Genomic DNA, 57,671 nt, shown 5'->3' on the forward strand with positions numbered 1-57,671 from the left:
GCGTCCCAGGTTTTGAACGATAAACCATATCGCCCTGCAACCTGCTCCTTGCCGAACAGTCCCCAAACACGGTCAGATCGGTTCCTAGCTAGTGAGGTTGGTATTACCCGCCCCGGCGGGTGCTCACAGCGGCATTGGCCGCTGAGATTATGCGGGACCCAGCCCACCTGGAGGCCGCAGGACAGGCTGTGTTTCGGCACCATCCAAGACGCAGAGTTTTTCAAAAAGGGGCTGCGTGCCCATTCTTTCAATCGCGCAATTCTTGGGATCACTGCGCAAGAGCGCTTGCAGAGCCCCCGTCCCAAGCGCATGATCCGTCCATGACCGCAAATCGCCTCCTTGCAGTGTTGTGCCTCTGCCTTGTGTTGACAGGCCTTGTCCTGGCATGTCCGCCACAGGTTGCAGTGGCGCAGGAAACTGGGAGCGATGCACCGCCCTTCGAACCGCAACTGATGCGGCTGGCAGAAATCTTCGGCGCACTCCATTTCTTACGCCCTTTATGCCGGGAAACCGACGTTCCGAGCTGGCGGGACCGGATGGAAGACTTTCTGGATGCAGAAACGGTTAATGAAAACCGGCGCCGCCGTTTCATTGAGCGGTTCAATCAGGGTTACCGTGGTTTCTCAGTTGCTTACAGAGAGTGTACCGGCTCCGCGCGTATCGCAATGGCACAGTATTTGACCGAAGGTGAGACCATTATCACCGACGTCACCAGCCGGTATGGCAGATAATCCGGGCAAAAAAGCCGCAATCGTTACGACTTGGTAAACCTTTTGGATGAAATTTGTGGGTGGACGTTAAGTTTGTGTTCACGGTTGCTTATCAGCGCGACACACCGTGCTAGGATCAGGTCATGAGATTCGAGACAGGGACACGCAAAAGTTGCTCCCAAAGGTTCGGGACAGACCGGTAAGGATACGAATGATAAACGACGATCATGCAGAAGCGGCAATGGATGCCGAGTTCGCCGAAGACGAAGACATCAGACGTGCTGCTCTCGGCTTTATTTCCGATGCCTGGGCCGAAGCCATTGCCAACGGGGTGGATGCGGACGCTGTCGCCCATGCTGCCATGTTCACCGCCCTTGCCGACCTTGTCGCAGCATACGGGGAAGATGCCGTCGCCAAGCTGGCTGAAGGTCTGCCGGACCGGATCCTCCAGGGCGACTACACGGTCAACCGGGTGCTGCAATAGTCGAGGCAGACTGACAACAAGATGCAATGAGGCTGGGTCACCGGCCTTTTTGCTTCAATGCGTCCAGATGCCGGAAGCATGGCTGCTGCCATACACAGCCAGTTTTATATAAATGATCACACCGAACAGAATCAGGACCGCACCGGCAATGTGGTTGGCCCGGTCCAGCCAGCGTTCGTCAATCCTGGCCTTGAAATAGGTTACCACCGCCGATACCCCGACCCACCAGGATGTTGCTCCGCATGCAACGCCAGCGACCATCATCAGCGAGCCGAGATGGTCGCCATGGACCGGGCGAAAATCCCCCAGCACCCCGAAGATCGCAGCAAAGGCGAAAATCGTTCCCGGATTGGTGACTGCCATGAAGAATGCGGCTGTTGCGTCGGTCAAAAAGCCATGGTCGCGGCCATTGCCCTGCGCATCCAGATGAGTATGGGTGTGCCAGATCTTGAGCCCGAACACGATCAGCAGCGCACCGCCCGCAAACTCGATCAGGCTGAGCTGGCCTTCGACAAAATTGGTGATGGCAGACACACCAAAGATCGCAACAATGGCAAAGAGCGTATCAGCCAGAACGGCGCCCAGACCAACAAACACCCCGTGGTTGAAGCCACCGCGCGCAGCGTTCTGAATTGCCATGACATTGACCGGCCCCACCGGAGCGGTTGTGAGAATGCCGACGAAATATCCGATCAGCACATATTCCAAAACGGTCACAGCCGGCCCTTCTCGCTCATCCTTGACCGGGAAATTCCTCTCTCCCGGTTCCAACCCTGCCATGAATTGTTTAAGGAATGACCCTGTGGGGCATACCGATGAGCGGAAACAGTGTTCAGGAGTTCACGATGGGACGGACGATTTTGGCGGTGGCTCTGGTGCTCGGCCTTTGCACGGAGGTGGCAACTGCAAAGACCGTTACCATACAGACCATTCCCATCGCTCCCCAGGACACGACCCAGGCGCCGCCGATCCCCGATGCACATCTGAGCGGCCCGCAGACCGAGGCCGATCCGGCGCAAACGGAACCCGGGGACGGGCCCAGCGCAAACGGTTCGGCCCGGCAGGCCGAGGACCCAGCCCCGCCGCCGGTTCTTTACAACACGTCGATGCTGCCGAAGCCGGTGGCCCGCATGCATGCACAACTGACAGAAGCCGCCCTGTCCGGCAGCATGGACCGGCTGCGCATGGTGCTGGAAAGCAATGAATTGCCGCCCACCCTGTCCTTTGGAGACACCGGCGACCCCATCGATTTCCTGAAATCCAGTTCCGGCGATGGCGAGGGCTTCGAGATCCTGGCGATCCTGGCGGATGTGCTTGATGCAGGTTTTCTCCATGTCGATGCCGGCACCCCTCAGGAAATGTATGTCTGGCCCTATTTCGCCCGCTATCCCCTGTCCAGCCTGCGCCCGGACCAGAAGGTGGAAATGTTCCGGATCATCACAGCCGGGGATTTTGCGGAGATGGAAGAATTCGGTGCCTGGACGTTCTACCGGGTCGGAATTGGCCCGGATGGCACCCTGCATTATTTTGTCGCCGGGGATTAGGAAAGCCCCCCGACGGACCAGCGCGTCTTTGCTCCTGCACGCCCCCGCAGCCGCGCAACAGCACAGAATCTCCCCCTTTCAGGGAGCCTTGTGGAGCTCCGCATAGTCGGCATAGCCCCGGTAAAGCGGTCTTGCCTCCAGTCTGCAGCCGGTCCGGTCCGCCAACTCGCGCAATTCCTCTTCCAGACCGGCCCGTGGCGTTACATGGAAGGATCTCAGCCAAGCAAAGAGCAGTTTGCGGAACCAGCCGGGCAGACCTTTCTGCTGACCGAAATCAACCACATGGATTCGTCCGCCCGTTGCAAGCCGGGCGGCCCCTGCCGCCAGCGCCTCGCGCCAGATCGGGATCATCGACAAGGTGTAGGAATAAAACACCCGGTCAAAGGCAACGACACCGGTTGCCTTGGCCGACGTGGCCTCCGGGTCGGCCGCATCGCCTTCGATCAAGGTGATCTGGTCGCTCAACCCGGCCTTGGCGATGTTCTTTTCCGCCGTTTCCAGCATGTGCCTGGAAATATCCAGACCGACGAAGCGCACATCGGGATGTCTTTTCGCCGCTGCAATCAGGTTGCGCCCGGTGCCGCAGCCCAGCTCCAAAACAACCCCCTGGCGGGGCGGGTCCAGCCGGGCAATCAGATGGTCCCGTCCCAGAAGATAATATTTACGCGTGAAATCATAGACATGGCGCTGATGGCGATAGACAGCGTCCATCAGCTTTGCCGTTTCAACCGCTCCCGTCATGCCTTGTCCCGTACCGCGTCTCAGCCGTTAAACACATAAAGGTGGAAACCACCATAGATGGAGGAGCGGTCCTGACGGCCAAGCTCCAGGCTTTCCTCTTCCTCATAGGTCCAGCGGTCCAGGATCTCGTCGGCCACACGGCCGGGCAGCAAGGTCGGCTCAGCAGCGGTGCGGAACACCACCCGTGCGCCCGGGCGGGCCGTGCGGGTGATTTCAGACCAGAGAGCGTTGAGCTGATGATCGGTCATCCAGTCCTGGGCATCGAGCAGCACATAAGCGTCCAGAGATCCCTCATCGACGGACTGGAGATGTTCGGTGAAGTTCCGGTTCAGAACCCGCACCCGACTGGCCCGTTCGCGGATCTCTTCAAAATGATCGCGCTTCAGATAGGGCGGCAGCGGGCCGGATTCCCCGGTGGTTTCTTGAGTCTTGGGCGCATAGCCCCGGCCAAAGGCCTGCCAGGCGAAATAGTTGTCCTTCATGGAAAAGTCGCAGGCGAGTTTCTCCAGCCGTTCCTTGAGCACCGCGGACATATTTCCGTCCGCATTGGCGGACACGAGCGCGTCATACTGCGCTGGCGGAATGCCGAGGCCATAAAGAGACATTTTCTTTGACGTCGCCCAGCGCACCAGGCGCTTGTCGAAGAGCGGCGCCAAGGCGCTGTCGAAGAAGCTGCGCTGTTCTTCCAGGGACCGGGTCTTGACCATATGTTTCGGATCGATCCCGTAAAGGCGGGCGACCAGATGGCCAACCCCGATGCAATAGCCGAGCAGTCCGTGATGGTAGAGATCGCGGGAGAACAGGGTGATGCGCTTGCGGCCCCAATTGGCCAGATCCCGGCCTTCCCAGTAGGCAATCGTCTCTGGATCGAGATTGTCTTTCAAAAACCGGTTATAGGCGGCCACATTGGCCTTTTCATCGGCTTCACCGAAGAACCGGTAGAAGGTTTCGTAATTGGGGAAGTGCTTGGCAGCGGCCAGTTTGAGGCGGCCCAGCGCCACATGGGCCCGGTTCAGGTCAACGGCGGTGATCTCGGCCGGGTTGGCGGTGAGATAGGACATCACATTGCAGCCGCCGGACGCGATCGCAATCATTTTGGACTCGGGTGTCAGCCGCAAGGCCCGCATGTCCACATCCGGATCTTCCCAGATCTGTGGATAGACAAGCCCCTTGAAAGCGAAGGTGAAGAGGCGCTCCAAGATCCCTTCCCGGGATGTTGCCTCCGAACGGTGCACCGCATTCTTGAGACGTTTCTTCGAAGCTGTGAGCGTGCTCTGCGCCATTACTTTCTCCCGAGTCATCGCGCGACTGAATTGCCCTGCGATACGGCAAGCAGACGACAATTTGGTGACGCTGACAGGAAAAACTGCGCTTATCCGGATAATAAAAACCCCCGCAAGTTGCGGGGGCTGTTCGTGCTGCGGACGGGTCCGGTCCTTTAGCGGGTAATGACCACGAAATCCGTGCCCAGTCCCGTATTGCGCTTGTAACTGCGGTCAGTCACCGTCAGCGATGTGCCGGGGGTCAGCATCCGGGACAGGTCAACCGCCACTTTTGCGGAGATCTCAAGCCGGTTCAAAACGTCCTCGGCTGTGCCGCCGCGCTCCCCTTCCGCCGACACCGCAATCCACTCGACTGTTGTATCGCCCTGCTCAAAGCCAAGCGCGGTGAAGACATGGGTGCCGATTTCCTGATCGATGTCCTTGATGGTGACTGGAGCGGAATAAATGTCCCGGAACTTCCGGCGCACACGCAGCATCGCGTTTTGAGGCTTTTCATAGCCGGCTTCGGCAAAAAGGCGCGCGGTCAGCCCATCTGTGATGTTGCCGGTGACCGGCAGCTCGGCACCTTCCTGATAAAGGCGGATGGCAGCCCGGGTCTTGCGGCCCGCAACACCGTCCACTGGACCGGCCTCATAGCCGAGCTTGTTCAACAGCCGCTGCAGCACCTTCACCTTGTTGGGCGGCTTTTGCGGCGTAATGATCATTCGCAGCGGACGGTCGAAATGGGGATTGTCCGGCTGGGCAACTGTCAGCGGCGCCTGGAGCGCGGCCGGGCGGATGGCCCCGCGCAGGGCCGGGTCCGACTCAATTGTCTTGCCGGACAGGCTCGCCACCTCCGTGGCTGGCGCATAGGGCTGAGGCAATGCGGGGCTGCGCACACTTTGCGGCGCCGCCTCGCCCTTTGTCACAACCACCTGCACGCCCCGCTCCGTCATGGAATAGAGCGACTTGGCAAAGGGGCGCGGCAGACGGATGCAGCCATGGGAGGCCGGATAGCCGGGCAGTTTGCCCACATGAAGCGCCACACCCGACCAGGTCAGGCGCTGCATGAACGGCATCGGCGCATTGTCATAGAGATTGGAGAAATGCTTGCGGCGCTTTTCCAGGATCGAAAACACCCCGGTCGGCGTACTGTGACCGCGCTTGCCGGAGGAAATCGGCGACACTTCAATCAGATCCAGTCCCCGGTACACCCGGATGTTCTGCTCTTTCAGCGACACCAGCATATGAAGCGGCGCTTCGGACGCTTGCTCGGCGCCGGTCTCAGGCGCTGTATCGCGCGCCGAAGCAGCGGTGACAACGGCCATGGACATGGCCGCGGCGGTGAAAAGCCGGCCAGCCGGACCGGTGCGCATTATATGAAACATTCCAAACAACATCCCGGAGCTCCCCAACGCAAAACCCAAAAGCTCAACGAAAACCCTTTACCCAAGGGAACTATGACCTGTAACGATTTGAGATCAGGTTAGGAAACACGGTTACCCATTTGTTTCCAGACCTGACCGCCCATCCAGCTTGACATCCTAGCCAGCCGGCCACTGTCATTCACATCACAAATTGTTTGGATCCGTCACAACACGCCCGACGATCCAGCATGCCGAGCCCCGTAGGCGGATCGCACCCCGTCTTCTGACTTTGAAAACGCTACGTCAGGTTACTTTTTGGACACACCATCTTGAAAAATCACCGCTTCGCCTTCGGACGGGGCCGTCAGCTCGCCCTCCCACATCACCTGATGACCGCGCACAATCGTGCCCACGGGCCAGCCGGTAACGTCCTTGCCGTCATAGGGGGTCCAGCCGCATTTGGAAGCGATCCATTCGTTGCGGATAGTCTCTGTCCGTTTCATGTCAACAACCGTGAAATCGGCGTCATAGCCAACGGCAATCCGGCCCTTGCGCGCAGGCTGGAACAGGCGGGCCGGGCCTGCGCTGGTCATGTCCACGAACCTCGCGAGGCTCAAGCGCCCCTTGTTCACATGATCCAGCATGACCGGCACCAGGGTCTGCACCCCGGTCATGCCGGAGGGCGATGCGGGATAAGGCTTCTGCTTTTCTTCCAGAAGATGCGGCGCGTGATCGGATCCGAAAATGTCCAGAATGCCCTGTTCCAGGCCCCACCACAGTTTTTCCGAATGCCGGGGCGCACGCACAGGAGGGTTCATCTGCACCAGGGTCCCGAGGCGCTTGTAAGCCTCGTCCGTCAGGGTCAGGTGGTGGGGGGTCACTTCAATGGAGGCCACGTCCTTGTGAGCGATCAGATAGTCGACCTCTTCGGCGGTGGACAGGTGCAGGATATGGATCTTCGCCCCCGTTTCCCGGGCAATGCCGACCAGGCGCTGGGTGCATTGCAGGGCCGCGATCTCGTCGCGCCAGACCGGATGGGAGCTTGGGTCCCCCTCGATCCGCTCGCCCTGGCGCGCCCGCAGCCGGAACTCGTCTTCGGAATGAAAGGCCGCCCGGCGCCGGGTCGCCGACAGGATGTCGCGCACGCCCTGGTCATCTTCCACCAGAAGGTCCCCGGTCGACGAGCCCATGAAGACCTTGATGCCTGCCGCCGCAGGCAGGCGTTCCAGTTCGGGAATGTCTTTCACATTGTCCCGGGTGCCACCGACCCAGAAGGCAAAATCGCAATGCATGCGGTGGTGGCCGCGCCTGACCTTGTCCGCCAGTGCGCTTTCCGACGTGGTCAGCGGATTGGTGTTCGGCATTTCAAAGACCGCCGTCACCCCACCCATGACGGCCGCGCGCGAGCCTGATTCCAGATCTTCCTTGTGGTCCAGCCCAGGCTCGCGGAAATGCACCTGAGTGTCCATGACACCGGGCAGAACATGCAGCCCGGTGCACTCAATCACCCGCTCCGCCTGGGGGCCCTCAAAAGTGCCGATCCCGGCAATCCGCCCGTCACGGATGGCCACATCACGCTGGCCCTCACCATCCTGATTGACGACGGTTCCGCCTTTCAGGATCAGGTCATAGGTCTCGCTCATGGGCTTCCTCCGGCTTCGGCTGGGTCAGGGGTGAGTATGCTTCCGGGCTTATACGCGGGCTGCCCGCAAAGGACCAGATCCGTCTTCAGAAATCCCGGCCTTGCCCTCCTGTCCCAAAACACTTATTTCGCCGGTCAAGACCTGCGTCCTCTGAGCCCATAAGGAGCGCCCCCTTGACCGCCACCAAGACCGACGCCAAGACCGTTGACCTGACCGACCGTGCCTTGATCCGCGTTGCCGGGGATGAGGCCCATCATTTCCTGCAGAACCTGGTGACGGCCGATCTGGAGGAGACGGACAGAACAGGCGCTTCTTCTGCAGCTCTCTTGACGCCCCAGGGCAAGATCCTGTTCGATTTCCTGATTTACAACACCGGGGACGGCTATCTGCTAGACGCGCCTGCGGCCATCGCGGCAGATCTTCTAAAACGGCTGAGCTTCTACCGGCTGCGGGCCAAGGTTGATCTGGCGCTGGAAGCCCCTGAGATGACCGTGTTCGCGCTCTGGGACGGCGCAGCAGAAGCGCCCGGCGCACGCGTTGATTTGCCCGATCCGCGCTTGCCTGCGCTCGGACGGCGCGTGGTCGGTCCGGCGGATCTGTTTGCTCAGTCTTCAGGCGCAGATACACTCCCCCTTGCAGCCTATGACAGGCACCGGATTGCCCTCGGCGTGCCCGAGGGCCTGAAGGACTATGTCTATTCCGACCTCTTTCCCCATGATGTCGACCTCGACCAGCTGGGCGGTGTCTCCTTCACCAAGGGCTGTTATGTCGGCCAGGAAGTGGTCTCTCGGGTGCACCACCGGGGCACCGCCCGCAAGCGGTTCTTGAAAGCGGCCGCAAAAAGCGCCCTGCCGGAGATGGGAACCCCCGTGACGGCGGATGGCAAGGCCATCGGCGCGATCGGCTCGTCGGCTGTCACCGGAGACAGCGCCCTTGCGCTGGCGGTGGTGCGGCTTGACAAGGCGGCTCAGGCCAAGGAAAACGGCACCCCTCTTGACTGCGGCGGCGTGGAGATTCAGGTCAGCATCCCCGATTGGGCGGCGTTTACCTGGCCTGAGACGGCCGCAGCGGACGGATAGTGCCACTCACGACATTCAGGACCGATGCCCACAGCCCGCCCCGATCAGCCTCCCCGCGCCTGGCAACGCATGTTGTCCGGCAGGCGTCTTAATCTGCTGGATCCCTCGCCCCTGGATGTGGAGATCTCCGACATTGCCCACGGGCTTGCCCGGGTGGCCCGCTGGAACGGGCAGACCAATGGCGACCATGCCTTTTCTGTTGCCGAACATTCCCTGATTGTCGAAGACATTGCCCTTAAGCTGAAACCGGACCTGCCCGCCCATTGGCGTCTGGCGGTGCTTTTGCATGATGCCCCCGAATATGTGATCGGCGACATGATCTCGCCGTTCAAGGCGGTGATCGGTGAAGCCTACAAGGCCGTTGAAGGGCGCCTTCAGGCTGCCGTTCATGTGCGCTTCGGCCTGCCCGCGGAGATCCCACAGACCGTGAAGAAGCTGGCCAAGCGGGCCGATATCATCTGTGCCTATTTTGAAGCGGTTGAACTGGCCGGCTTCGATGATATGGAAGCCGCCAAGATTTTTGGCCGCCCCAGAGGCTTTCAATCGGACAGCACGGGAAAGCTGCGCTATGGATTGAAACCGCTTCCCGTCGCCAAAGCTCAGGAGCTGTTTCTGGAGCGCTTCCATGCGCTGGAAACCTTGCGTGAGCGCGAAACAGCTCGCGGGAGCAAACGTGCAAAGGCGTGACTTTGCGGACAAAGGCCCTAATTTGGTGAATTTGAAATGTGCTTCATGTTCGCAGCAACTTCCGGAGCGGGTTTCAAATTCGAAAACCACACTAGAAACATAACCTTGCTTGTCACCTCCTTGACTCTGAAGTTCGTTCGGAGCGTGCCGGGACATGAGACGAACTTCAGAGTCAGGTGACTAGTTTTATGGACACAAACGAAACCGGTTCCGCCATGCTGCACGTGTGTTCTCTTTCCAAACTGAACGAAACGGTCGCCCGGACCGGGGCGAAATCCGTTGTCACATTGATCAATGCGGAAATGGCAGTGTCCACCCCGGCAGGTGTGGATCCCGGCCGGCACCTGTTTCTGGCCTTCAATGACATCGTGGAGCCAATCGCCAATCTGACCCCGCCCAACGAGACCCATGTTCAGGCGCTGATCGACTTTGCCGGTGCCTGGGACCGGAAAGCGCCGCTGGTGATCCATTGCTGGGCGGGTATCAGCCGCTCCACCGCCGGGGCCTATGTGGCCGCCTGTGCCCTGACGCCCGATTCGGATGAGTACCGGCTGGCCGCCTTGCTGCGCGAGCGGTCCCCGTCGGCCACCCCCAATGCACGGATCGTGGCCATGGCCGACAAGCTGCTGGGCCGCAACGGGCGCATGATCGATGCCATCCGGGGCATCGGCCGGGGGGCAAACGCCTTTGAAGGCACGCCTTTCATCATGCCGCTCGACTGACGACAGCGCTGCGATCCTGAAACGGAGATGCGGGGCTGCGCCCCTTTTTCCGGGCTGGACTGGACAGCCTTATGGCTGTGGCCAGACCGGCCCAGACCCATTCCGGCACCTTGCGTTAAGTTTTCTTTAAAGAAATACCCAAGTAAAGCCTTCGTGATCAGAGATCGAACCACCACAAGATTAACCATAATTTTCGGGCTTTTAGAAAAAAACCGGCGAATACAGGCCAATCACAACTCCATTAACGGACTTTCAAGGTTAAGCAGACATTCTCAATTCAAGCACGCCCGTTGACAGGGCGTTAGCACTCACCGCCAAGCCCATCGCGGCGGTGTGGAACGAGTTGGAGTTGGCTGCGTATGTTTGGCCCAAGACCCCGCACCAGAAAGCGGTTTACTTCTGCTGTGAAACACAAAGACGGCCCGGCCCGTGCCCGCATGCGCCGGTTAAAACACGTGCTTCTGGCGAGCCCTGTTGTCTTTTTCGGCATTGGCGGCACCATCGGAAATCAGGACATCTTTGCCCTGATCAACGCGCGAAACGACACGCCGCGCTGGATGATGGCGCTTGAACCGGCCAATTTCACCTCCAAGATCGCCCCCAAACTGGAGTTGGGCACCCCGGCCGTGCCGGACTATACCAATACCCCTGTTCTGACGCTGACTTCTGCGGAAAAGGGCTTCAAGCCCCGCGCGCTTTACGGCCTCAAACAGGTGGTCGAGGACATCCGCCCGACGGAAATGCCGTCGGAAATTGTCACCAACACGTCCGCCAAGGGGGACCGTCGGATCACACTCGCGCCCGACCGGCAGATGGTGGACCGTTCGGCCGGCAACGTCTATGCCATGTCCAGCCTGATCTCCAACGAGAAAAAACACGAAGACCTGCCCCGTGTGGCCTTTGTGAAACCGGAGCCGCTTGACCCTGAAGAAGAAAGACGCCTGACAGAAGCCAGCAAGGACGGGCTTCTGGAAGACGGGCCGATGGATCTGCAAAAGGTGATGATGGCCCGCAATGCTGCGGCCGCCAGCTTCTCGCTTGTCTCCGCCTATGCTCCGGACAGCGTGAAGGAAACCAAGGATCCGTTCGACGCCTTGTTCGGAGCCGCAAAATACGAACAGGAGCTGCCGCCACCTGAAGACCCGGACAACCCGCATTGGTGGGCTCAGAAGCCGCTTCCGCTGTCCGTCGGCGAAAAGAAAGAGCAGCGCTGCCTCGCCGAAGCGATCTATTTCGAGGCCCGGGGCGAAAGCGAAGAGGGCCAGGTGGCCGTCGCTCAGGTGGTGCTCAACCGGGTAAAGAACCCTTCCTACCCGAGTTCCATCTGCGGGGTCGTCTATCAGAACCGCCACAAGCGCAACCGCTGCCAGTTCTCCTTTGCCTGTGACGGGATCAAGGACCGGATCAACAGCCCGGAGGCCTGGAAAACGGCCAAGCGACTCGCCCATGAGGTTCTGGACGGCAAGCGTTACCTGAAAATGGTCGACGCCTCGACCCACTATCATGCAACTTATGTTAATCCTCGGTGGGCGCGGTCCATGAACAAGCTCGGCCAAGTCGGCCTGCATATTTTCTACAAGACAAAGGCGGGCGGCTGGAATTAGGACCTGCCGTCAAGACGTGCCCAGCACCTCGGCCGTCTGAGACTCGACTTCGTTCAAAGTGGTGAAAGAGCGCTTGGCAAGTTCGGGATTTTCCTGCGGAAAATCACTGCGGAAATGAGCACCGCGGCTTTCTGCCCGCATCAGGGCAGACGCCACAATGATCTTTCCGGCAATCATCATGTTCCTGATGGACTGGCGCACGCAGATCTGTTCGGCCGCCGCGATTTCAGCCAGGGCCGATTTCAGCCCGTCCGCGTCCCGCACGACCCCGGCATGTTTGCTCAAGACCGTGCGCAGCACAGAGATGGCCCCGCGCTCGTCCACATTGCGCTGGCTCGGCAGATCAGGTGCATCGTCCATCTTGTTCCAGTAGGCGCTGCGCGGGGTGGGCATGAGCCCCTGAATGTCTTCTGCAATTCTGGAGGCAAAGACAACCGCTTCCAGCAGCGAGTTGGAGGCCAGCCGACTCGCCCCATGGGCGCCGGTTGCCGCCGCTTCCCCAGCAGCCCAGAGCCCATCCAGCGAGGTACGCCCATTGGCATCGGTCAACACGCCGCCCATGTGATAATGCTCGGCCGGGGCCACCGGCAGCAGGTCCTTTTGCGGGTCAAGCCCAGCCGCTGACGCTGCCGCAAAAGCTGTCGGGAAGGACTCGGCAAAACGGGGACCTATCGCCTCCCGGCAATCCAGAAAGGCGCCCCGCTCCGCCTGGATCTCCACATGGATCGCCCTGGCCACCACATCGCGCGGCGCTAGTTCCAGATCCGGATGAACGCCCTCCATGAAGCGGTCCCCTGCCTTGTTGACCAGCACCGCTCCTTCGCCGCGAAGGGTTTCCGATGCCAGCGGAGCCGGGTCCTTGCCCACATCAAGAGCGGTCGGGTGAAACTGGACAAATTCGGTATCTGCCAGCACCGCCCCGGCGCGGGCTGCCATGGCCAGGCCATGGCCATTGGCCTCGTGGGGATTGGTGGTCAGGCCGAAGAGATGGCCGACCCCACCAGAGGCCAGAACCACAGCCTTGGCCGGAAAGGCCAAGCGTGACAGCCCGCCACGGCGGCGGACCAGTACACCCGTCACATAGCGCCCCTCCCCCAAGAAGCTTTCGCCGATATAGCCTTCAAGAACCCGGATGGACGGCGTGTTGCGGACCGCCGTGATCAACGCATCCATGATTGCCTTGCCGGCCATATCCCCGCGCACGCGCACCACACGGCTATGGGTGTGGGCCGCTTCGCGGGCCAACTGCAGGCGGCCCTCGAGGTCCTTGTCGAAGGCCACCCCGTAGGACAGAAGATCCTCCACCCGGGCATTTCCCTCCCGGGTCATCTGCTCGACAATCTTGTCCTCACAGATGCCGCAGCCGGCTGCGACGGTGTCGTCCCGGTGTTTTTCGACCGAATCCTGTTCGGAGATTGCCGCAGCGATGCCCCCCTGGGCCCAGGCCGAAGACGCTCCCTGGCCGATCGGCGCGTTGGTGATGACCGTCACCGGCCGCGGGCTGAGCTTCAGGGCACAAAAGAGCCCGGCCAAGCCGCCTCCCAGAATGACAACATCATCCACATCCTTGCCAAAGTGGGCAGGTGCAAAATCGTCAACCGACATGGCCATCAACAAAGTCCTGAAACAGTTTGGGCAAAGCCCGACACGGGATCCCGCCGGAAACGATTGTCAAGAGATACGGTCCCTAAGCCGGATAAGGTCATTTTCCGGTACATACCAAAGACAGTCAGAGTTTCAAGCCGCTCCCGCCCTGCCCGGCCCGGTTCTGCCCCAAAAGAGACAGGATCCTAACTCTCACCTATTCCCATTTGTGATTGATAGATCAAAAATTTGCACTTTATCAATTCACGCGAGCCGCTATCTTGCACCCACCCCATCCTCCGAGGTTCTGAATGACGGCTTCTTCTTCGCCGGCCCGCCAAGGTCCAAACATTCCGCTCATCATCGTCTGCGGCTGCCTGATCGCCCTGATTTCGTTCGGCCCCCGGTCTGCCATGGGCCTGTTCTTTCAGCCCATGACGGAAGCCCGGGGCTGGAGCCGGGAGGTTTTTGCCCTCGCCATCGCCATCCAGAATCTGGTCTGGGGGTTCGGGCAACCCATTGCAGGCATGATTTCCGACCGCTTCGGCACCTGGAAAAGCATGACCCTGGGCGCTCTTCTTTATGGCAGCGGTCTCCTCATCATGATCGATGCCCAGAGCCCGCTGGCCCTGCATCTGTCGGGCGGCATCCTGATCGGGCTTGGAATTGCCTTTTCATCCTTCTCCCTGGTGCTGGCCTCCTTTGGCCGGACCGTCTCCCCCGAACAGCGCTCCCTGGCCTTTGGCATCGGCACAGCGTCCGGCTCCCTTGGCCAATTCCTGTTCGCCCCCCTGGGCGGAACCCTGATTGCCACAATCGGCTGGCAGGACACGCTTCTGGTCTTTGCTGGCCTGATGGCCTTGATCCCCTTTCTTGCAGCTGCGCTAAGGGGAAAGGCGAACCAGCCACAGGGTTTGGCACCGGAGGCCGATCAGAACCTTGCCAGCGCCGTTGCCGAAGCCTTTGGAACCCGCAGCTTCTGGCTGCTGACCATCGGCTTTTTTGTCTGCGGCTTCCATGTGGCTTTCATCACCGTGCATCTGCCGCCCTTCATCGCCGACAAGGGGCTTGATCCGAGCTGGGGCGCCTGGGCCATTGCGCTGATCGGCCTGTGCAACATCGCCGGATCGCTTGCCTCCGGCTATATTGGCGGGCGTTATTCCAAACCTGTGTTCCTGTCCCTGATTTATATTGCCCGTGCCGTAGCGATCTTCCTGTTCATCATGCTGCCCGTAACGCCTCTGTCCGTGCTGGTCTTTTCCGGTGTCATGGGCATTTTGTGGCTGTCGACCGTGCCGCCAACCTCCGGACTGGTCGCGGTCATGTTCGGACCGCGCTACATGGCAACCCTCTTTGGCTTCGTCTTCCTTTCCCACCAGATTGGCAGTTTTCTGGGCGTCTGGCTCGGCGGCAAGCTGTATGACGAAACGGGTTCCTATGACATTGTCTGGTGGAGCGGGATCGTGCTCGGCATTCTGGCCGCGCTCATTCACTGGCCGATTGAAGAAAAACCGGTCCCACGGCTGACACAGCAAGCGGCGGAATAGGCCGCTGCCCCTTTGTCGCGCGAAGCCTTCACTGCCGGATTGCAACTGCAGTGCCCCGGATCATGCGCAGCTGAAGCGCTTTGACACCGTCTCTTCGCCGGACCGGTAGTCTTCAAACCCCATCCTGGAATAATAGGCCAGACCACCACTGTTTTCCTTGCGGATCGTTGCGTCAATGTGCTGGATTCCCGCCTGTCTGGCTGCTGCTGCCGTTTGCCTGAAGAGCTGCGTTCCCACTCCACGCCCATGGGCGGACGGGTCGACATAGGTTGCAATCACGCCCCAATCTGCAGGCAGTTTGAGCTCCCCCGGCCAGTCCGGATCACTGCGCACAAGCGATTGAAACCCGAGGATACCGGCTCCCTCGACGGCGGCATGGCAGCAAAGGCCGAAGACCGGCGGCATGAATTCGCTCCGGATTTTGTCCGCATCAAAGGGCGTGCGGTAGGCGGTTGATCCTCCGATGGCGATGATCCGGTTGATCAGCTGCGCCATCCCGTCCAGATCTTCAGGACGCGCGGTGCGAATTTCCAAGGACATCCATTTTTCCATTTTGATCCCGGTTCAGCCGTAGAGCTGTCATACCAACCACACTTGATAGAAGAGACCGATCTGATGACGTTTTCCAAGCCGCCGGACAGCGGTGCCAGCGGGGACCGGCTTGACATTCTGGAAGCGCAACTGGCGCTGCTCCAGCCGATGAACACCATGCGCAGCAAGGCCTCAAAGCGCAAAGGCTGAAACCGGCTTCCAGACGCCTGTTTCAGCCAGATATTACCCGGCCACTTTCGAGAAATCCGCCACCACATGGGTAGCGTCCCGGATTTCGGCAAGCAGTTGCAGGCGGTTCAGGCGCAGGGCAGGGTCGTCCGAATTCACCAGAATATCTTCAAAGAACCGGTCGACCGGTCCCCGCAGCTTCGACAGGGCTTCCATTGCACCTTCGAAATTCTCTGCGGAAACAGCCTTAGCGGCCTCGGCCTTTGCGGTATCTATGGCCGCGGCCAGATCGATTTCGGCCTGTTCCTTGAAATGATCCGCATGGGGCTTTCCAGAGACCGGCGCCCCATCTTTCTTTTCTTCCGCCTTGAGGATATTGACGGCGCGTTTGTAGCCCGCCAGCAGGTTGGTGCCATCGTCAGAGGCAACGAACCGGCCGAGTGCCTCCACCCGCTTGACCACCATCAGAAGATCATCCTGCCCCCCAAGGGCAAACACCGCATCGATCAGGTCATGGCGCGCGCCCTCATCCTTCAAATGCACTTTGAGGCGGTCCGCAAAGAAGGACAGGAGATCCGCCACCAGCGCGTCCGGCGCAGCCACATCCACCTTGATCGGGCCCAGCGCGGATGTCAGAGCCACGCCCAGCTTGAGCCGCAGATCGTTTTCCAGAACAATGCGCACCACGCCGAGCGCGGCCCGGCGCAAGGCATAAGGGTCCTTGGAGCCGGTCGGTTTTTCGTCAATGGCCCAGAATCCCGCCAGGAGGTCCAGCTTTTCCGCAAGAGCCACGCTGATGGCCACCGGCTCGGATGGCACCCGGTCGCTCGGCCCCTGGGGCTTGTAGTGATCCTCTATGGCAGTAGCGACAGAAACCTTTTCGCCTTGCGCGGCTGCGTAGTAGCGTCCCATCAGGCCCTGCAATTCCGGGAATTCAAAAACCATGCTGGACACAAGATCCGCCTTGGCGAGCTCTGCCGCCCGTTCGGCGTCGGTTTCATCGGCCCCGGTCAGGGAGGCAAGCCCGCCGGAGAGGCTGACAAGGCGCTTGACCCTGTCACCGACGCTGCCCAGCTTTTCATGGAACTTGACGTCCTCCAGCTTGGGCAGATTGTCACAGAGCTTCGTTTTCAGATCCGTTTCCCAGAAGAAGCGCGCATCGGACAGGCGGGCCCTGATGACCTTTTCATTTCCGGCCACGATCATCTTGCCGCCATCTTCGGCCAGAATGTTCGACACCAGAACGAACCGGTTGGCCAGACGGCCCGTCTTCGGGTCTTTGAGCACAAAGCATTTCTGATTGACGCGGATGGTCAGCTGAATGCACTCGTCCGGAATGTCGAGAAACGCTTCGTCGAAGCTGCCTGTCAGCACCACCGGCCATTCGACCAGCCCGGCCACTTCTTCCAAGAGGCCCGCATCTTCCACCAGCTCCAGTCCGAGTGCCAGCGCCCGGTCCTTGGCATCGTTCAGGATAATGTCCTTGCGCCGGTCTGCTTCCAGCACGACCTTGTGCTTTTCCAGGCTGGCCGCGTAATCGTCAAAACGGCGCACGGAAAAGACCTCATCGGCCAGGAAGCGGTGCCCCCGTGTTGTCTGGCCCGAGGCCAGGCCGTCAAATTCAAAGGATACGACCTCCGGCTCTTCCGTTTCAGGGCCGAAGGTGGCCACAATGGAATGGAGCGGGCGCACCCAGCGCGTCGCAGCCGTGCCCCAGCGCATGGATTTCGGCCAGGGGAAGCCGCGCAGAAGGCCCGGCATAAACTCGGCGATAATGTCGACGGCGGAGCGGCCCGGCTTTTCGATCACCGCAACATAGAAGTCGCCCTTCTTCGGGTCGCTCTGGATGGTGGCCTCGTCAATGGAGCCCAGTCCGGCCCCGCGCAGAAAGCCTTCGACGGCTTTGTCCGGCGCCCCCACGCGCGGCCCCTTGCGCTCCTCACGGGTGGCCGCAGACCCGGCCGGAACACCGGCCACATGCAAGGCAAGACGTCTGGGCGTTGCAAAGGCCTTGGCCCCCTCATATGGCAGACCCGCCTCCACCAGTGCATTGGTCACCAGGGATTTCAGGTCTTCAGCCGCCTTGCGCTGCATGCGGGCCGGGATTTCTTCGCTGAACAGCTCAAGCAGAAGATCAGGCATGGAATTTCGGGCCTTCGGTCTTGGGTAGGGCATTTGCAGGAACAACTGTGCGTCCGTTAGCAACTCGGGGCCAACTTGTCACCCCTTTTCCAGCAGCTCCAGCAGGGAAGCGCCCATCGCAAGAGTCCTGGCAAACAGGGCCATCATCCAGCTTGAGAGAACCGTAGCCATAAGCAAATTTAACTACGAGATTTCAGCACCTTGCTTCATCTTTCCTAAATGAATATGCGTGATATTCCAAGTATCCGTTAGTAAAGCAGATCTATTTGGACTGAATAAGTGATCATGAGGAACCTGTTCAGCGCCCGTTTCTTTACACACTCTTTAGCTGCAATTTTCATTGCCGCAATCTTTTGCTTTATCTTCTTCCTCTACATGCCCCATATTCTGGAAGAGGCGCATGAGGATTCTGGGCATCTGATCTTTGATATAGCGACCGGCATTTTCATGATCATCGCGCTGTTGGGCGTCCTTTGCGGCGTGTGGGCCACGAGCAGGCTGCGCCAGGAACTGCGCGCCAGGTCTTCGCAACATTCCGAAGCTCTGGCTCTGGCCCAGCATGATGCGCTGACCGGCCTGCCGAACCGCCGCCGGTTTCTGGAGGCCTTTCCGGACCTGTGCGATGATGTGAAGGACGGCCATTTCCGCGCGGTGATGATGCTGGACCTGGATGGGTTCAAACCGATCAACGACGTCTATGGCCACGCGTTTGGGGACAGTCTGTTGCGCAGTTTTGCCGACCGGCTGGCAAAAACCGTCGGACAGGATGGTCTCGTCGCCCGGCTCGGCGGCGATGAATTCGCCATTGTGTCCCCGGCGTTTCAGGACAAGGCGGAAGTCTCAAGCTTTGCCCGGCGCCTTGTGACCCGCATCACCGACCGGTTTGAGTTCGGCGATCGCCAGATTTCCGTCGGCACCAGCGTTGGCATTGCCCTTTACCCTCTGGATGGCCATGCGGTCACCGAGCTGCTGCGGCGCGCCGACATTGCGCTCTACCGCGCAAAATCGTCCGGCCGATCCACCTACCGGTTCTTTGAAGTCGACATGGATGCGTCCATCCTGCACCGGACCCTTCTGGAACAAAGGCTGCGCCGTGCCATCGACGACGGCGATATCGTCGCCCATTTTCAACCCATTCTGGACATGAATACAGGCCGGATCGCCGGTTTTGAGGCGCTTGCCCGCTGGTGGGACAGCGACTTCGGTGCCGTTGCTCCAACCCAGTTCATCCCGATCGCCGAGGATTGCGGCATCATCTCGGACCTGACCCGGCACCTGCTCGCCCAGTCCTGCATCGCGGCCCGGGACTGGCCGGACGAGCTCTCTCTTTCTTTCAACCTGTCGCCCGTACAATTGCAGGATCCCGCCCTTCCCGAGCAGATCACGACTATTCTCAAAGCCAGTGCCTTCCCGCCCAGCCGGCTGGTGCTGGAAATCACCGAAACCTCCTTGTTGAAAAATCCGGATTCGGCAAGGCGTATTTTGCAGGAACTGACAGCGGCAGGCATCAGCATTGCGCTGGATGATTTCGGGGCAGGACATTCCTCCCTCAGCTATCTGCGGGATTTTCCGATCAAGAAGGTCAAGATCGACCGCTCCTTTACCGAACGCATGCTCACCGACAAACAATGTGCCGCCATTGTGGAAGCGGTCCTGGTACTGTCCAAAGGCCTGAATATCGATGCTGTGGCCGAAGGGGTCGAGCAGGACGAGGTACACGAAGCCCTCAGTTCGAATGGCTGCCAGTTCGGCCAGGGCTTCCTGTATGCACATGCCCTGCCCGCCAAAGAGGCCGCTGCGCTTTTGAGCCGGCAGGAAGCTGGTCAACCGCCCTTTTCCGGCAGTTCCAATGTGGCCTGATCCGGGTATGGCGGTCTAACGGGGCCACCAGAAAAGACGGCCACCGGAGCCGTTTGCCAGCCCCGGCGGCCAAAGACCTTGACCCTGAGGGTACTGGGAGGGGCCAATCGCCTTCCCCCGCCCCTTCACAGCTTTAGAAGCGGTAGGTGATACCGGCCCCCACCAGCCACGGATTGAGATCCGCCGTGCCGGAGAGTTCAGACCCGGCCACCGTTACGTCAAAATCCGGTTCCATGAAGATCTTCTTCACATCCATGTTGATGCCCCAGTGGTCATCGATCATGTAGTCGAAACCGGCCTGCACCGCAGCGCCCCAGGCATTCTGGATGTCCAGATTGTCCGCGCTTTCCGCTGACTGGTTGTAGAAGATCGTGTAGTTGACACCAGCTCCGACATAGGGCTTGAACGCGCCGAAATTGGTGAAGTGATATTGCAGCGTCAAGGTTGGCGGCAGCAGCCAGGTTTCCCCGACATCACCAAGCGCACTGAGCGCGCCTTCGCCGTGCACCTTGGCATAGGTGGTGCCGAGAATAAGTTCGGCAGCAATGTTGTCGGTGAAGAAATAGGTGATGTCGAGCTCGGGAATCACGGTGTCCGTATAGGACAGATCGGATCCGGACACCCCATCCACGGACCCGCTATCCTCGGTAATGACCCCGAGAGCGCGCACACGCACCTGCCAGGGGCTGACCGTTTTGATCTGGTTGACCGGATCCTGAGGGGCGCCCTCTCCCAGGTCTGCCGCAAGAGCCTGATGCACCGGGGCGATGAGTCCTGCCGTGACGATCAGCCCCAGCAGCCCGGACATTTTCATATTCATGTCTGTCTCCATAATCGACGCGCAGAACTGCGCTTCACGTCGACTAGTTCCGACAGACATTGGCAACATTGACCTTTGTCAATTTACGCAAGCTTCCCGAAATTAAAATTCCGCTGCAACAGATAAACAACAAGACTGACGCAAATCGCCACGTGCCATCCACTTCAAACCGGACACACAATACTTCCGTATGTTTCCAGTGCTGCAATTCAATATCTTACGTATGGTCAATTTTGAATATTGATCAATGGGTGACCCACAGCAAGAACCGGAAATAGATACCGCCCGGCGGCTCCGGGTCTGACTGCGGACACGCGCTGTCCCCTTTTATTGAGGCAAGACCAAATCTCTTGCGTCAGCCCCCTATACCAACCTCCACTACTGTCCGGGAAAATTCTGATTTAGGATAAAAAAGGCCCGTTTTGTAAGGAGATCGTCTAGAATCGTGGTTGCAACGCCTGATTCAGAATCTCTCCCAAAAACGGACCTTTTTTATCCTAAATCAGAATTTTCCCGGACAGTAATGGAGGTTGGTATTATGCGTTTCAGCCGCGCCAAGACTTGCGTTTTGTGTGCCAGGAGACCGCTATTGCCCCGGGCTGCGCAGCGCCAGAGCGCGGAACACGCCGCCCGACTGCAAACCTGAGGCAAATGGGAGGCAGGGGTCAAGGGCCCCGGCCGTCTACCAGCCTCCGCCTCCACCGCCTCCGCCACCGCCGCCGGAAGACCCGCCTGAAAAGCCGGAACCGGAGGATTTGGGAACCGGCAGCGATGACTGGAAGGATTGGGCCATGGAACTGGCGGTCTCACCAAGCGTACTGGAAACGTGCGAAGGATCGAAACGTTGCCCCGCGTACCAATGGGGCTGGTAGCCCGCCGCTGCCGCCGCGCCTGCAGCCGTGGTTAGCCAGCCCTCGAACGCCTTGGACCAGGGCTTTTCCACCCCAAGCGCCACCGCATAGGGCAGAAGCTCTTCGAAATGCACCGTGCTCATGTCCGGGGCTTCAGCCATGTTCAGCCGCTCTTGTTCAGCGACCGACAGATAGAGCTTGAGCCCTTCGATCTCATCCAGCACCTGCCGCCCGAGGGCCGTCGGGGCACTGAGCAGGAAGAAAAAGAGCACATTCAGCGCCACCAGCACAGCTGCCACGACCGGCAGGACCGGGAGCGAACCGACACCGCCGGAGATGTTGTTGGCAACCAGGCCAGCGGCCGTCAGAGCGCCCACAGACAAGAGGAAAATCAAGCCCATGCGGAGCTGCATGTTCTGAAGGCGGAAAATGGCTTTGCCGATATTGACCGAAAAAGCGGTGGCAAAGACAGACAGGACCATGAACAGAAATGCAAATTCCCGATGCGCCTCAGACATCTGGCCAAAGAGAAACAGCGCCAGGACACACGCAGCGCTCAAAAGAGCGCCGGGGATCAGGTAAAACCGGTTGGTCTTGAAAAAGACGTTCCGGCTTTCCGTCTCAATGGCACCCCGGAAGCTGCTGCCAAGCGCCTTGATGGACTTTCCATTGCCCTCATAGATTTGCAAGGGAGCTCCAAGCCCTTTCAGAAACCGCACAAGTGCCGCCTCCCCCTCCGGCAAAGGCCGCTGCCCTCCGCCCCCGATCCCGGCCCCGTTCTCTTCAAGCGCAAGCACCACATCGCCGTCGTGCTGCTCCAGCCGCAGCCGTTTCTTGACCGCAAGATTGAGACTGGCCGCGGCAAGGGCGATCCAGCCGCCATCGCTGAAGCCCTGAGTGGACACATATCTGGCGAGAGCCGGCGACACATTTGCAGGCGGCTTGAACCGGGGAAAGATGACGCCTTTTGCCGGGTCCCGGCCGACCAGCAGCCAGGCCACGGTATAATAGACCAGCACCAGCAGGACACCGGCCCCGCCAATCAGCTCCGAGCTGTTGTCTGACAGGAAATAGCCGATCTGATCGGCTTGCGTCGGTGGCGTAACCGCCCCCTTCGGCATGGCCACAACGACGCTCATCCCCTCATAAGGGGCGAGCGGCTGGGTGGTCTTGAAAATCACTTCCCGGCCATTTTCGCCAACACTGGCCTCATAGGCCCGGAATGTCTGGCCAACCGCCCCGGTATAGGCCGTCCAGTCCCGGGCCTTTATGCCCTCCGGCAGAACCACCCGCGCCACCGCGTCGTCAATCGGGAAGATCCAGCCGTTGCCGGTCGCGTTCCAATAGACTTCGTCATGGTCCTTTGGAAAACGGATCTGCCGGTCCGTCTGGTATTTGATGGTGTATGTATAGGTGCCATGCTGCAGAAAGACATTTTTGTCGCCGATATAGATCCGGACACCGGCCCCATTGCCGTTTTCTTGAAAGGCGGCGGGCTTGCCGTCTTGCAGAACCGACAGCAGCTTGAAACCGGCCCGGTAGACCCGACCGCCCTCCCCTTCGATCTGGAGGGGAATGTCACGGTAGATACCGCGCTTGATCTGGGCGCCTTCCGCCCGCACGGCGATCGTCTCGGTCACGGTCAAAAGGCCGCTCCGGGCCACCTCGATATTGGAGACAAAGCGCAAGATGCGCTCTTTCGCCAGCGCAGTCTCCCCGTTCAAGCTGCCAGCAGCCAGCAGAACAAGGACGGCAAAAACCTTCTTCAGGATCACAGGCGCAGCTCCCTAAAACTGAACCTGAGGAACAGCCCGCTCGGCAGCGTCCTCGATCTCGAAATAGTCCGCTTTTTCAAACTTGAACTGGGTCGCGACAAGATTTGACGGGAAGCTCTCGACAGCCACATTCAGACCGCGGACAGCGCCATTGTAATAGCGGCGTGCCATCTGGATGGCATTTTCGATCTCGTCCAGAGAGGCATGCAGATCGGAAAAGTTCTGGCTTGCCTTCAGATCCGGATAGGCTTCGGCAACAGCAAAAAGGCGGCCAAGTGCCAGGCCCAAGGCGCCTTCCGCCTTCGCCCGGCCCGCCACATCATCTTGCGCCACCGCTCCGGCCGACGCCCGCAACTGGGTGACCTGGTCCAGCGTCTCCTGCTCGTGATCCGCATAGCCTTTAACGGTTTCAACCAGATTGGGAATGAGATTGGCCCGGCGCTTCAGCTGGACGTCAATTCCGCTCCAGCCCTCTTCCACCATCTGCCGCTTCTTCACGAGCGTATTGTAGAGAAAAATCGCATAGACCGACACAGCGATCAAAATGGCAAAAACAATCCAGCCCAAGGCGCGCCCCTTTTCTGACCCAAGCAACAGGTTCCAGAGGCATATGCGGCTCAGCGCAGACCCTGGCAACAATCGGGTCAAACGCTAGCCTTTTAGGGTGGCTTTGTCATCCTGCCGGTCTCTTGAGGACCGCAATAAGCGCCTATTCAGCGGCCTGGTTGTGATAGCCGACGCCGCCCGCTTCCGTTTCCAGGAACGCGGCCCCGCAGGCTTTCGCCAGTTCGCGCACGCGCAGGATATAGCTCTGGCGCTCAGTTACGGAAATCACGCCGCGCGCGTCCAGAAGGTTGAAGGCATGGCTGGCCTTGATGCACTGGTCATAGGCGGGCAGCACCACCTGATGCACCGCAGCACCGGCGTCTTCCTTCGCCTTGGCTCCGGCTGCCAGCAGCGCCCGGCACTCGTTTTCCGCATCCTTGAAATGGCGGAACAGGATCTCGGTATCGGCATGTTCAAAATTGTGCCGGGAATATTCCTGTTCAGCCTGCAGAAAGACATCGCCATAGGTCACCTTGGCATCGCCTTCCATGCCGTTGTAATTCAGCTCATAGACGTTATCGACGCCCTGAATATACATGGCCAGGCGCTCTAGACCGTAGGTGAGTTCGCCGGAGACCGGGGAACATTCAAAACCGGCAACCTGCTGGAAATAGGTGAACTGGGAGACTTCCATCCCGTCGCACCAGCATTCCCAGCCAAGGCCCCACGCGCCCAGGGTCGGGCTTTCCCAATCGTCTTCCACAAAGCGGATGTCATGCAGTTTCGGGTCGAGCCCGATCGCATAAAGGGATCTGAGGTAAAGGTCCTGAAGGTCGGCAGGGGATGGCTTCAAGATCACCTGGAACTGGTAATAATGCTGCAGCCGGTTCGGGTTTTCACCATAGCGCCCGTCCGTCGGGCGGCGGGAGGGCTGCACATAGGCGGCCTTCCAGGGGCGCGGCCCGAGCGAGCGCAAGGTGGTGGCCGGATGAAACGTGCCAGCGCCAACTTCCATGTCATAGGGCTGCAACACCACACAGCCCTGATCCGCCCAGAAGCGTTGCAGCGTGAGGATCAGGCCTTGGAAGGAATTTTCAGGGCGCATATGCGCCGGAACGTCGCTCGACATGACTGTGTTCTATCCGTGGGACCGGCCGTGGAACCGGGAAATTGGTCTGGAAACCGGGCAGACCCTGCCCGGCCGTCAGCGCGACAGGTGCCATGGTGGCCGGATAAGGTCAAGGGTGCAGGCAAGAGCCCTGACACAAACCCGGCTGCGCCTGAACTTGACACGCCCCGGGAGATCAATTTACTGGCGGGACCGGTCCCAGACACCTGCTGCTCGCAGACTTCTGCATCAGTGACGACCTGCCTCAATTTCCCGGTCTTTTTTTCCGGCAGGCAGCACGCCTGGTAAATGACAGAAAAGCGGCTGACCGGTTGCGTCAGCCTTGCGGGCGGTATTTGCCGGTTGCGGGGTCGCGCACAAGCTTCGCCCCGCGCCCGTTCGGATCGGCCTTGGCAGCGGCCCGGGAAATCTGGGTCTCCACCTCGGCCATCTTGCGCTTGATGCGCTGGACAATCCAGTAACCGCCAACGGCAAGGGCGGCAACGCCAATCAATTCCGTCATCTCAATTCCCCTTCCCTTGAATTCCCGCCCCAAAACAATCCTGCGCCAAATCGCCGGGCAGTCCCTTAAAGGGCTGTTGCGGCTTGACCGGATCTTGCTTCAAAGGCCGTAGCGCATCCACAAGGCCCGATTTTCAATAGCAGAGATCAGCTCGTCGCCGAGCCCTTCACTCAGGCGGCGCCCCGGCAGCAAAACTCCAAGTCCTGCGCGCCGACCCAGCAACCCGCGCGGTGCGGATATCAGGCGTGGTTCGGCCTTGTCACCATAGCGCTCCTTCAGGACACCGCGCAAATCGCCAATGGCATCGGCCAGCCCCAGTTGGACCGCGGTGCGCCCGGTCCAGAACTTTCCAGTGTAAAGATCCGGGTCCTCGGTCAGGACATCGCCGCGCCGGGATTTGACCAGCTCAATGAAAGTCTCGTGAATTTCCTGCTGCAGGGTCTTCAGATACTCAATGTCCTCCGGGACTTCCGGTTGAAACGGGTCGAGCGTGACCTTCTTTTCCCCGGCCGTATAGACCCGCCGGTCAACACCGATTTTCTTGATCAGCTCGGTGAAGCCGAACCCGGCTGCCACAACACCAATCGAACCGATGATGGAGGACGGATCGACCAGAATCTCGTCCCCGGCCAGGGCGATCATGTAGCCGCCGCTTGCCGCAACATCCTCCACGAAAACAAGAACCTCTTTCTCGTTTTCCTTGGCCAGATCCCGGATCCGCTTGAAAATCAGACGTGATTGGACTGGCGAGCCCCCTGGCGAGTTCACCACCAGCGCCACAGCCGGGGCCTTTTTCATGGAAAAGGCCTTTTCCAGCGGGAGTGCAGCGGATGCCAGCGAAAGGCCGGAGCGCATGGGCCCCTGCACATTGCCAATCGCGCCCTGAAGGCGCACAACCGGGATCACCGGCGTATCATTGCGGAAGCGTTTGGGAAGGAAACGGCGGAAACTGGAAAGCACTCTGAAAAGCCCCGGACTGTCAAAACATCTTCTGGATATATGTATCAAGTGAGGCCTTGCAAAGGCCGGTTGCCGGAAATTGCCGTGTGCCCTGACCGGCAGCCGCTCAGCTCTCTTTAGATCAACCGTCTCTTGGGGACAGCCGGTCGTGAATGCTGAGGAAATCACGCCAGGACAAGCGCTTTTCCAGCGGGCTGCGCAGCAGATAGGCTGGATGATAGGTGGCGATTGCAGCGATCTCGCGTTCTTTCAGAGGATAGCTCATCCAGCGGCCGCGCATTTTGCGGATGCCGTCCTGAACACCCAGAAGGGTTTTGGCGGAGGCGGCCCCCAGAAACACCAGAATATCCGGATCGATCAGCTCGATCTGGCGCTTGATGAAAGGCTTGCAGATTTCCGTTTCCTGAGGCGTCGGGGTGCGGTTTCCAGGCGGGCGCCAGGGCACCACATTGGCAATATAGACCTCTGACCGGTCGAGCCCGATGGCCGCCAGCATACGGTCCAGCAATTGCCCGGAGCGGCCGACGAAAGGCTTTCCCTGCAAGTCCTCGTCCCGGCCCGGCGCCTCGCCGACAAACATGAGCCTGGCGGACGGGGCCCCGTCGGCAAAAACGAGCTTCTTGGCGGTGAGTTTCAAATTGCAGCCGTCAAAAGCCTCCAGGCAAGCGCGCAGCTCATCGAGCGTTTCCGCCGAAGCCGCCAGATCACGCGCCGACGCAATGATCTGCTGATCGGGAATAACGGCCGGCTGGCCCGCCATGGGCGCCGGCCCTGATCCAGGCATGACGGCAGGTGCCGATGCGGGCGGAGAGGCTTGCGCAGCCCCTCTTCCTTTCCCCCGCGGCTGATCCTGCGCGGGCAGTGTGCCCGCCCTGCTGTCCTGCCAGCCAGAAGCGCCTGGAGCGGCAGACTCGGCTCCCGCCGCAGCAGGTGCCGCAGCCTGACCTGCAGGTGCAGGCACGGCCGAGCGGCGCGCAGCGGCCTGCTGACGCGAGCGCTCTGCCCAGTCAACCGGCGTGTCTCCGAGAAAACAGTCGATGCCCGCGTCGATATAGAACTCCAACAGGCTTTCTATCGCGCGCAGGTCTTCATGCGTGTGTTGCACCAAATTGGCCTCCGGCGCGCGATTTTATCCGCTTGCCCGCCAAGAACAAGATCCCACATGACTTGCCCCTGCGTTCCGGGCCGTTTTGCACCCGCTTTGCACATCTCATTCAAGTCGCGCCGTGGTTTTTTGACGCTTACGTAAACGGCACCACCCCTCTTGACGCCCTCCCCTTGCTTTGGTCTATCTGTGCGCAAATTCGAGCGGAACAGCAGTAAATTTCGTAATCAGCACGGAAAAATGTCGTGTTTTGCTCTGCGAAATCAGGCAAACAGGGCCAGATTGAAATGCGCCCAGTGGGCAGAGGGAGACATCAATGAGCGAAGAAGACGCGCTTGGCGAACGCGAGAGCATGGATGTGGATGTCGTCATTGTCGGCGCCGGCCCTGCCGGGCTCGCCGCGGCGATCCGGCTGAAGCAGATTGCCAATGATAAAGGGGAAGAGCTCAGCGTCGTTGTGCTTGAAAAAGGCTCTGAAGTCGGCGCCCACATTCTGTCCGGCGCGGTGATCGACCCGATTGCCCTGGACAAGCTGCTTCCGCAATGGCGCGAGGAAGACAGCCCGGTCAAAACGGAGGTGACTGCGGACCATTTTCTGGTGCTTGGCCCGGCCGGGTCCCTGCGCCTGCCCAATATGCTGCTGCCCAAGCTGATGAACAACCACGGCAATTACATTGTCTCGCTTGGCAATGTCTGCCGGTGGCTGGCTGAAAAGGCCGAAGCGCTCGGCGTGGAGATCTATCCCGGCTTTGCGGCGGCCGAAATCCTTTATGATGATGAGGGCCGCGTTGCCGGTGTCGCCACCGGGGACATGGGCATTGGCCGGGACGGCAAACCCAATGCCATGTTCACGCGCGGCATGGAACTGCGCGGCAAATACACGCTCATCGGGGAAGGCGCGCGCGGCTCCCTGGCCAAGGAGCTGATTGCAAAATTCACTCTCGACAAAGACAGCGATGTGCCGAAATTCGGCATTGGTATCAAGGAATTGTGGCAGATCGATCCGGAAAAGCACAAGCTCGGCCTGGTACAGCATTCCTTCGGCTGGCCCCTGGACGGCAAGACCGGCGGCGGTTCGTTCCTCTATCATCTGGAAGACAATCAGGTGGCGGTCGGCTTTGTGGTCCACCTGAATTACGAAAACCCCTGGCTGTCACCGTTTGACGAGTTCCAGCGGTTCAAGACCCACCCGGCGATCCGGGACACGTTCGAGGGGGGCAAGCGCATTTCCTATGGCGCCCGGGCCATTACCGAAGGCGGATACCAGTCCGTACCGAAACTTTCCTTCCCCGGTGGCCTGCTGATGGGCTGCTCGGCCGGGCTCGTGAATGTGCCGCGCATCAAGGGCTCCCACAATGCCATGCTGTCGGGCATGTTGGCAGCCGAGGAAGTCATGGCTGCCCTTGGCCGTGGCGAAGCCCATACGGAGCTGAGTGGATATGATAGCGCGTGGCGGGACAGCCCCATCGGGCAGGACCTAAAGAAAGTGCGCAATGCCAAACCGCTCTGGTCGAAATTCGGCACCTGGCTCGGCATTGGTCTGGGCGGGCTGGACATGTGGACCAATGAACTGTTTGGATTTTCCTTCTTCGGCACGCTCAAACACGGCAAGCGGGACAGCGAAACCCTGAAGCCGGCCAAGGACTGCAAGAAGATCGACTATCCCAAACCGGATGGCGTGGTCTCCTTCGACAAGCTCTCCTCTGTGTTCCTGTCCAACACCAACCATGAGGAAGATCAGCCGATCCATCTGAAAGTGGCTGACCCCGCCCTGCAGAAAGCCTCCGAGCATGACATTTTTGCAGGTCCCTCCAACCGTTACTGCCCGGCGGGGGTCTATGAATGGGTGGAAGACGGCGAGGACGTGCCCCGTTTCCAGATCAATTCGCAGAACTGCGTCCATTGCAAAACCTGCGACATCAAGGACCCGAACAGCAACATCACCTGGACGGTGCCGGAAGGGGCTGGCGGACCGAACTATCCAAACATGTAATACCAGGCTCTGCCGTAGTAATTCCGCCCGCAGGTCTTTTCCTGTAGTTAGCGCTGATCATGGAAGAACAGGCAGCGCCGGGTGTCTAGATCACCCGGCGCTGCCGTCTTGTGGCCGATGGGTCGTCTCAGACCGGCTATTTGTGGGGGGACGCCGGTCTGGTGCGGTTGTCAAAAGCACACGTTTGGACAGCCGTAAAACGGCCTCCTGTTGCAACGCTTTCGCCCGCGCCACAAGGTCTAAGCTGTTCTTTCCGAACAGCATTCTTTTGGGAGTCGGAGGTCCAGATGGAGCCGACGTGCACATGTTCCAGGTCTTTGCCCGGTTTATTTTGCCTCTTTAATTTATTTGCTTCATTTAAGAGACAGTCGCGTTTTATACTCACGCTACGTCATCGTCAAACAGATATCGGGCCAGATAAAACTTTGTTATAGGTCCAATACTGATTTTTATTCCATATGGTCAAAATTACCTGATTTTGTTTACTTTTTATGCAAATCCTGAGTATTCGACCCCAATTATAGATTTTCCCTTCAGTCGTCTTACACATATTTTCGAAGCCATGGGCTCTCAAAAAGCTGTTATTTTTCATTTGTTTAACAATTTCTTCCAATAAATTTTCCTTCATAAGATTTTTCTATACAATAATAGATAAAGAAGATATTTCTCGCAATTCTTTGAAAACAAAGCATTTCTTGCAGCTGTGGACAACATCACACAATCAGCGGTTACTTCATCGGATTGCCAAATATGCAGGCATATACATATAAGTCTTTGTTTTATATATATTAATAAGATATCCACACCGCATTCTCGGGAAATCCGGTTGTATTTGCAGACTCAGGCCTGTTAATCTAATTTTACTTGCATTGGGGCTTGCAAGATTGATTTCCGCCACCTTTGGAAGAACTTCGATCGTTTCTTCTCAGAAATACTGCGGGTTCCCCATAATCCTTGGAAATCTGGCCGCCAGCTGGCGATCAGATACCTTGTGGGCAAGAGACGGAGATGACCGAGTAGGTGCGCGGCGGTGCCAAATCGGGATTGGATGTTTCTCACAGTATATTCAGGGCAACGGCAGACGCCCTGAACCCCATCGACCACAAGGTCTGGCACCGGGAAGGCCACTTCCCGGTGCAATTTTTTTCCAAAGCCAAAACCCGTTCGATGTGCGCCTGCCGCGGTCATGCGGCCTGCGATCAAGCTCAACTGGCAGATACCGGTCTGATGGTTTTTCCGATTTGCGGGCAAGACCGGCTGCGCAGAACGCTCCCCCCGGCTGTTCAAGCGGCGCAACGCCGTCCGGCAGCCTGGAAAATACAACTGGAGGCGGGTTCTGGTCCCCTTCGGCCAGCGCGTCGCTATACCAAGCGCAGTTGATCATGATACCAACCTCAATAGATAGAAACCCATCTGATGGCGCTGGTCTGGATTGGCCGGCAAGGCGCGTTGCGCAGGACGGCCTGGTTGGCCGTTCAAGCGGCGCAACGCAGTCCGGCGGGCCGGAGCAGGCCACCGAGGCCGTGTTTGAGGACTGTTCAGCTGCGTCCCAAGTTTTGAACGATAAACCATATCGCCCTGCAACCTGCTCCTTGCCGAACAGTCCCCAAAAACGGTCAGATCGGTTCCTATCTATTGAGGGTGGTATGAGCTATTTGATGCCCCAATTGCGTTCAACGGCGAAAGCAAAGTCGCGTTGCATCAGATTTGCCTTTCGCTGCCTGAAATCAGAGATTTCAAGGCAAAAGACAAAACAGATTCAATCCGGAAAAACGCGATACTGCCCAGGCGGGTCGCGCGCCCCGGTCTGGTTGACCGGATCAGCGGTGCAACGATGTCCGTGGGCGAGATTGGCTCAAGGGAGGCCGCATTCGGAGAGACTTAGGATGTTATGTTGTCGCACGTCTGGCCCGAGACCCCGTATCGACCTGCGACGCACTCCTGGCCGAAGCCCCTCCAAGCGCGATCCAACAGATCAGGATCAATTCCGCTTGGTATTGGGCCTTTGAACCAATAGAGAGGCCCGCCCTGTTGAAAGGAAACAGCTAGCCGGTGCTCATCCACTCGCGGATGAGCACCGGCTGATCTTGTTGCAGATCTTGCCCGGTATGCCAAACTCACGCTCTAATCTGCGCCGAGCCGAAAGACCGCCAAAACCGGTCGGAGTGGGCCCGGTCAATCGGGATTGGTCTCAGGCCGCTTTGTTGCGGCGGTTCGGCCGACGCCGTTTGGAGGGACGGGACGGGGCCGCATTGTCATTGTCGCCACTGGCCGCATCTTTGTGCGCACCGCGTTTGGGATGTGACCGCTTCTGGTCGCCCCGGTTCTGGTCGCCCCGGTTCTGGTTGCCCCTGGACTGCCCCCCGCGGCTTTGCCCGCCACGGTTCTGGCCGCCGCGTTTTGACCGGTTTTCAGCAGCCGACATGGGCGGAACCTCCCCTCCGGCCACCGGGATATCAATCCCGATCAGCTTCTCAATCTGCCGGAACAGGGCGATTTCTTCCGGAGCGCACAAGGCAACCGCCTCACCTTCCGCACCCGCGCGCGCGGTGCGGCCGATCCGGTGCACATAGGCTTCGGCAACCTCGGGCAGCTCGAAATTGAAAACATGGCTCACGCCGGGAATATCGATACCCCTGGCTGCAACATCAGTGGCCACAAGCACGTTGATCTTGCCTTCGCGCAGCTCCCGGATCGCCCGGTCCCGCTGGTTCTGGCTCTTGTTGCCGTGGATGGAGCCTGCCGCAACACCGCTCTGGGCAAGTTTGCGCATCAGCCGCTCCGCACCGTGTTTCGTGCGGCAGAAAACCAGAGACAGGCTGTCCGGCTGGGCCTGCAACTGGTCCAGCAGAAAGTCCGTCTTTTCCTTGCGGTCCATGAAATGCACACTCTGGGTGATCTTGTCCGCCGTGCGCCCGGCCGGGGCGACTTCAACCCGCTCCGGAGAGCGGAGATAGGACTTGGCCAGATCACCGATCTGCTTGGGCATGGTTGCGGAAAACAGCAGCGTTTGGCGTTCGTCCCGCACCAGGCCGGAAATCCGGCGCAGCGCGTGGATGAACCCGAGATCCAGCATCTGGTCGGCTTCGTCCAAAACCAGGTAGGAGGCTGTGCCAAGGTCGACAGCTTCCCGGTCCACCAGGTCCAGAAGCCGGCCCGGCGTTGCCACCAGAATATCGGTGCCCTTGGCCAGACGCTTGATCTGGCCGTTGATCGACACGCCGCCCACCACGGACGTGACCCGCAGCGGTGTCTTGCGCAGAAAGGAAACCAGGTTCTTGGCGATCTGGTTGACCAGTTCGCGGGTCGGCGCAAGAATCAGCGCTCGGGTTCCTTTGGGCTGAGGCGCTTCGCTCTCATCCTGAAGCCGATCGATCAGCGGCAGGCCGAAGGCCGCCGTTTTGCCGGTACCGGTCTGGGCAAGCCCCATCAAGTCCCGGCCCTTCAAAATGAGCGGGATCGCCTTTTCCTGAATCGGAGTCGGTGCGTCATAGCCGTTTTCTGACACGGCTTTTACAAGATCACCGGACAGACCCAGGTCTTTAAAGTTGGTCAAAGTCATTTCCTTGTTGCGAGCGTTGCAAACGCTCTTGTCACCGCAAGGACATTCCTTGCAGTCTTGTCTTTGGTTTGCGGCAGCCGGACCTTTTGTCCTGACTCTTTGCCGCCAGACCCTCACGTGACATGGGAACTGGTTGAGCCTCGCATCAGGCTCGAAATCTTGTGCAATTGGGTGCGCCTGCCTCAGAAACCCTGGTTTCGGGCGACTGCGACCCAAGACTGCTCACGCGGCAGTGTTGCAGAACGCTATATCGTCGTCCCGGCCCGAAATGTCAAGCAAACAACATAGCTCCCAAAAGATAACGCAGCGTCCGCCTATTGTGGCAACAGACGCAGCAACCGTCCGTCATCAGTGTCTGTCAACACATAGAGATACCCGTCCGGCCCCTGACGCACGTCCCGGATGCGTTCGCCCAGATCTTCCAGCAGCTGGACCTCACCGGCGATGCGCGTGCCCTCCAGATCCAGCTTCGCCAGATGCTGCCCGCGCAGGGCCCCTACCAGAAGATCTCCCTGCCAGTCCGGGTAGCGGCCGCTGCTGACAAAGGTCATGCCAGACGGGGCAATGGACGGGTCCCAAAAATAGATCGGCTGTTCCATCCCGGCTTTCTCCGTCCCCTCCCCGATCTTGCCGCCCGAATAATGCCGCCCGTAAGAAATCACCGGCCAGCCATAATTCCTGCCCGCTTGAGGAATGTTGATTTCATCTCCCCCGCGCGCACCATGTTCCACGGTCCATAAGACACCCGTTTGCGGATGAATGGCAGCGCTTTGGGGATTGCGATGGCCGATGGACCAGATTTCGGGTTTCGCACCCTGCCGGTTCAGGAAGGGATTGCCTTCAGCCGGCGTTCCGTCCGCCGTCAGGCGCAGAACGGAGCCGGTGTGATCCGACAGATCCTGGGCCCGCTCGCCATCTCCCCGGTCGCCCAGCGTCATGAACAGATTGCCGTCAGGGGCAAAGGCCAGACGCGAACCAAAATGCCGGCCGCCATAGGCGCGGTTGTTGCCCCGGAAAATCGTCTTGCCGTCTTCCAGACGGTAGCCGCCCTCACCGGCCACAAGCCTGCCCCGGAACAGCGAGGTCCCAGCCCCTTCCGGAGAGCCTTGCGAAAAGCTCAGATAGACAAGGCCGTCCTCTTGAAAGGCCGGGCTGAGCGCCACATCCAGCAACCCGCCCTGCCCTTGGGCAAACACCTCCGGCGTGCCCGACACAACGCTTTGCACGCCTTCTGGCGAGATTGCCTTCAAAAGGCCGTCCCGTTCGCTCACCAGGTAGCCGCCGCCGGGCAAAAAGGCGACGGCCCAGGGATAGGAGAGACCGCCAGCAACCTCTTCCACCGTGACGGAGGTCTGTGCCAGCGCGGGCCCCGTCTGCACAAAAGTGGCTGACATCGCGATACCTGCACTTGCAACGATCCCCTGAAAGCACTTGCGCACACCCATTTGCAACTCCCGGTCATGAGGCTTTCACCTTTACGTAGAGCGCCTTCGACCCCGTTCAACATCATGGCCGTTCCTGAAAGATGGCACTTAGGACACAGCGTCGAAAACCAAAAAGGCAGAGCGGCGGCGCCGCTCTGCCCATTGTTTCAAAAAGCCGACAGTCTTCCGGCTCAGTCTTTCTGGCGGGTCTGTGCTTCAACGCTGGCCAGTGCCGACATGTTGACCACGCCGCGCGAAGTAACAGATGGCGTCAGAATATGGGCTGGTTTGGCCGCGCCCAGAAGGATTGGCCCCACATGCAGGGCCCTGGTCGACACCTTCAGAAGATTATGAGCAATATTGGCCGCATCCAGGTTCGGGAAGAGCAGAAGGTTGGCCTCTCCCTTGAGCTTGCCGCCCGGCATAACCCGTTCCCGCAGCGCTTCGCTCAAGGCCGAGTCGCCGTGCATTTCCCCATCGACTTCCAGCTCCGGATGACGTTCCCAGATCAGTTCCAGCGCGTCGCGCATCTTGCGGGAGGACGCTGTTTCCCGGGAGCCGAAATTGGACAGGGACAGAAGCGCAATCTTGGGCTCGATACCGAAACGGCGGATCTCCTCGGCAGCCAGAACCGCCATTTCGGAGATCTCATCGGCCGTCGGGTCTTCGGTCACAAACGTGTCCGACATGAACAGCGCACCCTGGCTGCTGATCAGGAGGGACATGGCTGACAGGTCATGCGCCGTTTCGCACACGCCGATCACCTGCTTGATGTCGCGCAGATGGCGGATGAACCGCCCTTCCAGGCCGCAGATCACCGCATCCGCATCCCCCCGGCGCACAGCCAGCGCAGAAATGACCGTGGTGTTGGTGCGCACCACGGTGCGGGCTGCGGTGGGCGGCATACCCTTGCGGCCGACACATTCGAAATACTCGTCCACATAGTCGCGGTAGCGCGGATCATCCTGAGGGTTCACATATTCAAAATCCACATCCGGCCGGATTTTCAGGCCGAACCGTTCGCAGCGCTGCTGCAGCACATCCGGGCGGCCGACCAGAATGGGCCGGGCAATATTGTCTTCAATCAGAACCTGCGCAGCCCGCAGCACGCGCTCATCTTCCCCTTCAGCATAAATGATGCGCTGAGGGTCCTTGGCCGCATTCTGGATGATCGGTTTCATGATCAGGCCGGAGCGGAATACAAACCGGTTGAGCCGGTCCAGATAGGCGTCGAAATCGGTGATCGGCCGGGTTGCGACCCCGGTTTCCATGGCCGCACGGGCAACGGCAGGGGCGATCCGCAAAATGAGCCGCTGGTCGAACGGCGACGGGATCAGATAGTTGGGACCGAAGGTCTCGGTCTTGCCGCCATAGGCCCGTGCCACAACGTCGGACGGCTCTTCCTGGGCCAGACCGGCAATCGCCTCCACTGCGGCCCGCTTCATTTCTTCATTGATGGTGGTCGCGCCCACATCCAGCGCCCCGCGGAAGATGAAGGGAAAGCACAGGACATTGTTCACCTGGTTCGGATAGTCCGAACGGCCGGTGCACATGACCACATCGTCACGCACCGCCAAAGCGTCTTCCGGCATGATTTCCGGGTTCGGGTTCGCGAGGGCCAGGATCAGTGGGCCCGTGCCCATCTTTTCCACCATATGCGGCTTGAGCACGCCGCCCACGGACAGGCCCAGGAAAACATCCGCCCCGTCGATGACCTCCTCAAGGGTGCGTTTGCCGGTCTTTTGCGCAAAGACCGCCTTCCACTCGTCCATCAGGGTTTCGCGGCCCTCATAGACGACACCTTCAATGTCGGTGATCCAGATATTCTCGCGCCGCGCCCCGAGCGAGACCAGCATGTTGAGACAGGCCAGCGCCGCAGCACCGGCGCCGGACGCAACAATCTTGGCGTCTTCGATCTTCTTGCCTGCCAGCTGCAAGCCGTTGCGCACGGCCGCCCCCACGATTATGGCCGTGCCGTGCTGGTCGTCGTGGAAAACCGGGATGTTCATTTTTTCCCGGAGTTTGGCTTCCACCATGAAACATTCGGGCGCCTTGATGTCCTCAAGATTGATGCCGCCAAAGGTCGGCTCCAGCACGGACACCGCATCCACGAACTTGTCGACATTGGTCTCGTCCACCTCAATGTCGAACACGTCAATGCCCGCGAATTTCTTGAACAGGACCGCCTTGCCCTCCATCACGGGCTTGGAGGCGAGCGGGCCGATATTGCCCAGACCCAACACCGCCGTGCCGTTGGAGATCACCGCCACCAGATTGGCGCGGGAAGTGTAGTTTGCGGCCTTGGCAGGGTCTTCTGCGATTTCCAGACAGGGCGCTGCAACACCGGGAGAATAGGCCAGCGCCAGATCGCGCTGGTTGCCGAGCGGTTTGGTCGGCTGGATCTCCAGTTTCCCTGGCTTTGGATGCTCGTGATAAAACAGCGCGGCTTCGCTCAGATCGTGTTCAGCCTTGTTGGTGTCGCTCATGACGTGTCCTGTCTCCCTGACCGGCTGGGGCCCCGGTATTGTTGCCCCTGGCTGCGGGCGGGAAAAGATTTGAGAGGCCAGCCAGGGTTTGAAATGTCGTATGTGGTTCTGTCGTTTACCCGGCGCGCTGTAAAATGAGAACCCTTACCAGCAAATACAGCACAACAGCGTTCAGGATATGCCACAGGAAATGTGTGCCGAAAGCGATCTGTGAACACAAGGGCTGATCCAGGGTCCGAAAGGTCAATGACAGCAGAAAAACCCCGCCTGTGACCAGAACCTGACGGCCCAAGGCCTGGTTCCGCCGGAAAAACAGCGTCCCGACGACGAAAATTGCGAGCAGCGCAGACACATATCCGGCCGAGGAGCCAACCAGCGGTGCAGCGGCCCTGCCCACAAAGGGCGTGAACGCCAGAAAGGCAGCAACAATGGCCAGTGCGGCCCAGAGCGGCGCTCCCAGGAAGCGCCTGAGCGCGAAAAAAAGATACAGGTGAATGAAGACCGCAATCGGCAGGACATCGGCCAGCGCCGCCCAGCGGGTCGCAACCGTGTGGAACAGAAACGAGCCGATGCCGATCGCGGCTATCACGATGATCAGGCTGATCCCGGCCGGATCAGCGGGGGTTTTGCGGCGCCAGAGCAGAATGGCCAGGACGGCTGCAATCAGGAAGGCACCGTTGGTGACCGCGTTCAAGGGTTCGGCCCAAAAGTCCGGGCTGAGCCGTTCGCAGTAATTGTTCAGCCTTTGCATGAGATCCATCGGGCAGTCCTTCCAGGCAGCCGCCGCATGTGCGGCTTGAAACAGCGCTCTGCCTGTTGATGCGCAACCGGCCTCTGGAGAGCAACGGTTGATCAAACGGGCCGGAGCGGTGCGCTGAGCCAGACCGCCCGGCCGGCCCTCCTGCAAGCAGGAGGTGTCGAGACGGCGCTGATACATAGCGAAATTCCAGTGGCCACTCTCCTTTCATGCCTCCTGGGGCGTTTGCTGCGCCCCCCCATCATAGCTCAGGAGAGTGACCACCGGACTTAACGCGGTGTATTACACCCTGGACATGACAGTTTCGGCAATCAGCGCGCCCAATCTTGATATCCCCGCCTCGATCCTGTCCGCACTGGCACAGGAAAAGCTCAACCGAAAGGTATTGGCTCCGCTGCCATCAGGGTGAAACGCCTTGCCCGGAACAAAGGCGACCTTCACCCTGGCGACCGACTGGTGCAGCAGATCTGCCGCATCCAGCCCTCCGGGCAGCTCGACCCAGATGAACATGCCCCCTTCCGGCCGGGTCCAGCGTGTCCCCTCCGGCATATGCCGCTCCAAAGCGGCCAGCATGGCATCGCGCCGCGCTTTGTAGGTGGCGTTGATACGGGCCGAATGCCGGTCAAATTCGGTTTCGGCGACCCGGGCCATGGCTTCCTGATTGACAACCGGCGTGTTCAGATCGCTCGCCTGCTTGATCAGAACCAGACGGGAAATCACATCAGACGCCGCGCAGATCCAGCCGAGGCGCAATCCCGGGGAGAGCGATTTTGAGAAGCTGCCGCAATAGAGCGTCCGGCTGTTTTCAATGCCGCCCTGTTGCGCGCAGTCAAGCGCCAGAAGGCCGGGGACCGGCGCCCCGTCATAGCGCAAGCTTTGATACGGCGCGTCTTCAATGATGGCGCAGGACAGCTCACCGGCCAGGGTGAGAAGTCGCTGGCGCTCTTCCAGGTCCAGGGACAGGCCTGTCGGATTGGCAAAATCCGGCGACAGATACGCGAATTTGACGGCGCCTCCCTTGTCCTGCGCCCGGGCGCGGATCGTCTCAGCGCTTTCATTGGTCAGAGGGTCAAGCCGGTCGAACTGCGGCTCGTAGGCGTTGAAAGCCTGAAGCGCGCCCAGATAGGTCGGCCATTGCAGCAGGGCCGTATCCCCTTCCGACAGGAACAGCTTGCCGATATAATCAAGCCCCTGCTGGGAACCGGATGTGATGATGATGTTGTCCGGCCCGCAGTCAACGCCCAGCTCTTTCATATGACCGGCAATCCAGGTGCGCAGCCTGAGGCTGCCTTCGCTGATGCCATATTGCAGCGCCGTGTCCGCTTCCGGCCCTGACAGGACCTCCTGATAGGCGGCCCGGAAGGCCTCGGCGGGGAACAGGGCCGGATCGGGAATGCCCCCGGCAAAGGAAATCACATCGGGCCGGTCCAGCAGTTTCAGAAGCTCACGGATTTCGGATGCCCGCATGCGGCTTGCACGCTTGGCGTAAAGGCTTTCCCAGGTTGTCATAATGGCTCTCAGACAATTTTGATGTGATATTTAAGTCAATAATACTGACCTATTCATTTTGCAAGTGTCTCAATCTTGTTATTTTTTGTAATTTTATTTCTCAAAAAGATCCCAATACGGGGTAACCCCACGGGGCTGGAACCGCCTGCCGGTTTCGCCTATGTCTTCTGGACACAGGAGGAAGCCATGTCCCGTCTCGATGAAACCCGTCCATTCATTCCGCTCAACATTGCGGTTCTGACCGTTTCCGACACCCGGTCGCTGGAGGAGGACCGATCCGGCAAGACCCTGTCAGAGCGGCTCGCAAGAGCCGGCCATCTGCTCGCAGACCGGCAGATCGTGACAGATGATGTGGAGGCGATCCGGGCCGTCGCCCGGACCTGGATCAGTGCCCCGACCGTTGACGTGATCATCACGACAGGGGGGACGGGCTTCACCGGCCGGGACGTGACACCGGAAGCCATGGAGCCCCTGTTTGAAAAGCGCATGGACGGCTTTTCGGAAGTGTTCCACCGGATCTCCTATGACAAGATCGGCACCTCAACGATCCAGTCCCGCGCAACCGGCGGAGTTGCGGGGGCGACCTATATCTTTGTGCTGCCCGGCTCTCCAGGAGCCTGCAAGGATGCCTGGGACGGCATCTTGAAATGGCAGCTCGACTACCGGCACATGCCGTGCAATTTCGTGGAAATCATGCCGCGGCTGGATGAGCATCTGAAACGGGGCAAATTGCAGGATGCCTGACACGCTCTGTGCTACCCGCCCCCCCTTTCAGGAGAGGCCTTCGGCCCTCCTCCGCAACTGCTTTGATTGCCAAGGGGATATCGGGGCGTTCCCGGCTCAAAACAGCCAGCTCACAAGCTCATCTTGAGGAGGAAGGGATTCCCTTTCAAATACCGGTGTCAGCCGTGCAGCCGCACCGCGACGCTGGCAGGAATGCGCAAGGTGCCGACACAGAACCGCGCAAGGCCTTTGCGGAACTGGGCCAAACTGTTTCCACCCGCAGACTCACCCGATGTGACCGCTGCAGCCCTTAGGAAAACAATCCGGTTGCGGCCGATGCGCTTGGCAATGTCCAGATCCTCCAACTCCCGCAACGGCCGGTGGCCGCCCAAAGTGCTGTAGAACTGGCGTGAGATCAGAAGCCCCTGATTGCCATAAGGCATGCCAAGAAGCTGCGAACGCAGGGCGGACATCGATTCGCTGATCCGCGCGCCCATGCCAAACGTTTCGTAGCGCAGGCGGAAGCTGGCTGCGGTCCGCGCCCCGTTCGGGGCCCTGCCGGCCCTTTCGATAAACGCCTGGGCTTCATGGTGCCAGCCGCTTTCCAGGAGGGTTTCGGGGCGGAGAAACAAGAGCCAGTCACCGCGTTTGGCCAGGGAAGCCCCATAGGCCAGCCGCTCGCTCCGGCTCATGCCCACAGCCTGCGCCCAGCCGCAGCCAGCGGCGTCGGCGACCCGTTCGGTCCCGTCGCTTGAGCCGCCATCCACAACAATGACTTCCCGGACAACCCCTTCAGCCGCCGCTGTGACCAGAGACGACAGCGCATGCACCAGATCGGTCTCTGAGTTTTTTGTCGGAACTATGACACTTATCATGAGGCAGTGTTTTACATGAAAAATCCCCAGTTGCGAAATGCCGGGCTTGAATTGCTTTAAATTTGAGCTAATGTTCCCGATATGTTCTCGCTTCAGAGTGATCTCCGCCCATGACCCTTGCCCCTCATACCGACCGTCTGCCGGACGGAGCCCGCCTTGATCCGGTGTCTGAACTGCCGGAAACTGCGGAGGCGCCTGGCTCTGACCGGGTTCCGCAAGACCTGCGGCGTGGCCGGGGCGCAGCCCTGAACGCCTCCGGCAGGTTCGAGCCGCTGGCGCGGGAACGTTTCGACGACGGTTGGGATCTGGACGAGGAACTGCCACCGCTCCAGACCGACGTTCAGGAAGAACGCGCGCGCACGATCATCACCCGCAACGAGTCTCCGGACCTGTCCTTTGACCGGTCGATCAATCCTTATCGCGGCTGTGAGCACGGCTGCATCTATTGTTTCGCCCGACCGAGCCATGCCTTTATGGGCCTGTCGCCTGGACTTGATTTCGAGACTCGCCTGTTCGCCAAACCGAATGCCGCCGGGCTTCTGGAACGGGAGCTGTCGAAACCCGGCTATGTCCCCCGCGTGATTGCTATCGGCACCAACACCGACCCTTACCAGCCGGTGGAGCGTGGCTACGCCCTGATGCGCGAGATTCTGGAAGTTCTGGAAGCCTGTTCGCATCCGGTTGCCATTGTCACCAAGTCCGCCCTGGTCACGCGGGACATTGATATTCTTGCCAGAATGGCGGAGCGCAATCTGATCAAGGTGGCGCTTTCGGTCACCACCCTTGACAAGAAACTCTGCCGGGCCATGGAGCCAAGGGCGTCCGCCCCGCATAAACGGCTTGCGGCCATCAAGGCCCTCTCGGAAGCGGGTATCCCGGCCTCGGTGATGATGGCCCCTGTCATCCCCGCCCTGACCGACTGCGAAATCGAGAACCTTCTTGAGGCGGCCGCCAGCCATGGGGCCAGCGAAGCCAGTTTCATTCTGTTGCGCCTGCCGCTGGAAGTCTCTGAGCTCTTCCGGGACTGGCTGCTGCGGGAGCGGCCCGACCGCTACCGCCATGTGATGAACCTCATCCGCTCCATGCGCGGCGGCAAGGATTATGACGCGAAATGGGGCGAGCGCATGCGCGGGCGCGGTCCCTATGCGGAGCAGATTTCCAAACGCTTCACCCTCGCCGCCAAACGGCTTGGACTTAACCTGCGCCGCAAGAAGCTGAACACGGACGCCTTTGTGCAGCCGCAAAAAGGCGGTGTGCAACTTGACCTCTTCTAACACTCCCGCCTTGCACAACGCGTTGAGGGGCGGCAGGCTGGCGCCATGTCTTCCAGCCTGAACCTTTTCGACCTTTCCTTTCCCGACAGTCCGGACATTGCCCTGGAACGCAGCCATGCGGCTGCCTTTGACGGCAAGCTCTGCGGCGTGGATGAAGCCGGGCGCGGCCCCTGGGCCGGGCCAGTGGTGACCGCCGCCGTGATCCTGGACTATGACCAAGTGCCGGACGGGCTGAACGATTCCAAAAAACTGACCGAAGCAAAACGGGAAGAGCTGTTTGAGCAGATCGTCTCAACCGCCTTTGTCTGCACCGCCAGCGCGTCTCCGGCCACGATCGACCGGGAGAACATCCGCGCAGCCACTTTGTGCGCCATGATGCGGGCCGTGAACGGCCTTGCCAAAGTGCCGGATTATGTTCTGGTCGATGGCCGGGACGTGCCCCCGGCGCTGACACAGGCGGGACAGGCACTGATCAAGGGGGATGGACGCTGCCTGTGCATCGCCGCTGCCTCGATTATCGCAAAGGTGACACGGGACCGGATGCTGGTCCGCCTTGACGATCTGACGCCCGGCTACGGTTTCGCCCAGCACAAGGGCTATGGTGTGCCCAAGCATCAGTCGGCGCTTGATCTGCTTGGCCCCTCCCCCCACCATCGCGTGAGCTTCAGGCCGGTACGGCTTGCCGGCGCGGCAAAACGTCATACCAAGCGCAGTTGATTACGGCCCATTTGCCCGTGACACCAGAGCGTTCAGCAAGGCGCTTGGTCACAGGGCGATGCACAGGCATCGTCCAGAACGCGCAACACGGCGGAACACTCTTATGTCACGGCCTTCGGTCGCTTTTCAGGCCCGCCGGCGATGCTTCCCGCTTGCCCGGCCTCCCGGCCGGTCTGCGCGCCATTCCTTACCGGCGAACCTGCAAAAACCATCCAATAGGGTCTTTTTGGGTGAGGTTGGAAAAATCCCCACAGACATCAGGGGTGTCTGCGCAAAAAACGAAGCAGATTGAAACCGGATAAGCGCAAAATACTCCTAGGTAAGCGGGTGTACCGCCGCCCCGCACAAGCGGGCCCAGTTTGCCTGTTGGCCCTGGCAAATCTTCTGACCCAACAAAAAAGCGGCCCCGAAAGGCCGCTTTTTCTTAGCTGTTATCAAACCTCGGATCAGTTCAGACGGTCTTTGACCTGACTGATGCTCTTGGCCAGAATGTCGTCGGCCACCTTGTCCTTGACCTTTGCGGTCAGGATGGTTTCGGCGGCGGCAACAGCCACATCGGCAGCCTTGGCGCGCACTTCTGCAATCGCCTGCGTTTCTGCCTGAGCGATTTTCACCTCCGCGGCCTTTGTCCGGCGGGCGATCATGTCTTCCAGCGCCGCGTTGGTTTCCGCCGTCAGGCGCTCGGCCTCGGCATTCGCTTCCGCGATAATGGCCTCCGCTTCACCCTCGGCCTCATGCCGCTTGCGCTGATATTCGGACAGAAGCGACTGGGCTTCTTCCCGCAGCTTGCGGGCTTCTTCCAATTCCTTGCGGATGGCGTCAGCGCGGTCGTCCAGAGAACCGCTGATCTTGCCTGGCACCTTCAGATAGATGATCAGGGCGAAGAAGAGGATGAGACCGACCAGGGCCCAAAATGTTGCGTCCATGACGGTCTCCTCAGTTCATCGCCGACTTCAGCGCTTTTGTCAGGTCGGTCTTGGTCGGAGCCTTGCCCATCAGCTGCTCAACGAGCGCCGTGGTGGTCTCTCCGGCAATATCACCGATCTGGGACAACGCTTCTGTTTTGATACCGGCAATCTGTGTTTCGGCAGCCTGAAGCTTTTCAGCCAGCTCGGCTTCCGCTTTTTCGCGGCGCGCGCCGTGGTCGGCTTTCAACTTGGCGCGGGTATCGCTTGCAATGCTGTGCGCCTTGTTCCTGGCTTCAGTCAGAGCCTGCTCATAGGCCGAAATGGCTGCATCGGTCTCTTCCTTGAGGCGGTTGGCCTCCGATAGATCCCCCGCAATGCGGTCCTTTCGGTCTTCCAGAATCCCGGCAATCCGCGGCATCGCCACGTTCTTCATGATCCAGTAGAAAACGCCAAAGGTGATAGCAAGCCACAGAAGCTGGGACGCGAAGGTTTCCGCATCGAACGGGGGAAAACCCACACCATGCTCTTCGGGTGGCACAGTAATCCCTGTGCTGGTCGAATGGGTATCGCCTGCCATTTCCAGTCTCCTAGATCCGGTCAGACGGCGCTAGAAAGCGCCGCCACCGGAGTCGCATCTAAAGTCGCTGCTTTCCGCGCGATTACGCGAACAGGATGAGGAAGGCGATCAGAAGGGAGAAGATACCCAGAGCTTCGGTCACGGCGAAGCCGAAGATCAGGCGGCCGAACTGGCCATCAGCTGCGGACGGGTTGCGCAGAGCGCCAGCGAGGTAGTTGCCGAAGATGGTGCCGAGGCCGATGCCTGCACCGCCCATGCCGAGACATGCGATACCTGCACCGATGTATTTTGCTGCTTCTGCTTCCATGACACGTGCTCCTAGATGTGTTGCAGATGGCTCACAGACGGCTCTTAAGGCCGTGTGATTGGGTTGACCCTTAATGTGAAGGATGAAGGGCGTCGTTCAGATACATGCAGGTCAAAACGGCAAAGACGTATGCCTGCAGGAAAGCGACCAGGAATTCCAGCGCCGTCAGGGCAACCGTCATGGCCAGCGGCAGAACGGCACCGAAAATGCCGACCGCCCCCATGGCGCCGAGACTGACGACAAAGCCTGAAAAAACCTTGAGAGTGATGTGACCGGCCAGCATGTTGGCGAACAGACGTACCGAGAGGCTGATCGGGCGGGACAGGAACGAGATCACCTCGATCATGGTCACCAGCGGTATCAGGGCACCGGGCACGCCGCTTGGCACGAAGAGCTTCAGGAAGCTCATGCCGTTCCGCATGAAGCCGTAAATAATGACGGTCAAAATCACCAGCATCGCCAGCGCGAACGTGACAATGATGTGGCTGGTGACAGTGAAAAAGTAAGGGAACATCCCGAAAAGGTTGGCGACAAGCACAAACATGAACAGGGAGAAGACAAGCGGGAAAAAGCGCATCCCGTCCGACCCTGTCGCGTCTCTCAAGGTTCCGGCAATGAACTCGTAAAGCATCTCCGATACGGACTGCACCCGGCTCGGCACAAGGCCACGGCCACTGGTCGAGAAAATCAGGAACGCGGAGGTCGCTGCCACGGTCAGGACCATGAACAGCGAAGAATTGGTAAATGAGAAATCCACTCCACCGACTTCAATCGGGAAAAGTGTGTGGATTTGGAACTGATGGATCGGATCGTTCGCCACCGGCCAGCCTTCTTCGCTCGTTCACAACATGTGCGCCCTGGGGCGCGGCACAATCTTAGTCCGGTTCGTCGTTCCGAGCGTCCTTGTCGCGGGGCATCCCGACCTGCGGCTGTTCGACCACCCCGGCCGAGCGCAAGACATTCAGGACACCGGCCGCAAAGCCCAGCAGCAGGAAAATGATCAGGCCTATCGGCGTCGTTCCCAGCCACTGGTCGGCTACCCAACCAATCCCGGCCCCCACCAGGACACCTGCGATGAACTCCGAAGACAGTTTCATCGCCTGCGCATATCCGGAGGAGTTGCTCTCAGACTTGCGCACTGCCTTTTCATCGGCCGCACGCTGGTCGTCCAGCTTCCGGTTCAATTGAGCCCGCCGCTCCGACAGACCCGCTTTCGAAACATCGCCGTTCCGATCGTGATTTTCGCCGTTTCCCGAAGACATGTTCCCCAGTCCCCAGTGCTCCGACATGTCAGATCAAACAACAGGAGTGCCCCGTAAGCCGCGCGCACCATAGTCGGCGCCTCAGGCCGTGTCAAGAAGCCTGGATTAAGAATTATCTAATTGAAAATATTGAATTTTTTTATTTCTCACGAAATTTACCAGACCTAAGTTGTACACCACTTCCGCAAGGGACGGTCCCAGAAGGGTCCGGTCAGCCGGTCTCCCGGAATCGCTCGGCGGTCTCAAGGTCCACGGAAACCAGCTGGGAAACGCCGCGCTCGGCCATCGTCACCCCGAAGAGCCGGTTCATGCGCGCCATGGTGATCGGGTTGTGGGTGATCACGACGAACCGGGTTTCGGTGCTGGAGGCCATTTCATCGAGCAGGTCGCAATAGCGCTCCACATTGGCATCATCCAGCGGCGCGTCCACCTCATCGAGAACGCAGATCGGCGCCGGATTGGTCAGGAAAACAGCGAAAATCAGCGACATGGCCGTCAGGGCCTGCTCCCCGCCGGACAGGAGTGTCATTGTCTGCGGCTTTTTGCCCGGAGGCCGCGCGATGATCTCCAGGCCCGCATCCAGTGGATCGTCCGAATCCACCAGTTGCAGCTCCGCCGTGCCCCCACCGAACAAATGCGTGAACAAACGCTGGAAATGGCCATTGACCACTTCAAAGGAGGCCAGAAGACGTTCGCGGGCCTCCCGGTTGAGATTGGAAATGCCGGTGCGCAGACGCCGGATCGCCTCGATCAGGTCATCCCGTTCCGAGGTCAGCGTGGTCTTCTGCTCGTCAATTTCCTGCAATTCCTCTTCGGCGCGCAGGTTGACGCCGCCAAGGCGCTCACGCTCGGCCTTCAGCCGGTCCAGCTTGCGCTCCATGGCTTCCGGATCGGGCAGCGGCGCGCCTTCTTTCAGCCCGGCAATCTCGGGCAGTGCCGCTACAGAAACCTCCAGATCCTCATCGATGCGGCGCTCCAGGTTGCCCTTGCGCTCCCGGGCCGCTTCCAGCCGTTCTTCGGAGCGGATCTTCTGTTCACGGGCCCCGGCCATGGCTTCCATGGCGGCCTTGGCCGCCCGGTCCACATCGGCCTGGTCCAGTTCGGCCTGCTGCAGCCGGTCGTCCCTGGCCTTCTTGTCGTCTTCGGCCTTGGAAATGGCGGAAAACAGATCCCGGCGCTTGATCTCGATGTCTTCCGGTGCCTCGATCAGCTCTGCCCGTTCTTCTTCCGCCTCTTCGCGCCGTTCACTTAGAACGGAGATCTGCTGAGCTGCGTTGGCCGCGCGGGTTTTCCAGCCGTCATATTCGCGGGCAATGGCGTCCAGGCGCCGGTCGCGCATCTGCTGTTCCCGGGCCAAGCCTTCCGCGACGGCCCTGGCTTCGGCCAGCGCGCTGCGGGCGGCGCTGACATCGGCCTGCAGCGTCTCGATCTGCTCCTGGTAATTGGCGCTTTCAGGCGCGTCTTCCAGCTGCTCCTGCGCCTCGGCCACCTGCTCGCGGGCAAGGCCCGCCTCTTCTCCCAAGCGCTCGGCCCGCTCCTGCGCCCCGGCCTTTTTCGCTGCCAGTTCAGAGACGGCCCGCTCCGCTGCAACCAGCGCCTCCCGGGCCGCTGCTGCCCGGCGCTGGCCATCGCGCACCTTGCCCCTGGCAATCTGTTCCAGCTCCACGCACTGACGGACCCGGGCTGCGGAGGTTTCCAACTGCTCCTGGCAGCCTTCAACGGCCCTGCGGGCCGTGTCTATCTCTCCGGCCAGCTCCGCCAGACGGTTTTTCTGGGCGAGCCTTTGCGCAGCCGGGGTCGGCGCATTGGCTGCCACCACAAATCCGTCCCAGCGCCACAGGTCTCCTTCCCGGGAGACCAGCCGCTGACCCGGCTTCAGGGCAGTGCGCAGGCTTTGCCCCTCAGATTGACTGACCACACCGATCTGCCGCAGACGCCGCTCCAGTTCGGCAGGCGCGATCACAAATTCCGACAGCGGCCGCACACCGGATGGCAGCTCCGGGTCCCCGCTCGGGGACAGTGCCGGTCCCCATTTGACCGCAGCCGCCTCTTCCAGAGAGGCATCAAGATCTTCCCCGAGAGCAGCCCCAAGGGCGGTTTCCAGCCCCTGCTCCACCTGGATTTTTTCAACAACCGGTGTGTGATCCCGGTCGGACAGGGCATTCAACACCTGATCCAGTGTGCGCGCTTCGGTCTCAAGGCCCTGCAGGGTCTGGCGTGCATCCCCCAGCGGCCCGCGGGCCGCCTGTTCCTGCTCGCGGGCTTGCCGGGTCGCCGCTTCGGCATCCTCAACTGCGGTCTCGGCCTCCACCAGCGTCTCTTCGGCCAGCTCCAGCGCCTCGCGGTTTTCAGACACACCGTCCACTTCGGCCATTTGCCGGTTCAACGCGTCCAGCGCCTGCTGCGCGTCGCGCGCCTGGGCCACCAGCCGGTCGGCACGCTGGCGGCTTTCGGCGACAGAGCGTTCCAGCTGGCGCCGCTCGGCACTGGCCCGGGCCTCGGCCGCTGTCAGGTCCGACAGTCTGGCCTCAAGATCCCGTACCGCCTCTTCAGCCTCCAAAGCCTTCTCGCGGGCGGATCCGGTGCGCTCCTGCACCATTTCGTTTTCTTCCAGAAGCTCGGCCCGCTCCTCCGCCAGTCGCTCCAGAACCTCGTCATTTTCAGAGACCATGGACTGTTCGCGCCGGATGTCTTCGGACAGCTGCACCAAGCGGCGTTCCAGATCCTGCAAGCGTTCCTTGACGCGCCGCTCTTCGGCGTCCAGTTCGTTGCGGGCAATCACGAGGCGCTGCAGGGCTGCACCCGCCTTGGCCGCCTCATCGCGCAGTTCCGGCAATTTATGGGCGGCAATGGCCTGCACCCGGGCACTTTCGGCCTGAAGCGCCGTCGCCTCGTTTACCTGTTTTTGGGCCTCCGCAAACTGGGTCTCGGCCGACGCCAGCGCATCGCGGGCTTCCGTCCACCGGATATAGAGGATGGAGGCTTCTGCACCCCGGATTTCAGACGACAGATTTCGGTAGCGTGAAGCCTGGCGGGACTGGCGGCGCAAACTGTCCAGCTGGCCATCGATCTGGACCAGAACATCTTCCAGCCGCTCCAGGTTCTGCTCGGCGGCCCTTAAGCGGATTTCCGCTTCGTGGCGGCGCGAATGCAGTCCTGAAATGCCGGCCGCCTCTTCCAGGATCTGGCGGCGGGAGGTTGGCTTTGCGGCAATCAGCTCGCCGATCTGGCCCTGGCGCACCATGGCGGGCGAGCGCGCGCCGGTGGAGGCATCGGCGAACAGAAGCTGCACGTCCCGGGCACGCACATCCTTGGCATTGATCTTGTAGTTGGAGCCCTGCTCCCGCTCGATCCGGCGGCTGACTTCCAGAAGATCGGCATCATTGAAGGCCGCCGGGGCCGTCCGGTCCTGATTTTCCAGGAACAGCGTGACTTCCGCCGTGTTGCGGGCCGGACGGTTGAGGCTTCCGGAGAAGATCACATCGTCCATGCCCGAGGCGCGCATGTTTTTGTAGGAATTCTCGCCCATCACCCAGCGCAGGGCTTCAACGAGATTGGATTTGCCGCAGCCATTGGGCCCGACCACACCGGTCAGGCCGTTGCCGATGATGAATTCCATCGGCTCGACAAAGGATTTAAAGCCCACAATGCGGAGTTTGGAGAACCTCACCGGCGCGTCCCCCAGATGCGGGCAAGAGCCGCCCCGGCCCCGTCAGGGCCGGAACAGCTTGGAGCGTCCGGCGCTGCCAGCGCCGGGTTAAAGCTGTTCGTCGATGAGTTTTCCCATTTCTTCAATCGACATTGCCCCTGAGTGCTTCTCGCCGTTGATGAAAAATGTCGGCGTTGAATCCACACCAAATTCGTTCGACGCCCGGTCCCGCACCGCATTGATCGCATCCAGCAAGCCCTGGTCCGTCAAGCATTTCTCAAACGAGTCTTGTGTAAATCCGATCTGCTTGGAAAAGTCGAGCAAGGATTGGTAAGGATTGTCTGTGAACGCCCAGGTCCGCTGGTTTTCAAACATTGTATCCACAATGCCGAAATATTTGCTGGGCTCAGAACACCGGGCCAGCATGAAGGCGGCAGCAGCCACCGGATCGAGCGGAAACTCGCGGAAAATGAAGCGCACCTTGCCCGTGTCGATGTATTCTTCCTTCAAAGGCTTCCAGGTCTCTTTGTGGAAATGTGCACAATGCCCACAGGTCATGGACGCATATTCGACAATCGTGACCGGTGCATCTTCCTGACCCATGATCTTGTCGCCAAGAGGGCCGGGTTTCAGCAGCTCTTCTTCGTTGACGGTTTGCGCCAAGGCCGGAACGCCGCCGGCAAGGCCGAGAGCTGCGGTTGCCAGGGCCGTGGTCTTTAGAAACTGTCTGCGGGTCTGGGTCACGGAAGATGTCCTGTCACTATTGTCTTGAGCACCGGTAGGTCCGGGACGGCTGGTCTGGGCCGACCCTTCTTAAATGCCGGTTCGTTGCTTCATTTGCCCCTTCGGGCCGTCGGCGTCAACAAGGACTGTCAATTGTGGCATGAGAGAGGACAAAGAAAAGGCCAGTTTCACGAAAGTGTTACGAGATGCTCGGCCGCCGCCGGATCTCAGGCCAACTGGCTGGCATTGCGGGCAATAACCTGTGCGCCGAGTTTTTTCAAAGCCTCGCGCAGCCGCCCGTTTTCCAGGCCTTCCAGGCTTTTTTCCAGTTTCTCTTCTTCAGTTACGGTCAGGGCGCGCAGGGCCTTGCGCGGCTGTGGCCGTTTGGCAAGGACCGGCCGTTGCAGGATCTTGATCCTGCCAACAGCTGCCCAGCCATAAAACATGTTTATCCGCTCAATCAGCTGGGCACTGTCATGGGACAGCATCATTGCCGTAGCACCATCTGTATGCACAACAAGTGTGGCAGGCTGCGGTGGCGCCTCCGGATCACTCAACTCCGGCTGGCGGGGCCAGATCAACCGGTCAGGCTGGACCCGGTCACCATAGCGGTCGCCGACAATATCGGCCCAGGCTGCAATAATGTCGACAGAAGCAAAACCGCGCTTGCGGCACACAGGCGTCATTGCCTTACCGACCAGATCGGCAAGCAGTTTCGCCTCTTTCGGCGGTATCTGCGCATTTGCCTTTGTCACGCCAATGACCTACTTCCTTCTCCGGTCTGCCCGGACCACGGTAAGGCCCCTTTCACGGGAGCAGGTATGTTGTGTCCCAATAAAATAAGTCGAAAAAAGGACGAATACTTTATTGATCCGCCTCAGCCTACCCGCCCAGCTCAAGTTGTCCCCAGGCTTTCCAAGCCTGCTTGTGCAAGAAATTTGAAGAGTACATGCCCGACCTCCTGTCCAGTGCTTTGCTGAGCCGGTCCCTTCTGGACTGGTATGATAGTCATGCCCGGCGTCTTCCCTGGCGGGTTGCGCCGGAGGACAAAAAGCTCGGCGAGGTTTCCGATCCTTACCGGGTGTGGCTGTCCGAAGTCATGCTGCAGCAAACAACTGTCGCGGCGGTGAAAGACTATTTCCACAAATTCACTATGACCTGGCCAACCGTGTCTGCTCTGGCGTCAGCCAGCGAAGAAGATGTCATGAAGGCCTGGGCAGGTCTTGGTTATTACTCCCGCGCCCGGAATCTTAAAAAATGTGCCGACACGATAGCAGCGGATTATGACGGCCGTTTTCCCGATACGGAGGCGGAGCTGCTGAAACTGCCCGGCATCGGCCCCTACACGGCCGCCGCAATCGCTGCCATTGCCTTTGACCGTCACGCGGCCGTTGTCGACGGCAATGTAGAGCGGGTGCTGGCGCGGCTGAAGCAGATCGAAATCCCGCTTCCCGATGCCAAGCCCCAGATCAAGGCGGCCATGGCGATCCTCACACCGCCGGACCGGCCCGGAGACTTCGCACAGGCGGTGATGGATCTGGGGGCAACCATCTGCACCCCCAGACGCCCGGCCTGCGGCCTGTGCCCCTGGATGAGCGCCTGCGCGGTCCAGAACGCACCTCTCGCCGAAACCTTGCCCCGAAAGGCGCCAAAGAAGCAAAAGCCAACCCGCTTCGGAGCCGCCTTTGTCGCCCTGGAACGCTCCAGCGGCGCGGTGCTGTTGCGCCGCCGCCCGCCCAAGGGGCTGCTAGGAGGCATGACGGAAGTGCCCGGCAGCAGCTGGTCGGCAGATTTTGACAGCTCAACGGCCGTTGAAGCGGCTCCCTTTGACGCCAACTGGCAGGAAATGACCACAGAGGTAACGCATACCTTCACCCATTTTCACCTGAAGCTCCGGGTCTATCGGACGAACGCCGCGTCTGCCGCGCTTGGCAATGTGCCCGGGGCCTGGTGGGCCCCGGCCAAAGATCTGCACGAGGAAGCCCTGCCGACGGTAATGCGAAAGGTGCTTGCCGCAGCGCTTGAGTGACGCAGATCCGGCGCACAGGGGGCCTCGCCATAGCGTCAGAGGATCTCCCCGACATCGATCCGGTTTCCATCCGGATCGGCAAAGACAAAGGCGCGAAGACCATAGTCCTTGTCTTGAAGCCGTTTGAGAATGCGCAGGCCCTTGTTCTGGCATCTGTCATAGGCAACCTCAGCATCAGCCACCAGCATATGCGCCACATTGAAGCTGGCCGCCTTGTGCGCTTTTTGAAGAGACAGATGAAGCTCCGCTTCGTCCTTCTTCAAGATCATGAAACCGACCGGATCACCGTTTGCAAATGTTTTTTCCAGACCAAAGAGGTCCTTGTAAAGGCTGGCAGCCTTCTGGATATCTGATACGGGAAGGGTCGCCGCGATCCGGCCAAGCCGAAGCGGGGATGTGTGTCTGGACGTCATGGCATCCCTTTTTGGTCATCTGCGGGTCTTGATACGGGCCGGTCGGTGCCGTCCCCTCAAACAGGGTCCCGCTGGTCAGGGCAGTGCCTGGCCGCATGGTACAGGCTCCATGCACTTCGTCAAATTTCCAAACAGAGCAGCCGCCACGCAAAAACGGTCTCTCCAGATCAGCTACCCGACAGAGTAAATGGACGTTTACTTTTTCCTCATCCAGCCTTCAGTACCCTGCGTAAGCTTTCCAGCACAGGCCAATCGTTAAACTATTTACACTGCTTGGAAGAGATCTTTTCCGAGCCATCGAAACCCTTTGCCTGTGACTGAGTTGGGAGTGAACCATGCAACTGATCAAGTCCTTCTTCTTCGCCCTTCTTCTGATTTTACCGCTATCTGCCGCCAAAGCTGGTGAAAAAGACATTGTCGACACGGCTGTTGGTGCCGGATCGTTCAACACACTTGTTGCCGCGGTTCAGGCCGCCGGACTGGTCGACACTCTGAAGGGCGACGGCCCGTTCACGGTGTTTGCGCCGACCGATGAAGCTTTCGCGAAACTGCCCGATGGTACGGTTGAAAACTTGCTGAAACCGGAGAACAAGGATCAGCTCGTCGCGATCCTCACCTATCACGTGGTGCCGGGCAAAGTGATGTCGAGCGATATTGCCGGAAAGAAGGCTGACGTGGCTTCCGTCCAGGGCGGTGAAATTGCAGTTGATGCCACCGACGGCGTGAAGGTCGATAACGCCAAGGTGATTACGGCCGATATCGAAACGTCCAATGGCGTGATCCACGTGATCGACACGGTTATTCTGCCCAAGTCCTGACCACTGCGGGAAACGCCAGACGGGGACAGCGCTCGCCCCTTATGTCCCCTCTGCGGGCGCGGTTCTGACCTGAACCGCGCCCTTTTCGATTAAACTTCTGTCATAAGCGGCGCTCCCGCCTCCGTATGCTTGCAAATGCGCTTGCAAGACCCTTCATATTGCTGTGCGCCCGCCCCGCCGATTGCAAAAAACTTCGTAACTTCATCAATGAAGGCTGGACAGTTAGTATGGAATGATTCTAAAACAATGACGTCTAGAATAATTCTAAACTAGTGACATAGCTCTGAAGTTCGTCACATTTCCCGGCACGCTCCGAACGCATTTCAGAGTCAAGAAGGTGACTAGCAAGTTTATGTTTCTATTGTGGTTTTCGAATTTGAAATACGCTCCGGCGGTGACTGCTGGAATGAGGTGTATTTCAAATTCACCACACTAGGGCAAGAGAGGCTCAAAGAGAGGTTGCCATGAAAGGGAATGACAAAGTTATCGAGCGCTTGAATGAAGCCCTGTTCCTGGAGCTCGGCGCGATCAATCAGTACTGGCTTCACTACCGGCTATTGAACGATTGGGGCTTTGCGCGTCTGGCGAAGAAAGAGCGTGAAGAGTCCATCGAGGAAATGCACCACGCGGACAAGATCACCGACCGGATCATTTTTCTTGAAGGTCACCCGAACATGCAGAAGGTCGCCCCGCTGCGGATCGGCCAGAATGTAAAGGAAGTTCTGGAATCGGATCTTGCCGGAGAATATGACGCACGCACATCCTACAAGAAGTCACGCGAAATCTGCCGGGAAGAGGAAGACTATGTCTCCATGGCCCTTTTTGAGTCCCTGCTGAAGGACGAAGAAGGCCATATCGACTTCCTGGAAACCCAGCTGGATCTTCTGGAGAAGATCGGCGAGGAACGTTACGGTCTGCTCAACGCAGCTCCGGCAGACGAAGCAGAATAAGCACAAGCCCCATCGATCCGACACACGCAAGGCGCGGCCCCGGCCGCGCTTTTTTTGTTGCTGAGCCTGGTTGTTGATGGGCCTGGTTTGTTTTTGGACCTGGTTGGGTCTGGGCACGAAGGCCAGGCGTACCGTTTCCTCCTCTGCCGCCCGACCGCAGCTCTGCGGAGAGCCGGGCCCTTGTCCGCCGCACCGGGTACGGCAGATGTCACCACATGTGCCGGCCCGCCCCTGCTGCTGTACAGAGGAAAAGCGCATGTGCTGGGGGCGAGAGGTTCCAAAACGAATGGTAATACCAATCACACTTGATAGAGACCTATCTGATGGCTTTTTCCAATTTGCAGGCAAGGCGCGGTGTGCAGGGCGGCCTGGTTGGCCGTTCAAGCAGCGCAACGCTGTCCGGCAGGTTGGAAAACGCCACCAAAGGCCGGTTTTGGAGCCCCTTCGGACTTTGTTGCAGATCTTGCCCGATACCGGTATCGCGCTGCGATCTGCGCCTCGCCGAAAGACCTCCAAAACCGGTCAGATGGATCTCTATCATGTGTGATTGGTATAATCGCCTTTGATCGCATTTGCCTGCCGCTGCCTGAAGTCAGAGTTTTCAACGCAAGACATCAATGCAATCAAACGATATTTGCTCCAGACGGACAGGCCCGGCCCGCCAAAGCGGACCGGGCCTAGAGTGATCCCGCATGAAGGCATGGGGCTGACGTGCTCTCACGCAGCCGCCTGCTCCTCAGTCCTGAGACAAAACCGGTCTCCGGTTTCGCGCAGCACCTTCCGGCTCCTTATCTGGAGATCGCCGCGACGATCTGATCCGTGTTGTAATTCATCAACTTGATGTAGCTGGAGGCAGGTCCGTCCTTGCTGGACAAGGCTTCGGGATAAAGTTCACCGCCCGCCTCGGCCCCGGTCGCATTTGCAATCTGCGTCACGAGACGCGCATCGTTGGAGTTTTCAAAGAAATAAACCTTCACCCCATCCGCCTTGATCTGGTCGATCAGCTTGGCGATGTCGGCAGCAGAGGCTTCCGTTTCCGTTGAGACGCCCAGGGGTGCAATGAAGGTTACCCCATATTCTTCGCCGTAATAGCCGAAGGCGTCATGGCTGGTGAGCACCTTGCGCTTGTCCTTGGGAACCGCATCGATCTTGGCCTTGATATCGTCATCCAGCTTCATCAGCCGTGCCCGGTAGGCCGCAGCGCTCGCCTTGATGTCTTTGGCGTCGGCCGGATCGGCCTCCAGCAGGGCGTTTTCGATATTGTCGACCCAGACCAGCACATTGGTCACACTGTTCCACACATGGGGATCGGTTACCGTCTCGCCATCCTCATCCATCTTGTGGGTCTTGATGCCCTTGGACACGATGACAGGCGCCTTGGAACTGTCTGCGGCTTTGGCGAGGCGCTCAAACCAGGTCTCGAGCCCCTCCCCGCTCAGAAAGGTCACGGCCGCGTTTTTTACGGCCATGGCATCTGTCGGGGACGGTTCATAGTCGTGAGGATCGCCATTGGCCGGAACAAGGCTTTTGACGTTCACATGATCGCCGCCCACATTCTGCACCACATCGGCCAGCACGGTGAAACTTGCGACCACATCCATGGTTTTGGCCGAAGCGGACGCCATCAAGGCGACGCTGAGCGCTGCCGCCCCCGCAAGCGTAACAAAAGACTTTTTCATTTCGTTGTCTCCAACAGGTCAGCCCGCAAGATGCGGACGGTTGAGAAGACGCCTCACCATGCCGGAAGGACCAGCAATGAGTGAGGCGCCGTAGAGCAGGCTGGCGGTCAGGATGATCGCCGGCCCGGAAGCGAACTGGAAATGGTAGGAAACCAGCAGCCCGATGAGGCCCGACACGGCCGCGCTGGTGCTGGCAATAGCGAACATGCCGGGAAGCGTGCGGGCCCAGAGTTGGGCAATCGCAGCCGGCAGCATCATCATGCCAACCGCCATGAGCGTACCCAGGGCCTGAAATCCGGCGACAAGATTGACCACCACAAGAAACAGGAACAGGAGATGATAGGCTGGCCCGAGGCCGCCAACGGCCCGCAAAAAGCCCGGGTCGAAACATTCGGCGACAAGCGGACGGTAGACAATGGCCAGCATCACCAGCGTGAAGGATGTGATGCCGCCCACCAGGTAGATCGCCTTGGCATCAATCGCCAGAATTGTTCCGAACAGAACATGCAGCAGGTCGATATTCGACCCGCGCAAGGAGACGATCAGCACACCGAGCGCCAGGGAGGTCAGGTAGAAGCTGGCAAAACTGGCATCCTCCTTCAAGGATGTTGTCCGGGTGACAAATCCGGACAGAAGCGCCACGCTGAGCCCGGCCACGAGCCCGCCAAGGCCCATGGCCAGCATCGACAGGGACCCGGCAATCAGAAAACCGATGGCGGCCCCGGGCAAAATGGCGTGGCTCATGGCATCTCCGATGAGGCTCATGCGCCGCAGCATCAAGATCACCCCCACCGGCCCGGAGCCGAGCCCCAGCGCAACGGAGGCAACAAGCGCCCGGCGCATGAAACCATAATCGGCAAAGGGGGCGATCACGCTGTCATAAAAAGTCATCTGCCAAGCCCTCCGGCTTGAGCGCACACATCCGCCGTTTCGTCCCAGGCTTCGGCCATGGCCCGGGCCTTCAGCAGGTTTTCCGGGGCCAGGGCCGTTTCTGTCGGGCCCCAGGTGATCAGCTGTCGGGCCAGAAGCACGCTTTGCGGGAAATGCGCGCGCACTTGCTCGAAGTCGTGAAGAACGGCAATCAGCGTGCGCCCTTCCCCGTGCCAACGAAGCACGATCTCCAGAAGATCGCGGGTGGTGCGCGCATCGATGGCCGTGAACGGCTCATCCAGAACAATGACCTGCGCGTCCTGAAGCAACAGACGGGCGAACAGGACCCGCTGGAACTGCCCGGCCGACAAGGCACCGATGGCCCGCCGTTCCATGCCCTCCAGACCGACTGCCGACAAGGCTGCGCGGGCCCTGTCCGCAAGTTCGCGTGTCACGCCGCCAAAAGCACCGGTTATCCGCCAGGCGCCCATCATCACCGTGTCGGCGATGCTCAAGGGGAAATGCCGTTCGGTTTCAGCGGCCTGAGGCAGGTAGCCAAGATCCTGTTTTTTCAGCCCACCAAGATCCACACTGCCTTCGGCCGGGCGCAGCTCCCCCATCAGGGTTTTCAGGAGGGTTGATTTCCCCGCGCCATTCGGCCCGGTCACGGCAGTCAGGCTGCCCGGCTCGAACAGGCCGGACACATGATGCACCGCGGGGTGCCGGTCATAGGCCACGGTCACATTGCTCAACCGGATGGGACCGCGTGCGGCCGGGGCCGC

Annotated in this window: 50 protein-coding genes (1 of these 50 running past the window's edge); 17 read left to right on the forward strand and 33 right to left on the reverse strand. The window is 59.7% G+C overall.

Annotated features, from left to right (window positions below; all coding sequences use genetic code 11):
* Positions 1-320: 320 nt before the first annotated feature.
* Positions 321-731 carry a TIGR02301 family protein gene (locus ACXAIC_RS12230; RefSeq protein ID WP_475178796.1) on the forward strand — a complete coding sequence of 137 codons (411 nt, stop codon included), beginning with the start codon at positions 321-323 and terminating at the stop codon, positions 729-731.
* Between the two features lie 190 nt (positions 732-921).
* Positions 922-1,194, forward strand: coding sequence for a hypothetical protein (locus ACXAIC_RS12235; protein ID WP_475178799.1), 273 nt, complete (start codon positions 922-924; stop codon positions 1,192-1,194).
* A 54-nt stretch (positions 1,195-1,248) separates the two neighbouring features.
* Here the strand turns inward: ACXAIC_RS12235 and ACXAIC_RS12240 are convergent, their stop codons facing one another.
* Complete coding sequence (locus ACXAIC_RS12240; RefSeq protein WP_475178804.1) at positions 1,249-1,911, reverse strand: LysE family translocator; 663 nt, start codon at positions 1,909-1,911, stop codon at positions 1,249-1,251.
* A 128-nt stretch (positions 1,912-2,039) separates the two neighbouring features.
* Between ACXAIC_RS12240 and ACXAIC_RS12245 the strand changes: the two genes are divergently transcribed.
* Positions 2,040-2,738, forward strand: coding sequence for a hypothetical protein (locus ACXAIC_RS12245; protein WP_475178806.1), 699 nt, complete (start codon positions 2,040-2,042; stop codon positions 2,736-2,738).
* A gap of 78 nt (positions 2,739-2,816) precedes the next feature.
* On the opposite strand, the gene ACXAIC_RS12250 is transcribed toward ACXAIC_RS12245, so the two are convergent.
* The 4 genes from ACXAIC_RS12250 to ACXAIC_RS12265 all read right to left on the reverse strand — a co-directional run bounded on the left by ACXAIC_RS12250 (position 2,817) and on the right by ACXAIC_RS12265 (position 7,751).
* A complete protein-coding gene (locus ACXAIC_RS12250) occupies positions 2,817-3,479 on the reverse strand; it encodes an SAM-dependent methyltransferase (RefSeq protein WP_475178810.1) in 663 nt (220 codons plus the stop codon).
* A gap of 20 nt (positions 3,480-3,499) precedes the next feature.
* On the reverse strand, positions 3,500-4,762 hold the full coding sequence (locus tag ACXAIC_RS12255; protein ID WP_475178813.1) for a BtaA family protein: 1,263 nt from the start codon (positions 4,760-4,762) through the stop codon (positions 3,500-3,502).
* Between the two features lie 155 nt (positions 4,763-4,917).
* On the reverse strand, positions 4,918-6,129 hold the full coding sequence (locus tag ACXAIC_RS12260; protein ID WP_475178815.1) for a L,D-transpeptidase: 1,212 nt from the start codon (positions 6,127-6,129) through the stop codon (positions 4,918-4,920).
* A 287-nt stretch (positions 6,130-6,416) separates the two neighbouring features.
* On the reverse strand, positions 6,417-7,751 hold the full coding sequence (locus ACXAIC_RS12265; protein WP_475178817.1) for a dihydroorotase: 1,335 nt from the start codon (positions 7,749-7,751) through the stop codon (positions 6,417-6,419).
* 173 nt (positions 7,752-7,924) lie between these two features.
* Here ACXAIC_RS12265 and ygfZ point away from each other — a divergent pair, with 173 nt between their 5' ends.
* The 4 genes from ygfZ to ACXAIC_RS12285 all read left to right on the forward strand — a co-directional run bounded on the left by ygfZ (position 7,925) and on the right by ACXAIC_RS12285 (position 11,843).
* On the forward strand, positions 7,925-8,830 hold the full coding sequence (gene ygfZ, locus ACXAIC_RS12270) for a CAF17-like 4Fe-4S cluster assembly/insertion protein YgfZ (protein ID WP_475178821.1): 906 nt from the start codon (positions 7,925-7,927) through the stop codon (positions 8,828-8,830).
* Positions 8,831-8,854: 24 nt separating this feature from the next.
* Entirely contained in the window at positions 8,855-9,517 is a 663-nt protein-coding gene (locus ACXAIC_RS12275) for a YfbR-like 5'-deoxynucleotidase (protein ID WP_475178824.1), read from the forward strand.
* Positions 9,518-9,732: 215 nt separating this feature from the next.
* The gene (locus ACXAIC_RS12280) at positions 9,733-10,239 is read left to right on the forward strand and encodes a tyrosine phosphatase family protein (protein WP_475179194.1); all 507 of its coding nucleotides are present in this window, start codon (positions 9,733-9,735) and stop codon (positions 10,237-10,239) included.
* A 404-nt stretch (positions 10,240-10,643) separates the two neighbouring features.
* Positions 10,644-11,843: a cell wall hydrolase gene (locus ACXAIC_RS12285; RefSeq protein WP_475178827.1), complete on the forward strand. Its 1,200-nt coding sequence runs from the start codon at positions 10,644-10,646 to the stop codon at positions 11,841-11,843.
* Positions 11,844-11,852: 9 nt separating this feature from the next.
* On the opposite strand, the gene ACXAIC_RS12290 is transcribed toward ACXAIC_RS12285, so the two are convergent.
* Positions 11,853-13,448, reverse strand: a complete 1,596-nt coding sequence (locus ACXAIC_RS12290) for an L-aspartate oxidase (RefSeq protein WP_475179197.1) — start codon at positions 13,446-13,448, stop codon at positions 11,853-11,855.
* A gap of 290 nt (positions 13,449-13,738) precedes the next feature.
* Here ACXAIC_RS12290 and ACXAIC_RS12295 point away from each other — a divergent pair, with 290 nt between their 5' ends.
* Complete coding sequence (locus ACXAIC_RS12295; protein ID WP_475178829.1) at positions 13,739-14,974, forward strand: MFS transporter; 1,236 nt, start codon at positions 13,739-13,741, stop codon at positions 14,972-14,974.
* Between the two features lie 60 nt (positions 14,975-15,034).
* Here ACXAIC_RS12295 and ACXAIC_RS12300 read toward each other — a convergent pair whose 3' ends face one another.
* Positions 15,035-15,514 (reverse strand): N-acetyltransferase family protein, encoded by a 480-nt coding sequence (locus tag ACXAIC_RS12300; RefSeq protein WP_475178831.1) that lies wholly within the window; start codon positions 15,512-15,514, stop codon positions 15,035-15,037.
* Between the two features lie 75 nt (positions 15,515-15,589).
* Between ACXAIC_RS12300 and ACXAIC_RS12305 the strand changes: the two genes are divergently transcribed.
* The gene (locus tag ACXAIC_RS12305; RefSeq protein WP_475178835.1) at positions 15,590-15,715 is read left to right on the forward strand and encodes a hypothetical protein; all 126 of its coding nucleotides are present in this window, start codon (positions 15,590-15,592) and stop codon (positions 15,713-15,715) included.
* A 33-nt stretch (positions 15,716-15,748) separates the two neighbouring features.
* Here the strand turns inward: ACXAIC_RS12305 and glyS are convergent, their stop codons facing one another.
* A complete protein-coding gene (gene glyS, locus ACXAIC_RS12310; RefSeq protein WP_475178838.1) occupies positions 15,749-17,836 on the reverse strand; it encodes a glycine--tRNA ligase subunit beta in 2,088 nt (695 codons plus the stop codon).
* 285 nt (positions 17,837-18,121) lie between these two features.
* On the opposite strand from glyS, the gene ACXAIC_RS12315 reads away from it, so the two are divergent.
* Entirely contained in the window at positions 18,122-19,696 is a 1,575-nt protein-coding gene (locus ACXAIC_RS12315; protein WP_475178842.1) for a putative bifunctional diguanylate cyclase/phosphodiesterase, read from the forward strand.
* Between the two features lie 133 nt (positions 19,697-19,829).
* Here ACXAIC_RS12315 and ACXAIC_RS12320 read toward each other — a convergent pair whose 3' ends face one another.
* The 7 genes from ACXAIC_RS12320 to ACXAIC_RS12350 form a co-directional block, all read right to left on the reverse strand.
* Positions 19,830-20,510: an OmpW/AlkL family protein gene (locus ACXAIC_RS12320; RefSeq protein ID WP_475179202.1), complete on the reverse strand. Its 681-nt coding sequence runs from the start codon at positions 20,508-20,510 to the stop codon at positions 19,830-19,832.
* A gap of 688 nt (positions 20,511-21,198) precedes the next feature.
* Positions 21,199-23,142, reverse strand: coding sequence for a DUF2207 domain-containing protein (locus ACXAIC_RS12325; protein ID WP_475178845.1), 1,944 nt, complete (start codon positions 23,140-23,142; stop codon positions 21,199-21,201).
* A gap of 12 nt (positions 23,143-23,154) precedes the next feature.
* Entirely contained in the window at positions 23,155-23,700 is a 546-nt protein-coding gene (locus ACXAIC_RS12330; protein WP_475179205.1) for a LemA family protein, read from the reverse strand.
* 151 nt (positions 23,701-23,851) lie between these two features.
* Complete coding sequence (locus ACXAIC_RS12335) at positions 23,852-24,817, reverse strand: glycine--tRNA ligase subunit alpha (protein ID WP_475178849.1); 966 nt, start codon at positions 24,815-24,817, stop codon at positions 23,852-23,854.
* A 316-nt stretch (positions 24,818-25,133) separates the two neighbouring features.
* Positions 25,134-25,319 (reverse strand): hypothetical protein, encoded by a 186-nt coding sequence (locus ACXAIC_RS12340; protein WP_475178851.1) that lies wholly within the window; start codon positions 25,317-25,319, stop codon positions 25,134-25,136.
* A 99-nt stretch (positions 25,320-25,418) separates the two neighbouring features.
* Positions 25,419-26,279: a S49 family peptidase gene (locus ACXAIC_RS12345; RefSeq protein WP_475178856.1), complete on the reverse strand. Its 861-nt coding sequence runs from the start codon at positions 26,277-26,279 to the stop codon at positions 25,419-25,421.
* Positions 26,280-26,400: 121 nt separating this feature from the next.
* Positions 26,401-27,384, reverse strand: coding sequence for a uracil-DNA glycosylase (locus ACXAIC_RS12350; RefSeq protein ID WP_475178859.1), 984 nt, complete (start codon positions 27,382-27,384; stop codon positions 26,401-26,403).
* A gap of 316 nt (positions 27,385-27,700) precedes the next feature.
* Between ACXAIC_RS12350 and ACXAIC_RS12355 the strand changes: the two genes are divergently transcribed.
* Positions 27,701-29,377 (forward strand): electron transfer flavoprotein-ubiquinone oxidoreductase, encoded by a 1,677-nt coding sequence (locus ACXAIC_RS12355; RefSeq protein ID WP_475178863.1) that lies wholly within the window; start codon positions 27,701-27,703, stop codon positions 29,375-29,377.
* A 2,191-nt stretch (positions 29,378-31,568) separates the two neighbouring features.
* Here ACXAIC_RS12355 and ACXAIC_RS12360 read toward each other — a convergent pair.
* From ACXAIC_RS12360 to ACXAIC_RS12380, 5 genes are all read right to left on the reverse strand, one after another.
* Entirely contained in the window at positions 31,569-32,933 is a 1,365-nt protein-coding gene (locus ACXAIC_RS12360; RefSeq protein ID WP_475178868.1) for a DEAD/DEAH box helicase, read from the reverse strand.
* Positions 32,934-33,253: 320 nt separating this feature from the next.
* On the reverse strand, positions 33,254-34,384 hold the full coding sequence (locus ACXAIC_RS12365) for a PQQ-dependent sugar dehydrogenase (protein ID WP_475178870.1): 1,131 nt from the start codon (positions 34,382-34,384) through the stop codon (positions 33,254-33,256).
* A 170-nt stretch (positions 34,385-34,554) separates the two neighbouring features.
* Positions 34,555-36,849, reverse strand: a complete 2,295-nt coding sequence (locus ACXAIC_RS12370; protein ID WP_475178873.1) for an NADP-dependent malic enzyme — start codon at positions 36,847-36,849, stop codon at positions 34,555-34,557.
* A gap of 115 nt (positions 36,850-36,964) precedes the next feature.
* Complete coding sequence (locus ACXAIC_RS12375; protein WP_475178876.1) at positions 36,965-37,609, reverse strand: ceramidase domain-containing protein; 645 nt, start codon at positions 37,607-37,609, stop codon at positions 36,965-36,967.
* A 279-nt stretch (positions 37,610-37,888) separates the two neighbouring features.
* Complete coding sequence (locus tag ACXAIC_RS12380; protein ID WP_475178880.1) at positions 37,889-39,115, reverse strand: aminotransferase-like domain-containing protein; 1,227 nt, start codon at positions 39,113-39,115, stop codon at positions 37,889-37,891.
* A 186-nt stretch (positions 39,116-39,301) separates the two neighbouring features.
* Here ACXAIC_RS12380 and moaB point away from each other — a divergent pair, with 186 nt between their 5' ends.
* Positions 39,302-39,859: a molybdenum cofactor biosynthesis protein B gene (gene moaB, locus ACXAIC_RS12385; RefSeq protein WP_475178884.1), complete on the forward strand. Its 558-nt coding sequence runs from the start codon at positions 39,302-39,304 to the stop codon at positions 39,857-39,859.
* A gap of 158 nt (positions 39,860-40,017) precedes the next feature.
* Here the strand turns inward: moaB and ACXAIC_RS12390 are convergent, their stop codons facing one another.
* Complete coding sequence (locus ACXAIC_RS12390) at positions 40,018-40,713, reverse strand: glycosyltransferase (protein WP_475178889.1); 696 nt, start codon at positions 40,711-40,713, stop codon at positions 40,018-40,020.
* 110 nt (positions 40,714-40,823) lie between these two features.
* Between ACXAIC_RS12390 and ACXAIC_RS12395 the strand changes: the two genes are divergently transcribed.
* Together ACXAIC_RS12395 and ACXAIC_RS12400 are read left to right on the forward strand one after the other, a co-directional pair.
* Entirely contained in the window at positions 40,824-41,987 is a 1,164-nt protein-coding gene (locus tag ACXAIC_RS12395) for a PA0069 family radical SAM protein (RefSeq protein WP_475178892.1), read from the forward strand.
* Positions 41,988-42,032: 45 nt separating this feature from the next.
* Positions 42,033-42,704, forward strand: coding sequence for a ribonuclease HII (locus tag ACXAIC_RS12400; RefSeq protein WP_475178897.1), 672 nt, complete (start codon positions 42,033-42,035; stop codon positions 42,702-42,704).
* 446 nt (positions 42,705-43,150) lie between these two features.
* Here the strand turns inward: ACXAIC_RS12400 and ACXAIC_RS12405 are convergent, their stop codons facing one another.
* From ACXAIC_RS12405 to ACXAIC_RS12440, 8 genes are all read right to left on the reverse strand, one after another.
* The gene (locus tag ACXAIC_RS12405; protein ID WP_475178900.1) at positions 43,151-43,630 is read right to left on the reverse strand and encodes a F0F1 ATP synthase subunit B; all 480 of its coding nucleotides are present in this window, start codon (positions 43,628-43,630) and stop codon (positions 43,151-43,153) included.
* A 10-nt stretch (positions 43,631-43,640) separates the two neighbouring features.
* The gene (locus ACXAIC_RS12410) at positions 43,641-44,189 is read right to left on the reverse strand and encodes a F0F1 ATP synthase subunit B (RefSeq protein WP_475178904.1); all 549 of its coding nucleotides are present in this window, start codon (positions 44,187-44,189) and stop codon (positions 43,641-43,643) included.
* 82 nt (positions 44,190-44,271) lie between these two features.
* On the reverse strand, positions 44,272-44,496 hold the full coding sequence (locus ACXAIC_RS12415; protein ID WP_055111220.1) for a F0F1 ATP synthase subunit C: 225 nt from the start codon (positions 44,494-44,496) through the stop codon (positions 44,272-44,274).
* Positions 44,497-44,566: 70 nt separating this feature from the next.
* Positions 44,567-45,316 (reverse strand): F0F1 ATP synthase subunit A, encoded by a 750-nt coding sequence (locus ACXAIC_RS12420; protein WP_475178911.1) that lies wholly within the window; start codon positions 45,314-45,316, stop codon positions 44,567-44,569.
* A 55-nt stretch (positions 45,317-45,371) separates the two neighbouring features.
* Complete coding sequence (locus ACXAIC_RS12425; protein ID WP_475178914.1) at positions 45,372-45,758, reverse strand: AtpZ/AtpI family protein; 387 nt, start codon at positions 45,756-45,758, stop codon at positions 45,372-45,374.
* A 211-nt stretch (positions 45,759-45,969) separates the two neighbouring features.
* Positions 45,970-49,428: a chromosome segregation SMC family protein gene (locus ACXAIC_RS12430; protein WP_475178918.1), complete on the reverse strand. Its 3,459-nt coding sequence runs from the start codon at positions 49,426-49,428 to the stop codon at positions 45,970-45,972.
* Between the two features lie 87 nt (positions 49,429-49,515).
* Positions 49,516-50,151 (reverse strand): DsbA family protein, encoded by a 636-nt coding sequence (locus ACXAIC_RS12435; protein ID WP_475178921.1) that lies wholly within the window; start codon positions 50,149-50,151, stop codon positions 49,516-49,518.
* A 206-nt stretch (positions 50,152-50,357) separates the two neighbouring features.
* Positions 50,358-50,885, reverse strand: a complete 528-nt coding sequence (locus tag ACXAIC_RS12440; protein WP_475178923.1) for a DUF721 domain-containing protein — start codon at positions 50,883-50,885, stop codon at positions 50,358-50,360.
* Between the two features lie 194 nt (positions 50,886-51,079).
* Here ACXAIC_RS12440 and mutY point away from each other — a divergent pair, with 194 nt between their 5' ends.
* Entirely contained in the window at positions 51,080-52,159 is a 1,080-nt protein-coding gene (mutY, locus tag ACXAIC_RS12445) for an A/G-specific adenine glycosylase (RefSeq protein WP_475178928.1), read from the forward strand.
* A gap of 35 nt (positions 52,160-52,194) precedes the next feature.
* Here mutY and ACXAIC_RS12450 read toward each other — a convergent pair whose 3' ends face one another.
* Complete coding sequence (locus ACXAIC_RS12450; protein WP_475178933.1) at positions 52,195-52,572, reverse strand: VOC family protein; 378 nt, start codon at positions 52,570-52,572, stop codon at positions 52,195-52,197.
* A 335-nt stretch (positions 52,573-52,907) separates the two neighbouring features.
* Here ACXAIC_RS12450 and ACXAIC_RS12455 point away from each other — a divergent pair, with 335 nt between their 5' ends.
* Together ACXAIC_RS12455 and bfr are read left to right on the forward strand one after the other, a co-directional pair.
* On the forward strand, positions 52,908-53,390 hold the full coding sequence (locus ACXAIC_RS12455; RefSeq protein ID WP_475178937.1) for a fasciclin domain-containing protein: 483 nt from the start codon (positions 52,908-52,910) through the stop codon (positions 53,388-53,390).
* Between the two features lie 464 nt (positions 53,391-53,854).
* On the forward strand, positions 53,855-54,340 hold the full coding sequence (gene bfr, locus ACXAIC_RS12460) for a bacterioferritin (protein WP_475178941.1): 486 nt from the start codon (positions 53,855-53,857) through the stop codon (positions 54,338-54,340).
* Between the two features lie 788 nt (positions 54,341-55,128).
* On the opposite strand, the gene ACXAIC_RS12465 is transcribed toward bfr, so the two are convergent.
* The 3 genes in view from ACXAIC_RS12465 to ACXAIC_RS12475 are tightly spaced (at most 18 nt apart) and all read right to left on the reverse strand, a layout consistent with a single transcriptional unit that may run on beyond the window.
* On the reverse strand, positions 55,129-56,019 hold the full coding sequence (locus ACXAIC_RS12465) for a metal ABC transporter solute-binding protein, Zn/Mn family (protein WP_475178943.1): 891 nt from the start codon (positions 56,017-56,019) through the stop codon (positions 55,129-55,131).
* An 18-nt stretch (positions 56,020-56,037) separates the two neighbouring features.
* Entirely contained in the window at positions 56,038-56,910 is an 873-nt protein-coding gene (locus ACXAIC_RS12470; protein WP_475178946.1) for a metal ABC transporter permease, read from the reverse strand.
* Positions 56,907-57,671: the 3' portion of a metal ABC transporter ATP-binding protein gene (locus ACXAIC_RS12475; protein WP_475178948.1), read on the reverse strand. It continues 39 nt past the right edge of the window; the window shows 765 of its 804 coding nt (coding positions 40-804); its start codon lies off the right edge, out of view; it ends in the stop codon at positions 56,907-56,909. Before ACXAIC_RS12475 ends, ACXAIC_RS12470 begins: the two co-directional genes overlap by 4 nt.

It is taken from the genome of Roseibium sp. AWQ4_254, assembly GCF_056161025.1.

Bases quoted from the DNA above. Each gene is read 5' to 3' on its own strand.
- ACXAIC_RS12305 (WP_475178835.1), top strand. From the start codon at position 15,590: ATGACGTTTTCCAAGCCGCCGGACAGCGGTGCCAGCGGGGACCGGCTT.
- ACXAIC_RS12230 (WP_475178796.1), top strand. From the start codon at position 321: ATGACCGCAAATCGCCTCCTTGCAGTGTTGTGCCTCTGCCTTGTGTTG.
- glyS (WP_475178838.1), bottom strand. From the start codon at position 17,836: ATGCCTGATCTTCTGCTTGAGCTGTTCAGCGAAGAAATCCCGGCCCGC.
- ACXAIC_RS12265 (WP_475178817.1), bottom strand. From the start codon at position 7,751: ATGAGCGAGACCTATGACCTGATCCTGAAAGGCGGAACCGTCGTCAAT.
- ACXAIC_RS12315 (WP_475178842.1), top strand. From the start codon at position 18,122: ATGAGGAACCTGTTCAGCGCCCGTTTCTTTACACACTCTTTAGCTGCA.
- ACXAIC_RS12280 (WP_475179194.1), top strand. From the start codon at position 9,733: ATGCTGCACGTGTGTTCTCTTTCCAAACTGAACGAAACGGTCGCCCGG.
- ACXAIC_RS12320 (WP_475179202.1), bottom strand. From the start codon at position 20,510: ATGAAAATGTCCGGGCTGCTGGGGCTGATCGTCACGGCAGGACTCATC.
- ACXAIC_RS12390 (WP_475178889.1), bottom strand. From the start codon at position 40,713: ATGATAAGTGTCATAGTTCCGACAAAAAACTCAGAGACCGATCTGGTG.
- ACXAIC_RS12365 (WP_475178870.1), bottom strand. From the start codon at position 34,384: ATGGGTGTGCGCAAGTGCTTTCAGGGGATCGTTGCAAGTGCAGGTATC.
- ACXAIC_RS12335 (WP_475178849.1), bottom strand. From the start codon at position 24,817: ATGTCGAGCGACGTTCCGGCGCATATGCGCCCTGAAAATTCCTTCCAA.
- ACXAIC_RS12465 (WP_475178943.1), bottom strand. From the start codon at position 56,019: ATGAAAAAGTCTTTTGTTACGCTTGCGGGGGCGGCAGCGCTCAGCGTC.
- ACXAIC_RS12470 (WP_475178946.1), bottom strand. From the start codon at position 56,910: ATGACTTTTTATGACAGCGTGATCGCCCCCTTTGCCGATTATGGTTTC.
- ACXAIC_RS12405 (WP_475178900.1), bottom strand. From the start codon at position 43,630: ATGGACGCAACATTTTGGGCCCTGGTCGGTCTCATCCTCTTCTTCGCC.
- moaB (WP_475178884.1), top strand. From the start codon at position 39,302: ATGTCCCGTCTCGATGAAACCCGTCCATTCATTCCGCTCAACATTGCG.
- ACXAIC_RS12380 (WP_475178880.1), bottom strand. From the start codon at position 39,115: ATGACAACCTGGGAAAGCCTTTACGCCAAGCGTGCAAGCCGCATGCGG.
- ACXAIC_RS12245 (WP_475178806.1), top strand. From the start codon at position 2,040: ATGGGACGGACGATTTTGGCGGTGGCTCTGGTGCTCGGCCTTTGCACG.
- ACXAIC_RS12415 (WP_055111220.1), bottom strand. From the start codon at position 44,496: ATGGAAGCAGAAGCAGCAAAATACATCGGTGCAGGTATCGCATGTCTC.
- ACXAIC_RS12395 (WP_475178892.1), top strand. From the start codon at position 40,824: ATGACCCTTGCCCCTCATACCGACCGTCTGCCGGACGGAGCCCGCCTT.
- bfr (WP_475178941.1), top strand. From the start codon at position 53,855: ATGAAAGGGAATGACAAAGTTATCGAGCGCTTGAATGAAGCCCTGTTC.
- ACXAIC_RS12450 (WP_475178933.1), bottom strand. From the start codon at position 52,572: ATGACGTCCAGACACACATCCCCGCTTCGGCTTGGCCGGATCGCGGCG.
- ACXAIC_RS12290 (WP_475179197.1), bottom strand. From the start codon at position 13,448: ATGTCGGTTGACGATTTTGCACCTGCCCACTTTGGCAAGGATGTGGAT.
- ACXAIC_RS12400 (WP_475178897.1), top strand. From the start codon at position 42,033: ATGTCTTCCAGCCTGAACCTTTTCGACCTTTCCTTTCCCGACAGTCCG.
- ACXAIC_RS12370 (WP_475178873.1), bottom strand. From the start codon at position 36,849: ATGAGCGACACCAACAAGGCTGAACACGATCTGAGCGAAGCCGCGCTG.
- ACXAIC_RS12455 (WP_475178937.1), top strand. From the start codon at position 52,908: ATGCAACTGATCAAGTCCTTCTTCTTCGCCCTTCTTCTGATTTTACCG.
- ACXAIC_RS12355 (WP_475178863.1), top strand. From the start codon at position 27,701: ATGAGCGAAGAAGACGCGCTTGGCGAACGCGAGAGCATGGATGTGGAT.
- ACXAIC_RS12275 (WP_475178824.1), top strand. From the start codon at position 8,855: ATGCCCACAGCCCGCCCCGATCAGCCTCCCCGCGCCTGGCAACGCATG.
- ACXAIC_RS12235 (WP_475178799.1), top strand. From the start codon at position 922: ATGATAAACGACGATCATGCAGAAGCGGCAATGGATGCCGAGTTCGCC.
- ACXAIC_RS12255 (WP_475178813.1), bottom strand. From the start codon at position 4,762: ATGGCGCAGAGCACGCTCACAGCTTCGAAGAAACGTCTCAAGAATGCG.
- mutY (WP_475178928.1), top strand. From the start codon at position 51,080: ATGCCCGACCTCCTGTCCAGTGCTTTGCTGAGCCGGTCCCTTCTGGAC.
- ACXAIC_RS12300 (WP_475178831.1), bottom strand. From the start codon at position 15,514: ATGTCCTTGGAAATTCGCACCGCGCGTCCTGAAGATCTGGACGGGATG.
- ACXAIC_RS12295 (WP_475178829.1), top strand. From the start codon at position 13,739: ATGACGGCTTCTTCTTCGCCGGCCCGCCAAGGTCCAAACATTCCGCTC.
- ACXAIC_RS12250 (WP_475178810.1), bottom strand. From the start codon at position 3,479: ATGACGGGAGCGGTTGAAACGGCAAAGCTGATGGACGCTGTCTATCGC.
- ACXAIC_RS12410 (WP_475178904.1), bottom strand. From the start codon at position 44,189: ATGGCAGGCGATACCCATTCGACCAGCACAGGGATTACTGTGCCACCC.
- ACXAIC_RS12260 (WP_475178815.1), bottom strand. From the start codon at position 6,129: ATGTTTCATATAATGCGCACCGGTCCGGCTGGCCGGCTTTTCACCGCC.
- ACXAIC_RS12340 (WP_475178851.1), bottom strand. From the start codon at position 25,319: ATGACGGAATTGATTGGCGTTGCCGCCCTTGCCGTTGGCGGTTACTGG.
- ACXAIC_RS12375 (WP_475178876.1), bottom strand. From the start codon at position 37,609: ATGGATCTCATGCAAAGGCTGAACAATTACTGCGAACGGCTCAGCCCG.
- ACXAIC_RS12425 (WP_475178914.1), bottom strand. From the start codon at position 45,758: ATGTCTTCGGGAAACGGCGAAAATCACGATCGGAACGGCGATGTTTCG.